42 protein-coding genes are annotated in these 49,560 nt (G+C 72.5%); 25 read left to right on the forward strand and 17 right to left on the reverse strand.

The window, feature by feature from the left end; all coding sequences use genetic code 11:
* Nucleotides 1–468: 468 nt before the first annotated feature.
* Complete coding sequence (locus AMK22_RS34780; protein ID WP_073791507.1) at nucleotides 469–1,260, forward strand: MBL fold metallo-hydrolase; 792 nt, start codon at nucleotides 469–471, stop codon at nucleotides 1,258–1,260.
* Nucleotides 1,257–1,877, forward strand: a complete 621-nt coding sequence (locus AMK22_RS34785; protein ID WP_073791508.1) for a DedA family protein — start codon at nucleotides 1,257–1,259, stop codon at nucleotides 1,875–1,877. The genes AMK22_RS34780 and AMK22_RS34785 overlap by 4 nt, the downstream gene beginning before the upstream one ends.
* Nucleotides 1,878–2,040: 163 nt before the next feature.
* Here AMK22_RS34785 and AMK22_RS34790 read toward each other — a convergent pair whose 3' ends face one another.
* Together AMK22_RS34790 and AMK22_RS34795 are read right to left on the reverse strand one after the other, a co-directional pair.
* Nucleotides 2,041–3,309, reverse strand: a complete 1,269-nt coding sequence (locus tag AMK22_RS34790) for an aminotransferase class I/II-fold pyridoxal phosphate-dependent enzyme (protein ID WP_073791567.1) — start codon at nucleotides 3,307–3,309, stop codon at nucleotides 2,041–2,043.
* 332 nt (nucleotides 3,310–3,641) lie between these two features.
* Nucleotides 3,642–4,493, reverse strand: coding sequence for an SMP-30/gluconolactonase/LRE family protein (locus AMK22_RS34795; protein WP_073791510.1), 852 nt, complete (start codon nucleotides 4,491–4,493; stop codon nucleotides 3,642–3,644).
* Between the two features lie 320 nt (nucleotides 4,494–4,813).
* Between AMK22_RS34795 and AMK22_RS34800 the strand changes: the two genes are divergently transcribed.
* The 3 genes from AMK22_RS34800 (at nucleotide 4,814) to AMK22_RS34810 (ending at nucleotide 7,799) form a co-directional block, all read left to right on the forward strand.
* Complete coding sequence (locus tag AMK22_RS34800; protein WP_073791511.1) at nucleotides 4,814–6,412, forward strand: bifunctional phosphatase PAP2/diacylglycerol kinase family protein; 1,599 nt, start codon at nucleotides 4,814–4,816, stop codon at nucleotides 6,410–6,412.
* A 199-nt stretch (nucleotides 6,413–6,611) separates the two neighbouring features.
* The gene (locus AMK22_RS34805) at nucleotides 6,612–7,421 is read left to right on the forward strand and encodes a class I SAM-dependent methyltransferase (protein WP_073791513.1); all 810 of its coding nucleotides are present in this window, start codon (nucleotides 6,612–6,614) and stop codon (nucleotides 7,419–7,421) included.
* 24 nt (nucleotides 7,422–7,445) lie between these two features.
* On the forward strand, nucleotides 7,446–7,799 hold the full coding sequence (locus tag AMK22_RS34810) for a VOC family protein (protein WP_073791514.1): 354 nt from the start codon (nucleotides 7,446–7,448) through the stop codon (nucleotides 7,797–7,799).
* Nucleotides 7,800–7,989: 190 nt separating this feature from the next.
* Here the strand turns inward: AMK22_RS34810 and AMK22_RS34815 are convergent, their stop codons facing one another.
* A complete protein-coding gene (locus AMK22_RS34815) occupies nucleotides 7,990–10,005 on the reverse strand; it encodes a DUF5107 domain-containing protein (RefSeq protein WP_073791517.1) in 2,016 nt (671 codons plus the stop codon).
* A 263-nt stretch (nucleotides 10,006–10,268) separates the two neighbouring features.
* Between AMK22_RS34815 and AMK22_RS34820 the strand changes: the two genes are divergently transcribed.
* Nucleotides 10,269–10,655 carry a DUF6204 family protein gene (locus tag AMK22_RS34820; protein ID WP_073791518.1) on the forward strand — a complete coding sequence of 129 codons (387 nt, stop codon included), beginning with the start codon at nucleotides 10,269–10,271 and terminating at the stop codon, nucleotides 10,653–10,655.
* Here the strand turns inward: AMK22_RS34820 and asnB are convergent.
* From asnB to AMK22_RS34850, 6 genes are all read right to left on the reverse strand, one after another.
* Nucleotides 10,648–12,498, reverse strand: coding sequence for an asparagine synthase (glutamine-hydrolyzing) (gene asnB / locus AMK22_RS34825; protein WP_073791520.1), 1,851 nt, complete (start codon nucleotides 12,496–12,498; stop codon nucleotides 10,648–10,650). The two genes, AMK22_RS34820 and asnB, sit on opposite strands and share 8 nt — an antisense overlap.
* A gap of 361 nt (nucleotides 12,499–12,859) precedes the next feature.
* A complete protein-coding gene (locus tag AMK22_RS34830) occupies nucleotides 12,860–13,441 on the reverse strand; it encodes a GNAT family N-acetyltransferase (protein WP_073791521.1) in 582 nt (193 codons plus the stop codon).
* A 60-nt stretch (nucleotides 13,442–13,501) separates the two neighbouring features.
* Nucleotides 13,502–14,491, reverse strand: coding sequence for a S66 peptidase family protein (locus tag AMK22_RS34835; protein ID WP_242434294.1), 990 nt, complete (start codon nucleotides 14,489–14,491; stop codon nucleotides 13,502–13,504).
* Nucleotides 14,488–16,467 carry a prolyl oligopeptidase family serine peptidase gene (locus AMK22_RS34840; protein ID WP_073791523.1) on the reverse strand — a complete coding sequence of 660 codons (1,980 nt, stop codon included), beginning with the start codon at nucleotides 16,465–16,467 and terminating at the stop codon, nucleotides 14,488–14,490. The genes AMK22_RS34835 and AMK22_RS34840 overlap by 4 nt, the downstream gene beginning before the upstream one ends.
* 40 nt (nucleotides 16,468–16,507) lie before the next feature.
* Nucleotides 16,508–17,851, reverse strand: coding sequence for a M20/M25/M40 family metallo-hydrolase (locus AMK22_RS34845; RefSeq protein WP_073791525.1), 1,344 nt, complete (start codon nucleotides 17,849–17,851; stop codon nucleotides 16,508–16,510).
* Entirely contained in the window at nucleotides 17,844–18,677 is an 834-nt protein-coding gene (locus AMK22_RS34850; RefSeq protein WP_073791526.1) for a M55 family metallopeptidase, read from the reverse strand. Before AMK22_RS34850 ends, AMK22_RS34845 begins: the two co-directional genes overlap by 8 nt.
* Nucleotides 18,678–18,917: 240 nt before the next feature.
* Here AMK22_RS34850 and AMK22_RS34855 point away from each other — a divergent pair, with 240 nt between their 5' ends.
* The 3 genes from AMK22_RS34855 to AMK22_RS34865 are packed head-to-tail and all read left to right on the forward strand — an operon-like array spanning nucleotide 18,918 to nucleotide 21,310.
* Nucleotides 18,918–19,862: an ABC transporter ATP-binding protein gene (locus AMK22_RS34855; RefSeq protein ID WP_073791528.1), complete on the forward strand. Its 945-nt coding sequence runs from the start codon at nucleotides 18,918–18,920 to the stop codon at nucleotides 19,860–19,862.
* Nucleotides 19,859–20,839: an ABC transporter permease gene (locus AMK22_RS34860; RefSeq protein WP_073791529.1), complete on the forward strand. Its 981-nt coding sequence runs from the start codon at nucleotides 19,859–19,861 to the stop codon at nucleotides 20,837–20,839. The genes AMK22_RS34855 and AMK22_RS34860 overlap by 4 nt, the downstream gene beginning before the upstream one ends.
* 45 nt (nucleotides 20,840–20,884) lie before the next feature.
* Nucleotides 20,885–21,310, forward strand: a complete 426-nt coding sequence (locus AMK22_RS34865) for a GntR family transcriptional regulator (protein WP_073791531.1) — start codon at nucleotides 20,885–20,887, stop codon at nucleotides 21,308–21,310.
* 313 nt (nucleotides 21,311–21,623) lie between these two features.
* Here AMK22_RS34865 and AMK22_RS34870 read toward each other — a convergent pair whose 3' ends face one another.
* Complete coding sequence (locus AMK22_RS34870; RefSeq protein ID WP_073791532.1) at nucleotides 21,624–22,496, reverse strand: alpha/beta fold hydrolase; 873 nt, start codon at nucleotides 22,494–22,496, stop codon at nucleotides 21,624–21,626.
* Nucleotides 22,493–23,140 carry a TetR/AcrR family transcriptional regulator gene (locus AMK22_RS34875; RefSeq protein WP_073791534.1) on the reverse strand — a complete coding sequence of 216 codons (648 nt, stop codon included), beginning with the start codon at nucleotides 23,138–23,140 and terminating at the stop codon, nucleotides 22,493–22,495. The genes AMK22_RS34870 and AMK22_RS34875 overlap by 4 nt, the downstream gene beginning before the upstream one ends.
* A 46-nt stretch (nucleotides 23,141–23,186) precedes the next feature.
* Between AMK22_RS34875 and AMK22_RS34880 the strand changes: the two genes are divergently transcribed.
* Nucleotides 23,187–24,641, forward strand: a complete 1,455-nt coding sequence (locus AMK22_RS34880) for an amidase (protein ID WP_073791535.1) — start codon at nucleotides 23,187–23,189, stop codon at nucleotides 24,639–24,641.
* Between the two features lie 151 nt (nucleotides 24,642–24,792).
* On the opposite strand, the gene AMK22_RS34885 is transcribed toward AMK22_RS34880, so the two are convergent.
* Nucleotides 24,793–27,282, reverse strand: coding sequence for an MFS transporter (locus tag AMK22_RS34885; protein ID WP_073791537.1), 2,490 nt, complete (start codon nucleotides 27,280–27,282; stop codon nucleotides 24,793–24,795).
* Nucleotides 27,283–27,470: 188 nt separating this feature from the next.
* On the reverse strand, nucleotides 27,471–27,914 hold the full coding sequence (locus tag AMK22_RS34890; RefSeq protein WP_073791538.1) for an SRPBCC family protein: 444 nt from the start codon (nucleotides 27,912–27,914) through the stop codon (nucleotides 27,471–27,473).
* Nucleotides 27,915–28,139: 225 nt separating this feature from the next.
* Here AMK22_RS34890 and AMK22_RS34895 point away from each other — a divergent pair, with 225 nt between their 5' ends.
* Both AMK22_RS34895 and AMK22_RS34900 read left to right on the forward strand, forming a co-directional pair.
* A complete protein-coding gene (locus AMK22_RS34895; protein ID WP_073791540.1) occupies nucleotides 28,140–29,180 on the forward strand; it encodes an Rv2578c family radical SAM protein in 1,041 nt (346 codons plus the stop codon).
* A gap of 176 nt (nucleotides 29,181–29,356) precedes the next feature.
* On the forward strand, nucleotides 29,357–30,949 hold the full coding sequence (locus AMK22_RS34900; protein WP_073791541.1) for an alpha/beta hydrolase: 1,593 nt from the start codon (nucleotides 29,357–29,359) through the stop codon (nucleotides 30,947–30,949).
* 212 nt (nucleotides 30,950–31,161) lie between these two features.
* On the opposite strand, the gene AMK22_RS34905 is transcribed toward AMK22_RS34900, so the two are convergent.
* Nucleotides 31,162–31,743, reverse strand: coding sequence for an adenylosuccinate lyase (locus AMK22_RS34905; RefSeq protein ID WP_073791543.1), 582 nt, complete (start codon nucleotides 31,741–31,743; stop codon nucleotides 31,162–31,164).
* A gap of 381 nt (nucleotides 31,744–32,124) precedes the next feature.
* On the opposite strand from AMK22_RS34905, the gene AMK22_RS34910 reads away from it, so the two are divergent.
* The 10 genes from AMK22_RS34910 (at nucleotide 32,125) to pssA (ending at nucleotide 44,063) form a co-directional block, all read left to right on the forward strand.
* Entirely contained in the window at nucleotides 32,125–33,906 is a 1,782-nt protein-coding gene (locus AMK22_RS34910) for a 3-hydroxyacyl-CoA dehydrogenase family protein (RefSeq protein ID WP_073791544.1), read from the forward strand.
* 130 nt (nucleotides 33,907–34,036) lie between these two features.
* Nucleotides 34,037–34,852, forward strand: a complete 816-nt coding sequence (locus AMK22_RS34915) for a TetR family transcriptional regulator (RefSeq protein WP_073791546.1) — start codon at nucleotides 34,037–34,039, stop codon at nucleotides 34,850–34,852.
* Between the two features lie 118 nt (nucleotides 34,853–34,970).
* Nucleotides 34,971–35,765 carry a GNAT family N-acetyltransferase gene (locus AMK22_RS34920; protein ID WP_073791547.1) on the forward strand — a complete coding sequence of 265 codons (795 nt, stop codon included), beginning with the start codon at nucleotides 34,971–34,973 and terminating at the stop codon, nucleotides 35,763–35,765.
* A gap of 357 nt (nucleotides 35,766–36,122) precedes the next feature.
* Complete coding sequence (ccrA, locus tag AMK22_RS34925) at nucleotides 36,123–37,592, forward strand: crotonyl-CoA carboxylase/reductase (RefSeq protein ID WP_073791549.1); 1,470 nt, start codon at nucleotides 36,123–36,125, stop codon at nucleotides 37,590–37,592.
* Between the two features lie 8 nt (nucleotides 37,593–37,600).
* Nucleotides 37,601–39,613, forward strand: coding sequence for a protein meaA (locus tag AMK22_RS34930; RefSeq protein WP_073791550.1), 2,013 nt, complete (start codon nucleotides 37,601–37,603; stop codon nucleotides 39,611–39,613).
* Complete coding sequence (locus tag AMK22_RS34935) at nucleotides 39,610–40,629, forward strand: HpcH/HpaI aldolase/citrate lyase family protein (RefSeq protein WP_107430712.1); 1,020 nt, start codon at nucleotides 39,610–39,612, stop codon at nucleotides 40,627–40,629. The genes AMK22_RS34930 and AMK22_RS34935 overlap by 4 nt, the downstream gene beginning before the upstream one ends.
* Before the next feature lies 1 nt (nucleotide 40,630).
* Nucleotides 40,631–41,182: a MaoC family dehydratase gene (locus tag AMK22_RS34940; protein ID WP_073791552.1), complete on the forward strand. Its 552-nt coding sequence runs from the start codon at nucleotides 40,631–40,633 to the stop codon at nucleotides 41,180–41,182.
* Between the two features lie 2 nt (nucleotides 41,183–41,184).
* The gene (locus AMK22_RS34945) at nucleotides 41,185–42,390 is read left to right on the forward strand and encodes an acyl-CoA dehydrogenase family protein (protein WP_073791553.1); all 1,206 of its coding nucleotides are present in this window, start codon (nucleotides 41,185–41,187) and stop codon (nucleotides 42,388–42,390) included.
* A 181-nt stretch (nucleotides 42,391–42,571) separates the two neighbouring features.
* Nucleotides 42,572–43,219 carry a phosphatidylserine decarboxylase gene (locus AMK22_RS34950; RefSeq protein ID WP_073791555.1) on the forward strand — a complete coding sequence of 216 codons (648 nt, stop codon included), beginning with the start codon at nucleotides 42,572–42,574 and terminating at the stop codon, nucleotides 43,217–43,219.
* A complete protein-coding gene (gene pssA, locus AMK22_RS34955; RefSeq protein WP_424862406.1) occupies nucleotides 43,206–44,063 on the forward strand; it encodes a CDP-diacylglycerol--serine O-phosphatidyltransferase in 858 nt (285 codons plus the stop codon). The genes AMK22_RS34950 and pssA overlap by 14 nt, the downstream gene beginning before the upstream one ends.
* Before the next feature lie 132 nt (nucleotides 44,064–44,195).
* On the opposite strand, the gene AMK22_RS34960 is transcribed toward pssA, so the two are convergent.
* The gene (locus AMK22_RS34960) at nucleotides 44,196–44,876 is read right to left on the reverse strand and encodes a TetR/AcrR family transcriptional regulator (RefSeq protein ID WP_073791558.1); all 681 of its coding nucleotides are present in this window, start codon (nucleotides 44,874–44,876) and stop codon (nucleotides 44,196–44,198) included.
* A 90-nt stretch (nucleotides 44,877–44,966) separates the two neighbouring features.
* Here AMK22_RS34960 and AMK22_RS34965 point away from each other — a divergent pair, with 90 nt between their 5' ends.
* Nucleotides 44,967–45,362: a hypothetical protein gene (locus AMK22_RS34965; RefSeq protein WP_143203643.1), complete on the forward strand. Its 396-nt coding sequence runs from the start codon at nucleotides 44,967–44,969 to the stop codon at nucleotides 45,360–45,362.
* Between the two features lie 173 nt (nucleotides 45,363–45,535).
* Here the strand turns inward: AMK22_RS34965 and AMK22_RS34970 are convergent, their stop codons facing one another.
* Nucleotides 45,536–46,567, reverse strand: a complete 1,032-nt coding sequence (locus AMK22_RS34970; protein WP_079186571.1) for a zinc-binding alcohol dehydrogenase family protein — start codon at nucleotides 46,565–46,567, stop codon at nucleotides 45,536–45,538.
* A 282-nt stretch (nucleotides 46,568–46,849) separates the two neighbouring features.
* Between AMK22_RS34970 and AMK22_RS34975 the strand changes: the two genes are divergently transcribed.
* Nucleotides 46,850–47,512, forward strand: coding sequence for an SRPBCC family protein (locus AMK22_RS34975; protein ID WP_073791562.1), 663 nt, complete (start codon nucleotides 46,850–46,852; stop codon nucleotides 47,510–47,512).
* A gap of 144 nt (nucleotides 47,513–47,656) precedes the next feature.
* On the opposite strand, the gene AMK22_RS34980 is transcribed toward AMK22_RS34975, so the two are convergent.
* A complete protein-coding gene (locus AMK22_RS34980) occupies nucleotides 47,657–48,790 on the reverse strand; it encodes a glycerate kinase (protein ID WP_199883405.1) in 1,134 nt (377 codons plus the stop codon).
* Between the two features lie 113 nt (nucleotides 48,791–48,903).
* Between AMK22_RS34980 and AMK22_RS34985 the strand changes: the two genes are divergently transcribed.
* Nucleotides 48,904–49,398 carry an NUDIX domain-containing protein gene (locus AMK22_RS34985; RefSeq protein WP_073791565.1) on the forward strand — a complete coding sequence of 165 codons (495 nt, stop codon included), beginning with the start codon at nucleotides 48,904–48,906 and terminating at the stop codon, nucleotides 49,396–49,398.
* Nucleotides 49,399–49,560: the final 162 nt, after the last annotated feature.

The following is a 49,560-nucleotide window of genomic DNA, read 5'->3' on the forward strand; positions in this document are numbered from 1 at the left end:
GGTCACAACTCCGTACAGGCCCTAGTGCCGCTCCCGGCAACGTTTGCCCCGTCGCACCGCCCGGCACGCACTCCCCCAAGGCCTTAAGGGCCAGGGGGGACCCCCTTCGGCGTTGGCCGAAAGCCCACGTAGCCCTTCCCCAAGCTCTCGACTTCGTTCGAGCAGGGGAGACCCCATCCGAGGGCTTTCGGCCGCCTTGCGATCGCACGCACCGGACGCCGCTCCTTCCGGGCAAACCTTGCCGGTCACGGCACTAGTACCGGCGCACACGCCCGCTGCGGGGCCCACTCCTCGTACCCGGCGCACACACCCGGTGCGGGGCACTCCCCCGTACACGGCGCACCCCGCGGTCCGCGGTGCCACCCGGAGGATGCGTCAACGGACGGAGCCCGGACACACGATCCGGTCACGGCATTAGGCTCGGTTGCCGGAGCCGAACGAGAAGACCCGGGAACGAGGAGGTGCCACGTGCCGGTGGAAGTCACCTGGTGGGGCCATGCCACCTGCACGATCGAGGATTCCGGGGTGCGCGTGCTCACCGATCCGCTGTTCGCACGACGCCTGGCCCATCTGCGTCGGCGTCGCGGCGAGCTGCCCGGCCCGGAGGCCGCGGTCGCCGATGTCGTGCTCGTCTCGCACCTCCACTCCGACCACCTCCACCTGCCGTCGCTGGCCCGGCTCGCGGCGGGCAGCCGACTGGTGGTGCCGGTGGGCGCGCTGCGCACCGTGCCGGGGCTGCGCCGGCTGAGCTCCGCGCGCTCGCTGCGGGTCACCGAGGTGGCCCCCGGCGACGAGGTCCGGTTCGGCGGGACGGACGGGGTGCGCGTCCGCGTGGTTCCCTCGCTGCACGACGGCAGGCGCCTGCCCATGGGGCCGCACCGCTCCCCCGCGCTCGGCTATGTGATCGAGGGCGAGGCCCGGACGTACTTCGCGGGCGACACCGGCCTCTTCGACGACATGGCCCGGGTCGTCGGGCCGGTGGACGTGGCACTGCTGCCGGTGGGCGGCTGGGGCCCGTACCTGGGCCGCGGCCATCTGGACGCGGGGCGGGCGGCGCAGGCGCTGGCCCGGCTGACGCCCCGGGCCGCCGTGCCGGTGCACTACGGCACGTACTGGCCGATCGGGCTGGACGGCGTCCGGCCGCACGAGTTCCACTCGCCAGGCGACGAGTTCGTCCGCAAGGCGGCGGTGCTGGCACCGGGGGTAGCCACGCACCGGCTCTCCCACGGCGAGCGGCTGCGGCCGGGGGCCGCCAGGTGATCCAGGAGGTCGTGCGGCAGCTCCCCCCGGAGTCGACGCAGCAGGCGGTGGGCTACCCGTCCCTGTTCCTGCTGGTGACCCTGGGCTCGTTGGTGCCGGTGGTTCCGACGGGCGCGTTGGTCAGCTCGGCGGCGGTGGTGGCACTGCATCAGTCGTCGCCGTTCGCGCTGCTGGTGGTGTTCGCGGTGGCGGCGACGGCGGCGTTCGTCGGCGACATCTGTCTGTACTGGCTCGGCCGGCGCGGGGTGCGGTCGAGGAACGGTTCGAAGTGGCTCCGGACCATCAGCGACCAGGCCGCTCCGGAACGGCTGGAGCAGGCACGGCGGAAGCTGGACGAGCACGGGGCGATGGTGCTCGTGCTGTCGCGGCTGATACCGGCGGGGCGGATTCCCGTGATGCTGGCCTGCCTGCTGAGCCGGATGCCGTTGCACCGCTTCGCGCGCGGGGACGTGCCGGCCTGTATGGCGTGGGCCGCGACGTACCAGTTGCTCGGTGTGCTGGGCGGCTCGCTGTTCCCCGAACCGTGGCAGGGGGTGGTCGCGGCGGTGGGTCTGACGCTGCTGGTCAGCGGCGGCCCGGCGGCGTGGCGCCGAATACGGTCCCGATCCGGCCACTGAACACAGTCCCGGTTCGGCCACTGAACACGGTCCCGATCCGGCCACTGCACGGGCGCTGACCGGAGCCCGGTTCGGGCACTGGACAGGGCCGGTCCGGGCTCGGGAAGGAGCCGGTCCGGGCAGTGACGCCGCTGAACGGGTGTGGGGGCGCCGTCCGGTTCCGTCAGCGAAGGTCCGCGAGGGCGGCTTCGAAGCGCCCGAGGGCCCCGGCCACATGCGGTAGTTCCAGGGGTCGTTCGGCGGCGAGGGACTCAAACTGCTGTTCGGGGGTCGTGCCGACCAGCGCTCCGGTGCCCAGTCGTACGCGCAGGGCCGCCAGATCGTCGCCGAACCGGTGGCCGCCGGGCGTCGGTGTCCCGAGACGCTCCGTCAGATACTCCTCCAGCTCCAGGGAATCCGTCACCCCCCGGTCGGCCAGCCCGGACCTGAGCGGCCCCAGATCGGCGTAGAGGTGGCGTCCCGCCTGAGGGGGCCTGGCGAGCGCGCCCGACGCGAGGACCGCGCGATGGGCCGCCCCCGCGACCCGCGCATGCAGCGTCGCGGACCTGCGTACCCGGTCGGCGACGGCGTCCGGCCCCAGCAGCGCGTGGGCGGCGGCAGCGGCCACGGGGACGGCGACGAGCGCGCCCAGCGCGGTGAGGACGTCGAGCGTACGGGCATGGTGCACCGCCCCCCGTCCGGTGTCCGGGAACCGGGCGATAGCGACCGGCCAGGCCGAGGGGGTCAGCGCCCCGGCGAGATCGCAGAGGACCGTGACGTCGTCCGGGCACATCTCCGCCGGACTGAGCAGGACCGTGTCGTGCGGCCGGTGCAGGGTGTCGCGCCAGGTCTCGTCGCTGACGACGTGCAGCCCTTCGGCGACCGCCGCCTCGCACGCCTCGCGCACGAGTTCCGGCGGGGCCACGGTCGCGGTCGGATCGTCGACGACGGAGATCAGCAGCAGCCGGGGTCTGCCGCCCTCCGCGCGCACCCTGCGGATGGTCTCCAGCAGCGCGTACGGATCGGGCACGCCGCCGCACTCGGCCGGTGTCGGCACCTGGTAGGCGGGGCTGCCCAGCAACCGGGCCTGCGGGATCCAGGTGGCGGTGCAGGGACGCGGCAGCAGGACGTCGCCGCCGTGCGCGGCGATCAGCGCGAGCAGCAGCGGCGAGGCGCCCGGCGCGGCGGCGATGTGCTCCGGGCCGCCGTGCAGACCGCGTCGGGCCCAGTAGGCGGTGGCGGCGCGGCGCAGGACATCGCCCCCACCGGTCGGTTCGGGCGCGCCGCGGCCGGCCGCGGCGGCGAGCACCTCGGCCAGTTCGGGCAGCACGGGCAGTCCGGGGTCGGGGGCGGGCGGCCCGTAGCGGACGGGACCGTGGTCCCCCCGGACGGAACGGGTACCACCCCCGCGCCCCGCCGGTCCGCCCCGGTCGTCCCTCACCGTACGCTCCATGTCGTCGGCGCGCTCCGCCTCCTCGGTGCACTCCGCTTCGCCGATGTGCTTCTCGTCCTCGGCGATGTGCTTCTCGTCCTCGGCGCGCTCCGTGTGCTCCATGTCCTCGGTGTGCTCGGTGTGCTCGGTCCGCTCCCGCGCCATCCGGGCCTCCTTCGCCGCCGCCCGTCGCCGTGCCCGCCGTATGTCACGCCCAGGGCCTTTATACGAGGGTTCGCCGGGACCCGCCCGCCCAGCGGGGTCCGTCGGCCGGAGGCCGAGGTCCCGGCGCGGTTCGGCCGGACCCGGGGCCGGCCACCCTTCCGCGGCGCGGGCTCGTGCCCGGACGGCGGTCAGCCTGCGAAGGGCGTCCCCGGCATGCCCTGCCCCGCGTCCGGCAGCACCAGCAGCGAGCCGGACAGCGGATGCGGGACGTCCAGTCCGACGCGCGCCGAGGAGATGTAGAGGTCGCGCAGGTCCGTACCGCCGAAGGCACAGGCGGTCGGACGCCTCACGGGCAGCTCGACGATCCGGTCCAGCGAACCGTCGGGCGTGTAGCGGCGCACCGCCGCGCCGTCCCACAGAGCGACCCAGACGGCGCCGTCCGCGTCGACGGTCAGCCCGTCGGGGAAGCCCGCGCCCTCCTCGATCGTGGCGAACGGACGCCGGTTCACGGCGTTCTCGCCGTCGAAGTCGAAGACGTCGACACGGCGGGTGGGCGTGTCGACGTAATACATCAGCCGCTCGTCGGGGCTCCAGCCGATGCCGTTGCTGCACGCCACCACGGGCAGTACCGGGGTGACCCCGCCGTCGGGCGCGACGCGGGCGAGACTGCCACCGACCTCGGTCTCGTCGTAGCGCATGGTGCCCGCCCACAGCGCCCCGTCGGGCGCGACCGCCGCGTCGTTGCCCCGGCGCCCGGGCTCGGGGTCGTGGGCCAGCCAACGGAACGCGCCGTCCGGGTCGTACAGACCGATGCCGTCGCGCAGGTTGACCACGAGCCCCCCGCCCGCGCGCGGTTTGGCCGCGCCGACGTGCTGTTCGGTGGTCCGCACCGTGCGGTGGCCGGTCACCGGGTCGTAGGTGTGTACGCGGGCGGCGAGGATGTCGACCCAGATGAGCCGGCCGGCGGCCGGGTCCCAGGTCGGGCCCTCGCCCAGCTCGGCGTTCTCGGATACGGCCACGTCCAGGCGCGCGGAACTCATGTCTGCCCCTTGTGGAGTCTGCCCCTTGTGGGGTCCGACCGCGCCGCAGTCCCGAGGCGTCCGGGGCCGGGGCTCGTCGGCCCCGCGCCCGGTCCGGCGGATCGCGGCTGCGGTCACGGAGAGTCCGGCCACGGGCCGGAATCACGACCACAGGGTAAGGGCCGCGGCCCGCACCCCGCACACGTGGCGCCGACGGCGTACACCCGAACGGCACACATGCGCGGCCGTGCGGGCGGACGGCGGAACGTGTCGGACACGGCCCGGTGGTTCCGCGCGGTCGGGCGAGGTGTCACGCGGCCGATCGGGGTATCCGCAGTCCCATGCACTCACCGCGTACGCCGTTCGGCGTTTCTCCGTCCGTCGCACCGCGTGCCTGGCTCCGCCACGGCGATCTCGCCGTGTTCAGGAGCCTGGCGCACCGGACCTGGCCGGGTGCCGAACCGGTGCTGCCCCGGCTGAGCCGCTGCGCCGACCACGGACTCCTCTGGTTCGGTGTCGCGGCGGGCCTGGCCGCGCTGGGCGGCGGTGCCCGGGCGCGGCGGGCCGCGCTGCGCGGGATCGCCTCGCTGGCGGTGGCGTCCGCCGTGACCAACACACTCGGCAAGCGGGCCGTGCGCCGGGAGCGTCCGCTGCTGGACGCCGTTCCGGTGGTGCGACAGCTCGGGCGTCAGCCGTTCACCACGTCCTTCCCCTCCGGGCACTCGGCGTCGGCGGCGGCCTTCGCCACGGGCGTGGCCCTGGAATCGCCGGGGTGGGGCGTGGCCGTGGCGCCGCTCGCGCTCTGCGTCGCCGCCTCGCGCGTCTACACCGGGGTCCACTACCCGAGTGATGTGCTGGCCGGTGCGGCGATCGGGGTGGGGGCGGCGCTGGCGCTGCGCGGGGTCGTTCCGACGCGCGCGCGGTTCCCGGCACCGAGCCGCACGCCCGGTCGCGCCCCCGCGCTGCCGGACGGCCGGGGCCTGGTCGTCGTGGTCAACGAGCGGTCAGGAACCGCGGCGACGACGGCATCACTGGTGCGCGCCGCACTGCCCGATGCCGAGGTGGCGGGATGCGCGCCCGACGACCTCCGCGCCGAACTGGAGAGGGCGGCCGGACGGGGCAGGGCGCTCGGAGTCTGCGGCGGGGACGGCACGGTCAACGCGGCGGCCGCCGTGGCCCGCGCGCACGGGGTGCCGCTGGCGGTGTTCCCCGGGGGGAGACTGAACCACTTCGCCCACGACCTGGGCATCGAGACCGTGGACGATGTCCGTGCCGCCCTGACCACGGGTGACACGGTACTGGTCGACATCGGCCGCTTCCGACCGGGGCCGAACGGCCCGCAAGGCCCGAGCGGACCGGCCGCACCGGGCGAGCCGCCTGTACCGGGCGGACCGAGCGGATCGGACGAACCACTCGCGCCGGGCGCACCCGTCGACACATACGGATACTTCCTCAACGCCTTCAGCCTCGGCGTCTATCCGGAGCTGGTGCGGACCCGCGAGTACTGGGCTCCCCGGATCGGCGCCTGGCCGGCGGGTCTGCTCGCGGCGTGGCGGGCGTTGCGCGGTGACCGTCCGCTGGAGGCGGAGGTGGACGGGAGGCGGCGCCCGTTGTGGCTGCTGTTCGTGGGCAACGGTCTGTTCCAGCGGGTCGGCCCGGCGCCGGGCCGTCGTCACGGTCTCGCGGACGGTCTGCTGGACGTACGGATGGTGCACGCGGGACGCGCCCCCGGCCTGCGCCTGCTCGCGGCGGCCGTCGCCGGGCCGCTCACCCGTTCGCCCGTCCACGCGGCACGGCGGCGCCGGAAAGTACGGGTCTCGGGCCTGGCTCCCGGCACGCCCTACGCATACGACGGCGAAGTCGGTTATGCACGAGGCGAGTTGACGATCGACAAGCTGCCCGAGGCACTGACGGTGTACTGCCCGGTGCCGCAGCGATGAAGCATCCGCGACCGGGCCTTCGAACAGTGGGGCAGCCCACGGCAACACCCCCTCTGCTCATATAGCAAGACACCCATCTCATAATGCGATCCAGGCGCGTACGGTGTCATCACGGGGGTATCGCCGCCGACCGCTCCACGCGCGGCCCGCTCCCGGGCACCGCGCTTCGCACTTCGCGCCCCGAGGAAGGAACCACGCCATGGAGAAGCGGTCCGCCGTCTACACGCACGGCCACCACGAATCCGTCCTGCGCTCGCACCGTTGGCGTACGGCCGCGAATTCCGCGGCGTACCTCGTCGGCGAACTCCGCCCCGGCATGACCGTGCTGGACGTCGGCTGCGGGCCCGGCACCATCACCGCCGATCTCGCCGCGCTGGTCGCTCCCGGCCGGGTGACCGCGGTCGACACCAGTCGGGAGGTCCTGGACCGGGCTGCCGAGGTCGCGGCCGAACGCGGCCTGGACGGGATCGATTTCGCGACCGCCGATGTGCACGCACTGGACTTCCCCGACGACTCCTTCGACATCGTCCACGCCCACCAGGTGCTCCAGCACGTGACCGACCCGGTGCGGGCCCTGCGCGAGATGCGACGGGTCTGTCGGCCCGGGGGCATCGTCGCGGCCCGCGACAGCGACTACGCGGCGATGACCTGGTATCCCGAGGCCCCCGGTATGGACGCCTGGCAGGAGCTGTACGGCCGGGTCGCCCGCGCCAACGGCGGGGAGCCGGACGCGGGCCGCCGACTGCTCTCCTGGGCCCGGAAGGCCGGTTTCACCGATATCGTTCCGACCGCCGCCGCCTGGTGCTTCGCCACCCCGGAGAGCCGCGCGTGGTGGAGCGGCCTGTGGGCGGAGCGCACGATCGGCTCGGCCTACGCGGAATCGGCCGTGGCGGGCGGTCACGCCGACGCCGGGGAACTGGCCGCCATCTCCTCGGCCTGGCGGGCGTGGGGAGAACGGGACGACGCCTGGTTCATGGTCCCGCACGGCGAGATCCTCTGCCGGGTCTGATATCCGCCAACTACCCTGTCCCGCATGGATATTCTGGGAACCACGCTGCGTATCTGCGTCGACGACCTGGAGGCCGCGGTGGCCTTCTACGAGGACCTCACGGACAGTTCCGCGCTGCGCTTCGAGCGCGGCGGGGTGTCGGTCGCCGCGATCAGCTGCTTCCTGCTGATGAGCGGACCCGAGTCGGAACTGGAGATCCTGCGCAAGGTCACGGCGACGATCGCGGTCAAGGATGTCGACGCGGCCCATGCCTCCCTCACCCGGGTCGGTGCCCGGATCATCGCGGGTCCGGTGCCCACACCGGTGGGCCGCAACCTGATCGCCGTGCATCCGGACGGCTCCGTCTTCGAGTACGTCGACCGGCACGTGGGCGACTGAGCGGCGCTCGCCCTGCGTCACGACCGCCGGACCGGACACCGCCGAGCCGGAAGCCACCGGGTCCGCGCCCGTCCCGAGGGCTCGTACCCGGCGGTCCCTCACCTCGATCCCTGGAACGCCCGATGTCCTGGCAGGCGCCACGTCCCGAGACACATCAGGTGCCGAGACGCCGCCACGTCCCCGGACGCCGTCACGTCCTGGGACGCATCCGGTAGTCGTACCGGTCCGGCAGTTCCTCGTCGGTGACCGCGGCCCACACCTCGTCCAGGATCTCCGCCCCCTCGCGCAGATCGGCGACCTCGAAGCCCTCGTCGAAAACTGCCCGGGCGGCGGTACGGTCGCCCTCGGCGATCAGCAGCCGGGCCTCCAGCAGGCAAAAACGCCCGCGACCGCGGACCTCCGGGGGCAGCCCGGCCCACACCTCCCGGGCCGCCTCGGGACGCTCCGCCGCCAGCAGTGCCTCGATCGCCTCGCGGCCGAGCGCCGTCACGGCGGCCGTCCGGGCCTCACCACCGACGCCGTGGCCACCGGCATCGCCGTTGCCGACACCGGCACCGCCGTCGGGACGCTCCGCGCCCAGGTCGTCGAACGCCTCCGCGTAGAGTCCGGCGGCCCGTTCCCGCTGCCCGCTCTCCCCCGCGGCCACGGCGAGGCAGCGCAGCAGCGGCCAGCGGGACGCGGCACGGGCGAGCCCCCGTTCCCAGCTGCGCACCGCCTGGGCACGGTCACCGGCGTGCCACTGGGCGACACCGAGGTGATATTCGGTGAGCGGATCGGCGGGGGCCGTCTCCAGCATGTCGCGCCAGTGCCGCGAGACCAGGGAGGGGCCGGGCGGGGCCGCCCGGCGAGGCTCGGGGAGGCTGCCCCGGTCCAGCAGCTCCAGCCAGGGCTCCTGCTGCTCACCGAGGGTCGATTCCGCGAACGGGGTGCCCGGCAGCCGGTATCCGCCGCGCCGGACCTCCAGGGCGCCCCACCCGGAACCGGTGGCGAGCGACTCGACGGGCTCGGTGTCGGCGCAGCGGAGCCACGCGGTGTACGCGGCCTCGGCATCGGCGCGCGGCAGCGCCTCGGCGAGCCGCCGCTCGGTCTCGGCGCGGGCCCGCGCCCAGTCGTCGCCGTGCACGGCCCCCGGGTCGGCGGACAGCGGCCCGTAGGACTCCAGCCAGCTGAACTCGGCGCCCGGTTCGAGGGGTACGTGCTCCAGCTGGGTCCGGGCGAGTCCGGCCTGGATCTCGGCGTAGCCCGTGGTGCCGGGTTCGGTGAGCCATTCCTGCCAGCGCCGCCCACCGGGGCCGCTGCCCCAGAGGAACAGCTTCCGGCCCCGCAGCAGGTCGGTCGACGTCTGGACGAGACCGTGCCCGTGCTCGTCGAGGGAGGCGATCCAGCGGCGGGCGCCGTCGGGCACCTCGTAGAAGTAGTCGGCGGGGAAGTCGCTCCGCAGCGGATACGTGCGGTCGACAAAACCGGACACCGGAACCGGGACGCGGGTCAGGGCCCGCTCGTAGCCGAAGTGCCACGCCTCGTCGGCCGGGGCCAGGACGCGGGTGCGTTCGCCCTCGGGAACGGCGATGTTGGACCACCAGTACACGGGGGCGGTGTGCTGATGCGGGTTGCGTATCCGCACCCCGACATGGAGGAAGTCGGAGTCCTCCGGCAGCCACAGGTCCACCTGGAACGGCAGGTCGCGCAGCCGTTCCCACTCCCAGAGCCGGATCATGTCCCCGCCGTCGGGCGCGGGCACACGGGCGGCGTGCACCGGTGCGCAGGACAGGGTGGTGTGGCCGGTGGCCCCGATGTTCCATTCGATGCCGCCGGAGAACCAGGCACCGTTGAGCGCGAAGTCGGCGGGCTGCAGCACCGGGTTGGTGTAAAGGAGTTCGCGGCCGGTCGGCTTGTGGTGGAGGGAGTGGACGCGGCCACCGAACCCGGGCAGCACAGTGGCCCTCAGCCGGTCGTTCTCGATGACGATCGCGTCCAGCGAGGTGGGGACGCGCTCGCGTCCGTACCCGTCGAGAAGGCGCACCGGAAGCACGGTGGACAGTGGTTCGTAGCCGACCTGGCGCGCCATGTCGCGCGGCAGGTCGGCCCGGACCCGTTCGTCGACGACGTGTGTCTCGTCGAGCGGACGCAACGCGGGCAACGGGTTCTCCGGGCCCAGCGGTGCGGCGGGCAGAGTCAGTACGGCACGTCGTACGGTCGTGGCCAAGGCAACCTCGCTCCCTCACGCGGGCCGCCGCTGGTCCGGGCGCCCCCGTCGACCATGGAACACGCTGGACGGCGGCCCGGCCAGGGCCCCGCCGCCCGGCTCCGGAAAAGGCCGGAAGCTCGCGGCCCCCCGCCACGGACCGAGCCGCCGCCCCGCCCCGGGGCGGCCCCACGAATTCCGTAGTGCGCCACGCCCCGTCTCCGTACCCTTGGCCGTTCATGAGCACAGGCTCTTCACGTACGGAAGACGGAGCGGGAACCACGATGAGCACCCAGCACACCTACCGAGTGATCGTGCGCGGCACCTGGCAGGGCCTGACGGAGGAGGCACGCGCCCGCCTCCTGTCCGAGGTGGACCGACACGGGCTGGACGCGATGCAGTTCACCGAGGCGGGTTCGCTGTCGTACGACCGGGTGCTCAAGCACTTCAGCATGCGCTTCGTGGTCGTGTCGGACGCCGCGGACGGCGAGGAGATGGCGTCCGCGATCGCCGAGGACCGCGCCGAGACCTGGTTGAGGGAACTGGGTTACGGCCACGCCGAACTCCGTTCCACCGCGACGGACATGGACACCATGAAGATCAATTACAAGGGGCGGCGGCCGGACGGGGCGGCCGCCGGGCGCCCCGTCGCCGGTGAACGGCTCAGCTGAGGTCCACCTCCGGCCGGTACATGTCCAGCCACGTCGCCAGGTCCAGGGTGCGTTCCAGGCCGCGCCGGGACGCTCCGGTGACCTGGGGGGCGGTGTGTTCGTCGGCCGCCTTGCTCAGCCGGTCGCGGTCGATGAGCTCGAAGACCCGGTGGTCCGGTTGCGCGAGCAGGTCGCGGGCGTGTTCCTGGAGGGCGACGGCGTACTTCGGGTCCTGCGTCGACGGGTAGGGGCTCTTGGTCCGTTCGTACACGGACCGGGGCAGCACGTCCGCGACGGCTTCGCGCAACAGGCTCTTCTCGCGGCCGTCGAAGGACTTCAGCGCCCAGGGGGTGTTGTAGACGTACTCGACGAGCCGGTGGTCGCAGAACGGCACCCGGACCTCCAGGCCGACGGCCATGCTGGCCCGGTCCTTGCGGTCGAGCAGGACACGCACGAACCGGGTCAGGTGGAGGTGGCAGATCCGGCGCATGCGGTACTCGAAGTCGCTCTCGCCGTTGAGCCGTTCGATGCCGGCGACGGCGGTCTCGTAGGAGTCGCGGATGTACGACCTGAGGCGGAGGGCCTGGTGCACGTCGTCGCGGAGCATGTCCGCGTCCTCGCCGAAGTGCTCGCTGTAGTGGACCAGCCAGGGGAAGGCGTCGGTGCGGCGGGCCTCCTCGTCGAAGAACTGGAGGTAGCCGCCGAAGACCTCGTCGGCGGACTCGCCGGACAGCGCGACGGTCGAGTGCTCGCGGATGGCCCGGAAGAGCAGGTAGAGCGAGGAGTCCATGTCCCCCAGGCCCATCGGCAGGTCGCGGGCGCGGATCACCCGGGCGCGTACGTCGGGGTCGGCGAGGGTGTCGGGGTCGAGCACGATGTCGCGGTGGAGGGTGCCCGCCTGCCGGGCCACGTCGTGCACGAACGGGGTGTCGGGGGTGGTGCGCAGCGCGTCGGCGACGAAGTTCTCGGTGCGTCCGACGAAGTCGACGGCGAACGTGCGGACCTTCTCGCCGCTCTCGGCGAGCCGCCGGGCGGCGAGGGCGGTGACCGCGGACGAGTCGAGGCCACCGGAGAGCAGGACACAGCGGGGTACGTCGGAGACCAGCTGGCGGCCCACGATGTCGTCGAGCAGCGAGCGCACGGTGGTGATGGTGGTGTCGCGGTCGTCGTGGTGCGCACGGGTCTCCAGCCGCCAGTAGACGCGCCGGCGCAGGCCGTCGCGGTCCACGGTGACGACCGTGCCGGGCTCCACCTCGCGCATGCCGTCCCACACGGCGTGCCCGGGGGTCTTGACGAGGCTGAACAGTTCACGGAGCCCGTCGAGGGTCACCCGGGGCCGAGCCAGCGGGTTGGCCAGAATGGCCTTGGGTTCCGAGCCGAACAGCACTCCGTCGGGCGTCGGCCAGTAGTAGAACGGCTTGACGCCCATCCGGTCGCGGATCATGACGAGCTTGTCGTGACGGCCGTCCCAGACGGCGAAGGCGTACATGCCGTTGATGCGTTCGGCGACGGCCTCGCCCCACTCCAGGTAGCCGTGCAGCACGACCTCGGTGTCCGAGTCGGTGGTGAACCGGTGCCCGCGGCCGGTCAGCTCGCCGCGGAGTTCGGTGAAGTTGTACGCCTCGCCGGAGTAGACGAGGGCGACATCCCCCTCGGACGTGGAGACGGACATGGGCTGGCGTCCGCCCGGCAGGTCGATGATCGCGAGTCGGCGGTGCCCGAGCCCCGCGTGCGCGTCGGTCCAGGTCCCCCGGTCGTCCGGGCCCCGGCAGGCCATCGTCTCCGCCATCGCGTCGAGCGTCGCGGCCTCCTCGGATGCCCGGAGATCACGGTCGTAGGAGACCCAGCCTGCGATGCCACACATACGCGTCCTCCCGATGCGGTCCCGGCCGGGAAGCGGTCGTACGCACGGGTCGCCCCGGCGGGGGCGGCGTGCCGTGGGCGAGGGCCCGGCAGAACCGGTTGCGAACCAGTTGCATTGAGCAGCTATATGACGAGGCTCTGCCTCCGACCGCGTTCGGTCAATACGGGTGTCGCGCCGGCAGGTCCGGTCCCTCACGCTTTCGGCCGCCGCTTTCCCGTTCCTATACGGAGTTCCGCGCTCCGCGGCCCGTGGAATACGGCCTCGCGGGCCTCGGTGGCGCTCCGATCCGGCCACGGGCAAAGACTTCCCCAATCCGGTTCGGCCGGTGGAGTGGGTCGGCGACGGCCGAGGCGGGGCCCGGTCAGCCCGCCGCGCGCCGCGGCATCCCGGCCGTGATCGCCCACCGTTCGTGGTCGCGCCAGGCCCCGTCGACGAGGAGGAAGTCCGGCGAGAACCCTTCGAGGCGGAATCCGGCCCGTCGGACGAGCGCCAGGGACGCCTCGTTGCCGGGCTGGATGTTGGCTTCGAGGCGGTGCAGGCCGAGGGGACCGAAGGCGTGGCGCAGGACCAGTTCCAGCCCCTCGCCCATCAGGCCGCGCCCCGCCGCGTGGACGAAGGCGCCGTACCCGAGTGCGCCGCAGCAAAACCCGCCGCGCACGATGTTGTTGATGTTGATGAATCCGGCGATCGCGCCGGGGCCGCGTCCGCCCTCGCCTTCGCGTCGGCAGACCAGGAAGCCGGCCCTCGTGGGGTCGTCGATCAGTCGTCCGGCGTACACGGCGTACGCCTCGGCGTCGAGGGGCGGGAAGAGCCAGGGGCGGTGCAGGTCCCGGCTCTCCCGCGCGCGGGTGGTGAACTCTTCGGCGTCCGCCCGGCGGTAGGGGCGGATCGCCGCACGACGCCCCTCGGCCAGGAAGTCGGTCTCGGCTTCGGTTTCCGGCATCCGGTCAGGTTACGGGCCGGTCCGGGTGCGGTCCTGCTCGGCGGAGGCGGGGAACGACGGTCAGATCAGCGCGGGCACCTCGGTGGTGAGCGTGGCGGGGCCGCCGTCGGCGGGCGCGTCCAGCACGGCCGGCACACCGAGCGGAATCGTCAGCCCCGTCGGCCCGTGCCCGAAGCCCAGCTCCTCCACGACGGGCACGCCCAGCGCGCCGAGCCGGTCCGCCAGGACGGCCCGCACCTGCTCGTACGGCCCGCAGCCCTCCCAGGAACCGCAGGCCACGCCGGCGATCCCGGCGAGCGCCCCGGCCCGCGACAGGTGGGTGAGGATGCGGTCGACACTGTACGGGTCCTCGGTGGTGTCCTCGATGACCAGCAGTCCGCCCCGGGCGGAGGTCCGGGCGTGCGGGGTGCCGATGCCGGCGGCGAGCAGGCTGACGCAGCCGCCGAAGGTCACGCCGCGCGCCGTGCCGGGCACCAGCGTCCGTGCGCCGGGCAGCCCGAGCGTCCGCACCGTCTCGGGCTCGAACAGGGTGGCCCGCAGGGACTCCTGGGTGTCCGGGTCCTTCAGGAAGGTCTCGGTGCCCACCATCGGGCCGTGCAGCGTGACGAGGCCCAGGCGCTCGGCGAACGCCTCGTGGAGCACGGTGATGTCGCTGTAGCCGATGAACACCTTGGGCCCGGCGGCGCGCATCGCGGCCCAGTCGACCAGATCGACCATGCGGTGCGCGCCGTAGCCGCCGCGGGCACAGATCACCGCGTCGACCGAGGGATCGCACCAGGCCTCCTGGAGGTCGCGTGCCCGCGCCTCGTCGGCGCCCGCCAAATACTCCAGCTCCGGATGGACGGCGCGCGCATGGGGCGCCTCCACCGGTTCGAGGCCCCAACGGCGCAGGATGTCGAGCCCCGGATCCAGGCGGTCGGCGGGGACGGGCCCGCTCGGCGACACGACGGCGATCCTGGCACCGGGGCGCAGCCGGGCGGGGCGGGTCAGCGGTTCGAGCGTCCGCGGTGCGGGCTTCCGCTCTTCGGGGATACGTGCTTCGGGGGTCACCGCTTCAGCTCCAGAGCCGGTACGTCGGGGCAGTCGAATCCGAAGGTCTGTGCGTACAGGGAGAGTTCGGCCTCCAGGGCTCGGATCATGGTGTCGGCGCGACGGAATCCGTGTCCCTCCCCCTCGAAGGCGAGGTAGGCGTGCGGGACGCCGCGTCCCTCGATCGCGGCCAGGAACCGTTCGCACTGGACGGGCGGGCAGATCGGGTCGGCGAGTCCCTGGAGCAGGAGGAAGGGTGTGTTCAGTCGTTCGGTACGGCTGAGCGGGGACCGTTCGCGGTAGCGTTCCGGGACCCCGGCGATCGGGCCGACCAGGGACTCCAGGTAGCGCGACTCGAAGTCGTGGGTCTCGTCCGTGCCCCAGCCGGTCAGGTCGAGGACGGGGTAGATGATCGTGCCGCAGGCGTAGACGTCGGTGCCGGTCAGCGAGGCGGCGGTGGTCCAGCCGCCCGCGCTGCCGCCCCGGATGGCGAGGCGGCCGGGGTCGGCCGTGCCCTCGGCGGCCAGGGCCCCGGCGACGGCCGCGCAGTCCTCGACGTCGACGACGCCCCACTGTTCGCGCAGCCGGTTGCGGTAGTCCCTGCCGTAGCCGGTGGAGCCGCCGTAGTTGACCTCCACGACGCCGATGCCGCGCGAGGTGAAGTACGCGATCTCCAGGTCGAGTACGAGTGCGGCGTGCCCGGTCGGGCCGCCGTGCGCCCACACGACGTAGGGCGGCAGTTCGCCGTCGGGACCGGTCCGCCCTGGGTTGCGCGGCGGGTGGACGTGGGCGTGGATCTCCCGGCCGTCGGGTCCGGTGAAGGTACGGGGCTCGGGCCGCGGGTAGTAGGCGGGGTCGACGGCGTCCTCGTGCGGTGTGCCGATGACGCGCGTCCGGCCGGTCGCGGTGTCCAGCTCCACGACCTCGTAGGCGCTGGACGGGCTCGCGGCGATGCCGATGATGCGGCTGCCGTGCGCGGCGAGCGAGGCGGCCCACGCGGTCCAGGGCCCGGCGACGTCGGTGAGTTCGCCGGTCCGCGGGTCGAGGATGCCGAGGGTCGTGGTGCCCGTGCCGTGGACGGTGGCGACGAGGCCGTTGTCCAGCGGCCGGAACCAGCGGCAGCCGATCGTCCAGAGCGGGCCGGCGAACTCCTCCTCCCGGGCGCACAGCGGCACGGCGCCCCCGTGCGGGTCGGCGCGGTACAGGTTCCACCAGCCGCTGCGGTCACCGGCGAACAGCAGCGATCCGTCGGCGTCCCACTCGATCTGCGGGATCGACTCCTCGGGGCCGCCCGCGAAGCTGCGGACGTCCCGGAACGTGCCGTCCTCGGTGACGTCGGCGAGCATCACCTCCGTGCCGTCCCACGGCATGCGCGGATGGTCCCAGGCGATCCAGGCGGCCCGGCGCCCGTCGGGCGAGAGCTTCGCCCCGGTGACGAACCGGCGGCCGTCGTCGGTGAGCTCGCGGATCGCCGTGCGGTCGTCGGCGGCCGAGCCGTCCAGGGGGACGGCGGCGATCACCCGGCGCAGGTCGGTGGGCGCCTCGCCGGTGAACTCCTCCAGCACGCACCACACTTCACCCCTGTGGAGGTGGAGGCTCGGATCGACCCAGCGCAGCCCTCCGCCGACGGCACCGACCGGGGTGAGCGGCCGGGGTCCGCCGGGCTCGTCCGGGGCGTACGCGTACAGCCGCTGGTCGGCGAAGTCGACGAAGACGACGAGCGGTCCGCCCTCGGCACGGGCGGCCCCGGCCCAGGGCTGTCCGCCGTACTCGACGACCCGGCTCCGTACGTTCCACGGGGCGGGCAGCACGCTCGCGGTCGTCCCGTCCGCGCGGCGGCGGACCAGGGCGCGGCGGCCCGCCTCGGCGGGGCGCGGTTCCGTCCACCACACCTCGTCGCCGACGGTGCCGACGTGGTCCGGGCGGCCGTCTCGGGAGGCGGCGAGGGCGGCGTCGATCGGTGACGGCCATGTTCCGTGGGCCCCTGTGGGCAGCATGTTCACATCCCCCTGTAGCGGGTCGGGCGGTGGTGGCGGGTCAGGCGGTGCGCAGGTAGTGGTCGAGGACGCGGACGCCGAAGTGCAGCGCCTCGACGGGGACGCGTTCGTCGACGCCGTGGAACAGCGCCTGGTAGTCGAAGCCTTCGGGCAGCTTCAGCGGTGAGAATCCGTAGCCGGTGATGCCGAGCCGGGAGAACTGCTTGGCGTCCGTGCCGCCCGACATGCAGTACGGCACGACGTGGCCGTCCGGGTCGAACCGTTCGACGGCGGCGCGCAGTTTCGCGAAGGTCGGCGAGTCGACCGGGGCCTGCAGGGGGACCTCGCGGTGGTGGAACTCCCAGTCGACGTCGGGCCCGGTCAGCCGGTCCATCGTGTCGTGGAACTCGTCCTCGCCGCCGGGAAGCATCCGGCCGTCGATGAAGGCGGTGGCCTGGCCGGGGATCACGTTGACCTTGTAACCGGCCTGGAGCATCGTCGGGTTGGAGCTGTTGCGGACGGTCGGCTCGACCAGGGCGGCGGACCGTCCGAGCTTGTCGAGCAGTTCGTCCACGTCGAAGCCGGGGGCGTCGAGGTCGGGGCGGATGCCGTGCAGCGCGGCGATTTCGGTGAGTGCGGCGCGCACGGTGGGGGTGAGACGGACGGGCCATTCGTGCGCGCCGATGCGGGCGACGGCCGCGGCGAGCGCGGTGACCGCGTTCGACCGGTTGACCTTGGAGCCGTGCCCGGCCCTGCCGCGCGCGGTGAGCTTCAGCCAGGCGGTGCCGCGCTCGCCCGCGGCGATCGGGTAGAGCGCCAGGTCCGGGGTGGCGTGGAAGGTGAAGGCCCCGGACTCGCTGATGCCCTCGGTGCAGCCCTCGAAGAGCGCGGCGTGGCGGTCGGCGAGGAAGCCGGAGCCGTCCTCGGCGCTGGCCTCCTCGTCGGCGGTGTACGCGATCACGATGTCGCGGCGCGGCCGTACCCCGGACCGGGCCCAGGCGCGGACGACGGCCAGGGCCATCGCGTCCATGTTCTTCATGTCGATGGCGCCGCGCCCCCAGACGACGCCGTCGCGGACCTCGCCGGAGAAGGGGTGCACGGTCCAGTCGGCGGCCTCGGCGGGAACGACGTCGAGATGGCCGTGGACGAGCAGGGCGTCGGCGGACGGGTCGGTGCCCTCGATCCGGGCGACCACGTTGGTGCGGCCCGGGGTGCGTTCCAGCAGGACGGGTTCGAGTCCGGCCGCCGCCAGCCGCTCCGCCACGTACTCGGCGGCCGGGCGTTCGCGGCAGTCCCCGCCGCCGCGGTTGGTGGTGTCGATCCGGATCAGTTCGGAGGTGAACGTCACCACTTCGTCGAGTGCCCGCGCGTCGACGGCGTCACCGGGACAGGACTGCTCAGCCATACTGTTCCTCCACGGCGGACGACACGATCGTGGTCACCGCCTTGAACGTGCGAATGCCTTCGTACATCGTCGCGCTGGTGTAGGCGACACGCCGTTCACCGCTCGGCGCCACGCCGGGGACGACGGTGGCCGCGCCCGCCAGGTGCTCGGCGTCGAATTCCAGCTCGACGGTGAACGGACCGCCCTCCGCCGGGGCGTGCCGCACGGCCAGCGCGGCCGCCTCCCCGGCCGCGGCCCGGATGTCCGCCGCGGTACGGGCCGGGGTGCGGCACACCGCCGCGTACCGCGACACGTGGTCCTTCACCGCCACCTTGCGCGCCGCGGGCGCGTAGCCCTCCGCGTCCGCGCAGGTCAGGTCGTCGCCGGTGACGAGGACGACGGGGACGCCGTATTCCGCCACGACATGGGCGTTGAGCAGCCCCTCGCTCGCCCTGACGCCGTTGAGCCACACACCGGTGACCGAGTTCGCCAGATACGTGTGGGCGAGGACGCCCTCGGCCCCGGCGCCGGTGTGGTAGCCGACGAAGGCGATGCCGTCGATGTCGCCGTGCTGGACGCCCTCCACCATGGAGAGGGACTTGTGCCGGCCGGTGAGCATCTGCACCCGGTCGTCGAGCCGCTCCAGCAGGAGATTGCGCATCGACCAGTGGGCCTCGTTGACGAGCACCTCGTCGGCGCCGCCGTCGTAGAAGCCGAGCGCCGCCGCGTTCACGTCGGAGGTGAACATGGCTCGGCACCGCTCCCACTGGGGGGTTCCGGGGAGCACGTCGGCCGGCCAGGTCACGCCGGTGGCGCCCTCCATGTCCGCGCTGATCAAGATCTTCATGCGGGGTCACGCTACGCGCCGGGGAACCGCCGGGCCAGAGGCACATCAACGTTCAGAGGTCCAGTCCTCCGAAGAACCCGCACATCGCCCCGAGCGCCCGGCATCCGGAACACGGCCCCGAGCGGCCCGCCCGCGGACACGAACGCGGGGCGGCGCGCGGCCTCCTCGGACCCGCCTTGACAGGCCCCTGAGCCAAGACCATGATTCCATTAATTGACTAATGGAATCAGGGGGAAGTGCATGGCAGACGCATTCACTCCGGACGGCGCCTTGGGCGCCTGGGCGCTGGAGGCCCGCGGCCTGGGACGGCGCTACCGCCGCGGCTGGGCCCTGCGGGACTGCTCGTTCCGGCTGCCGGCCGGGCGCATCTGCGGTCTCGTCGGCCCCAACGGAGCCGGAAAGAGCACCCTGTTGGGACTCGCCACCCGGCAGGTGCAGCCGACCGAGGGCGAACTTCGCGTCTTCGGCGTACCGGTGGACGATCCCGCGGTGATGCCGAGGTTCGCGTTCCTCGGACAGGACAAGCCGCTGTTCAAGGGGTTCACCGTGGCGGAGACGCTGCGCATGGGCGCCGAACTCAACCCCAACTGGGACATGGTCGCGGCGGAGCGGATCGTACGGTCGGGCCAGGTACCGATGCAGGCCCGGATCGGCACGCTCTCGGGCGGCCAGCGCACCCGGGTCGCGTTCGCGCTCGCCTTCGGCAAGCGGCCCGATCTGCTGCTGCTCGACGAGCCGATGGCCGATCTGGACCCGCTGGCCCGCCACGACCTGAGCCGCCTGCTGATGTCGGAGGCCGTCGAGCGCGGCACCACCGTGATGATGTCCTCGCACCTGCTATCCGAGCTGGAGGACATGTGCGACTACCTGCTGGTCCTCGCCGAGGGCAGGGTCCGGATGGCGGGTGACGCGGACGCGCTGGTCCCGGCGCACGCGCTGGTGACAGGGCTGGTCGCCGGCGCGGACCCGGTCGCCGCGCTGGCCCCCCACACCGTCGTCGAAATGCGGGTCCAGGGACGGCAGTTCCAGGCACTGGTACGGCCGGACGGCCCGCTGCCCGCCGAGTGGGTCGTCACCGAACCCAGCCTGGAGGAAGTGCTGCTGGCACATCTGCGCTCGCCGGACGCGCCTGCCCTGTTCACGCCCGGCGCCCGTTTCGAGGACGAAGGGATCCACAGCCGATGAGCACCACCCTCACCGACGCCTCCCGGACGACCCACCAGGAGCCCGGCCGTCGCCTGCTGGGCGGGTTGAACTGGCTCGTCGTCCGCCAGCACCGGGCCGCGCTGCTCACCCTGGCCGCCGTGGCCGTCCTCGGCGCGGGGTGGCTGGTCTACCAGCGCGGCCGGATGGCCCAGATCCTCGAAGCGGCCGGCTGGCCGGACAAGCCTCTGCCGCAGCCGACGTTCTCCTCGGGCGGCGTCGGTCTCACCCTCACCGCCCTGGGCATGCTGCCCGTGCTCCTCGCCGTCTTCCTCGGGGCCCCGCTGATCGCGGCGGACCAGGAGCACGGCACCGCCCGTCTGGTCACCACCCAGTCGGTGTCCCGGCGCCGCTGGATCACGGCCAAGCTCGCCTGGTGCTACGGCGCCGTGCTCGTGGCCGCCTCGGTGCTCTCGGCGCTCTTCACCTGGTGGTGGAAGCCCTACCGTTCGGTGTTCCAGGCCCATTGGTCGGAGGGGGCGATCTTCGACAACACCGGCCCGGTGCTGCCCGCCCTGTGCCTCTTCCTCACCGCCGCCGGGATCACCATCGGCCTGCTGCTGCGCCGGGTGCTGCCGGCCATGGCGGTCACGTTCGTCTTCTCCATGTGCGTGGAGCTGGTCTGGGAACGGATGCACTCCTTGCTGGCGACCGCGCGCATGTTCTCCTACCCGCTCGACGACGACCGGCCCGCGCGCCTCGACGAGGCGTACGAGCTGGACCGCTGGATCGGCTCCGCCGACGGCCACCTGTACGGCTGGGGCCTGTGCGCCGAGGAGACCGAGGCCGCGTCGAACGCCTGTGTGAAGGAGCACGGCATCGTCGACAATGTCATCCAGTACCTCGGTTTCGACCAGATGCCGGCGATGCAGTGGACGGGTGCGGGCATCCTGCTCGCGGCCACTGCCGTGCTCACCGCGTTCACGGTGTGGCGGGTGTCCCGGAGGCCCCTCCGGTGACACGCCGTCACGGGTACGTACCGTTTCGGCAGCCAGAAGGGGGTGATGACGGTGGTCGTGTTCCGCATCGACCGACGCAGCGGAGTGGCCACGTACCTCCAGATCGTGCGGCAGGTCGAGCAGGCGCTGCGCATGGGCGCACTGGAGGCGGGTGACCGTCTGCCGACGGCCGCGCAGGTCGCCGCGGACACCAAGGTCAACCCGAACACGACCCTCAAGGCGTACCGCGAGCTGGAACGCGCGGGTCTCGCCGAGGTGAGGCAGGGGGCGGGCACCTTCATCACCCGCTCCCTCGCGCCGGCGCAGACGGTTCCCGAGTCGCCGCTCAGGGCGTCGCTGGCCGAATGGCTGAACGAGGCCCGCTCCCAGGGTCTCGGCGGCCAGGAGGTCACCGCCCTCTTCCAGTCGGTCCACGCGGCCGTGTATCCGACCGAGTCGGCCCGCGCGGCCGGCCGAGAGCCTGTCGAGTGACCTTCGACCGGAACGTGGACGCGGCATGCCGCGTGCGATTCCGGGGCGACGGGACGTCCTGGGACGGGGTCTCCCCCGCTCGCACGAGGCCGAGGGGGCGGGGAAGGCGCCACCAGGGTGTTTCGGCAGCGCCGGAAGCGCGCGTGCCAGGGCGCGACCGCCCGGTCGGAGGTCACCCGGCGGGCTCCGAGGGGCCACGGGAGGACCGGGGCGGCCCGGCCGGGGCCGTCCGGTCCGTGACGGTCGTCGCCGCACCGTCCACGTCGCGGTGTCCGGACGTGAACGGATCCGCCCCCGCCCGGACCGGTTGCCTTCAGACCAGTTCCCGCAGGAGCGTTTCCGGATCCTCCATCAGGAAGAGGTGGCCGCCCTCGGGGACGATCCTCAGTTCGGCGCCGGCGATCTGCGCGTGCGCCCAACGCGCCACCCCCACGGGGACGTTGCCGTCCGCGTCGCCGTGGATGAACACGGTCGGCACGGAGACCGAGGCCAGTGGGGCCGGCAGCGGGCGGGCGTAGCCGGTCAGGTCGGTCAGCGCCGCGTCCATGCCCTGACGGCGGCCCTCGGCCGTGTCCAGGTCGGACAGCACCCGGTACTCGGGGGTGCTCATGACCAGCCGGTCGGCCCGGGGCCAGGCCGCGAGGTTCGGCTCGCGGCTGCGCATCCGTTTGAAGACGCCCGTGCCCGCGAGCATCGAGCCGCCGACCGGTGGGGCCCAGCGGACGATGCGGTTGAGCCATGTCACGATCGGGATCCGGCCCGCGTACGCCTCCTTGGGCGCCCCGGGAACGGCGGCGGCCGCGAGGATCAGTTTCACCACCCGCCCGGGGTGGGTCTGGGCCGCGGACAGCGCGTATCCCCCGCCGCCGGAGATCGCCACGAGCGTCGCCCGTTCCTGGCCGAGGTGGTCGAGCAGGGACAGGAAGTCGTCGTTCCAGCGATGGAAACCGCGGCCGGGCACCGGATCGGTCCCTCCGTATCCGGGCCGGTCCGGGAAGATCAGCCGGACGCCCGCGTCCGTCGCGGCCCGCTGCAGCGCGACACCCTCGTAGCGGCTGCCCGGGGTACCGTGCAGCACGATCGCGGGCACGGCGGCGGGGTCCCCGTACGAGCAGTAGGCGATGCGGCGCCCGCCAGGAGCTTCGATACGGACCGTCTCGGGCGGTTCGGGCAGGTCGTGCGTCATCTCTGCTCCTCGTGCGGTACAGGGGCGGCGGCCACGGTGATCCCGGCGACGACGAGATCGAGGCCGAAGGCGAACCGGCGGTCGTAGTCGTGGTGTTCGACGAAGACCGACATGGCCCGGCGTTCGGGCGGCAGCGGGAGGCGTTCGGGATCGCCACGGCCGAGCCGGATCGCCACGTGTCCGGTGACGAAGTCGTGCAGGGTGCCGTACGCGTACACCGCGGCCCGCTCGTCGAGCCCGGCGGTGCGCAGGGCCGCGACGACCCGGAGTGCGGCGTCGTCGGCGCCGGGCCCCGCGAGGGGAGCGCGACGGTGCGCCTCCAGCACGACGGGGTGGCGCATGAGCAGGTCGTGGAGTTCGTTCGCGAACGTTCGCAGGACGTCCCGCCAGTCCTCGGGCCAGTCCACCGAGCGGGTGGCCTCGCCGACGATCCGGGAGACCAGCGCGTGCCGGAGCGCGTCGACGCCGCCCGTCGTGCGGTGGATCGCCATCGGGGACACCCCCAGCCGGTCGGCCACCGCGCGAAAGGTCACCGCGTCCAGTCCCCGGTCGTCGGCGATCCGGGTCGCGGCGTCCAGGATCGCGTCGAGCGAGACCGCCCTGGGGCGGCCGCCCCGCGCATTGCTTGCCTTGTCGGCCCTCATGCGTCCACCATATCGATACGCGTAACGAAACAGCAATGGAGCACCCATGACGCAGTTGCACGAACTCACGGCTCTCCAACTGGCCACCGCCTACGAGCGCGGCGACACCACGCCCGCCGAGGTCGTGGACCACCTGCTCGCCCGGATCGAGGGCGACGACCGGGTGGGCGCGTTCACCACCGTGTCGGCCGACCGGGCCCGCGCGGCGGCGGCCGAGGCCGGACGGGTGCTGCGCACGACGGACCGCGCCGGACTGCCGCGCCTGTTCGGCGTGCCCACGGCCGTCAAGGACCTGGAGGCCACCGCGGGCGTGCGCACCACGCTGGGGTCCGCCCTGTTCCGTGACTGGGTGCCGGACCACGACGACGAGATCGTGGCCGTCATGGCCGAGGCCGGGCTGATCAGTCTCGGGAAGACGACCGTTCCCGAGTTCGGGGCCGCCTGCTACACCGAACCGGAGGTCGCCGCCCCCGCGCGCAGCCCGTTCGACCTCGGCCGCAGCGCGGCCGGCAGCAGCGGCGGCGCCGCGGCGGCGGTCGGCGCGATGCTGGTGCCGATCGCCCAGGGCAGCGACACCGCGGGCTCCGTGCGCTCCCCCGCGAGCGCCTGCGGCGTGGTCGGGCTGAAGCCGAGCCGCGGACTCGTCCCCGGCGGCCCGGGCGGCGACGACGGAATGGGGCTCTCCGTGAAGGGGCCGCTCGCCCGCACCGTGCGCGACGCCGCGGCCTTCCTCGACGCGCTGACCACCCGTACCGGGGCCGGCCTCGTGCACCCTCCTCGCCTCCGGGGGGCGGACGGTTACGAACGCGCCTGCGACGCCCCCGTCCCGCGGCTGCGGGTGGCGATCGCCCAGGGTTCGGTCTCGGGCGCGCCCGTGGACGCCGAGGTCGCCGCCGCCGTCGACCGCACCGGCCGCGCACTGGCCGGGCTCGGCCACGACGTGTTCGCCCGCGACCAGGCCCCGGACCCCGAACTCACCGAGAACTTCCGGGTGATGTTCACCGCGCTGGTCGGGTCCAGGGCCGCGGCGTTCGACGCATCGGCGATGCGACCGATCGTGCGTCATCTCCGGTCCGCCGCACATCGGTCGAGCGCGGCCGAGCTGGCCGCCTCGATCGGTGTCGTGCAGGCCCGCGCGCGAGCCTGGATCCTCGACCACGCGGACGCGGACCTCGTGATCACACCGACCGTGACCGCTTTGCCGACCCGCGTCGGACAGCTTCGCGACGACGCCGATCCGGCCGCGGAACTGGCCGCGATGACCGCGTTCACGGGCAACACCGTGATCGGGAACGCCACCGGGTGTCCGGCCATCAGCCTTCCGCTGGGCTGGAGTTCCGAGGGGCTGCCGCTCGGGGTGTCGCTCACGGCGGGCTGGGGCCGCGAGGACCTCCTCTTCGCCGTCTCCGCGGCATTGGAGGAGGCTCTGCCCTGGGCCGACCGCTATCCCGGACGGAGCGGGGCTGCGCAGGCATCGGCGGCGGTGGCCGACGCCTCCTGACATCGGCGGCCGATCCGCGCGTGCGGATCGGCGCCGCCGCCCTGCGACGTCCTCACCCGGCGTGGTCACCGGGTGGGCGGTCCGGCGATGCCCGTGCCCCTCCCGTCCGTCGCCGCGTTGTCCTGTCCGCCGCGGCCCGTCCGCCGAACGGTCAGTCCTCGTGCCCCAGCAGGAGGTCGCGTTCGGTGCGCCCGCCGCCCGCGACCTGGAGGACCGTGGCCACCGGCGGATACCCGGCCGCGATCACCGTGTACTCGCCCGTGGACAGGTCCACGAACCTGAACGCCCCGTCCGGCCCGGTGGTGAGCGTGTCCACGACGTTGCCCGCCGCGTCCAGCAGGGTGACCCGGGCGTCCTCGACCGGCCTGCCACCACCGGCCCGTACGACACCGCGCAGCACCGCCCCTCCGGCGAGTTCGATGTCCTGCCGGGTCTCCCGCGCGGCCTGCACGCTCACCGGCAGCGCGGCGGGCCGGAACGCGGGGGCGCTGGCCGCGAGGGTGTACTCACCGGCCACCAGTTCCTTGATCACATAGCCGCCCTCGCGTCCGCTGCGCGTGGAGGCGACCACCTCGCCGCGCACGTCGGTGAGGGTGACGGCGGCGTCCCGCACCGGGAGCCCGTCGGCGGTGACGACGGTCCCCGCGAGCCGGCCCGCGCCGCCGAGCACCACGTCGAGTTCGACCGGTCGTTCGCCCACGGTGACGCTGACGGCCTGCGGCTGATGGCCCCCGGCCGCGGCGATCAGGACGTAGGCGCCCGCGCCGGGCACGCTCAGCGCGTAGCGGCCGTCGTCACCGCTCGCGCCCCGCCCGACCTGCTGCCCCTGGACGTCGATGAGGGTGAGCGCGGCACGCGGGACCTTCGTGCCGTCCGGGTGCTGGACGCTGCCGCACACCGGTACGCCCGAGAGGTACACGGTCGGGGGCGCCGCGGGGGCCGCTGTGCGGGCGGCGGGGACCGGCGCGGCCCCGGCGGTCGGCGGGGCGGCTGTTTCGGGGCCGTTGTGGGACACCAGCGGTTTCTCCTTGAGGAAGAGGGCGAGGACCAGGCCGAGCACGAGCACCGGCACGAGGTAGAGGAAGATCCGCGGCATCGCGTCGGCGTACGCGCGGATGTAGGCGTCGCGCAGCGCGGGTTCCATGGCGTGGACGAGCTGCGGGGTGATCGACTCGGGGTCGGGCAGATCGGCGTCGGCCGGCAGGCGGGCGGCCAGCGCCTCGGCGAGGCGCCCGGCGAAGAGCGTGCCGAAGACGGCGGCGCCGACGCTGCCGCCGATCTGCCGGAAGTAGTTGTTGGCGCTGGTGGCGGTGCCGAGGTCGGCGGGCGGTACGGAGTTCTGCACGGCGAGCACCAGCACCGGCATGCCCAGGCCGATCCCGATGCCGAGCACGGCCTGCGCGATGCCGTTCTCGAGCGGTGGGGTGTCGGTGTCGAGCCGGGAGAGCAGCCACATCCCCACGACCGAGAAGGCGCCGCCGACGACGGGGTGGGCGCGGTAGCGGCCGGTACGGGAGATGAGCTGGCCGGAGACGATGGACGCCACGACGATGCCGCCCATCATCGGGAGCATCAGCAGACCGGATTCGGTGGCCGAGGCGCCGTCGACCATCTGCAGGAAGGTCGGCAGGTAGCTGGCGGCGCCGAACAGCGCGACGCCGACGACCGCGCCCACGAGCGCGGTGACGTTGAAGATCGGGTCGCGGAACAGCCGCAGCGGGATGACCGGTTCGGCCGCCCGTCGCTCGGCGACGAGGAACAGCAGGGTCGTCGCGACGGCCCCGGCGCCGAGCCCGAGGATGACGCCCGACCCCCAGGGGTATTCCGTTCCGCCCCAACTGGTGAGCAGCACCAGACAGGTCGACGCGGCGGCGAGCAGCAGCGCGCCGAGGACGTCGAGGCGGGGGCGGACCGCGGGCCGGGGCAGTTTCAGCACGACGGTGATGACGGCCAGGGTGATCAGGCCGAACGGGACGTTGATGTAGAAGCACCAGCGCCAGGAGGCGTGGTCGGTGAAGAAGCCGCCGAGCAGCGGGCCGGCGACGGAGGCGAGGCCGAAGGCGGCGCCGATGAGCCCCATGAACCTGCCGCGTTCCCGGGGCGGGACGACGTCCGCGATGATGGCCTGGACGCCGATCATGAGTCCGCCGCCACCGATGCCCTGGAGGGCCCGGAAGGCGATGAGTTCGTCCATGGTGCGGGACCAGCCGGCCAGTGCGGAGCCGATGACGAAGACGACGATCGCGAACTGGAAGACGCCCTTGCGTCCGAAGAGGTCGCCGAGCTTCCCGTAGAGCGGCAGGCCGATGGTGGAGGCGAGGAGGTACGCGGTGACGGCCCAGGACATCTTCTCCAGGCCGTGCAGTTCCCCGACGATCTTCGGCAGCGCGGTGGCGACGATCATCTGGTCGAGCGCCGCCAGCAGCAGCGTCAGCATCAGCCCGAGGAAGACGAGCCGGATGCGGCGGGGGCTGGTCTCCGGTAAGACGGGCGGGGCGGCGGACTCCTCCGCCGCCTGCGGCGTTCCCCCGTCCTGGGACGGTGACGGGTGCGGGGGTGGCGCGGCCGACGATCCGGCGGTTCCCGAACCGCCGGGAATACCGCCCCGGTCGTCCCCCAGCAGAGTGATCCCACCCACCACGTCGCCGCTCCCCTCGTCGCGTCTGCGCCGCCCTTTCTCGCATCGCGCGACGAGGGAGGGCAAACGCCGACGAGGGGGCGCCGACGGCGCACCGGGGGCTTAATCCCCGGTAGGAGGTGCTGCGGCGCACCACCGGCGGGACCGGAGAACCACCCGAACCGGTGAGGTGGACCGACCGTGTCGAGGGGCTACTTCTCGACTTCGGTGGCGAGATTGCGCAGCAGTTCGTCGTAGATGCGCGCGAGCCCCTTGGGGGCGAAGGTCCGCTCGAAGAATCCACCGATGCCCCCGGCACCGTTCCAGACGGTCGACACGACGGCCTTCGAACGGCCCTCGCCGGCCGGGGTGACGGTCCAGGTGGTGACCATCGAGGAGTTGCGGTCCTTCTCCACGAGCCGGCCGTCGGTGGGCTCGGTGACCTCCATCAGGCAGTCGCGAACCCGCTTGCTGGTGGCCTGGAGCTTCCAGTGCACGAGGGTGCCCTCGCCGTCGCCGCCCTCGCGCACCTCGTACTCGCTGAACTGTCCGGGCAGCACCTTGCCGCGGGTCCGCTCGTAGTCGGCCAGCGCGTCGAACACCGTGTCCGCGTCCGCCGCGATGACTCGTTCCGTGGTGGCCTCGACCTGCGCCATGGCTGTTCCTCCAGCACTCGGATTTCGGGGGTGTGCCGAGCCAATCACCTTCGGCGCGCCGCTCAAAATCGGGGCCGCCCCCGGCCGGGACCCCGCCGGAACCCGGCCGGGACGCCCTCGGCGCCCGGTCGCGTCCGGCGCGGGCGCACTCCCGGACGAAGCGGAGAAAACGATCATGGGAACAAATGTTCTATTCTCTCGACGAGTGCTACCGAGGAGGCGTCCATGCGCTGGAACCATCTGGTCGAGAATCCCGCCGCGGCCGGGAACAGCGCGCTCTTCGCCGCGGACGCGGTGACCACGCGCACCTTCGACACCCCGGAGTTCCGGGGGATCACCTTCCACGAGATCCGGGCCCGCTCGATCGTGAACCGGGTGCCCGGCGCCTCGCGCATGCCGTTCGAATGGACGGTGAACCCGTACCGCGGCTGCACCCACGCCTGCGTGTACTGCTTCGCCCGCAAGACCCACAGCTACCTGGACCTGGACACGGGCATCGGCTTCGACTCCCAGATCGTCGTCAAGGTCAACGCCCCGGAACTGCTGCGCGGGCACCTCGCGTCCGGACGCTGGCACGGCGCGCACATCGCGATGGGGACCAACGTCGACTGCTACCAGCGGGCGGAGGGCCGCTACCGGCTGATGCCCGGCATCATCTCGGCCCTGCGCGACCACGCGAACCCGTTCTCGATCCTGACCAAGGGAACGCTGATCCTGCGCGACCTCGAACTGCTGCGGCAGGCGGCCGAGGTCACCGATGTCGGCATCTCCGTGTCGGTCGGCTTCGTCGACGAGGGGCTGTGGCGCACCGTGGAACCCGGCACCCCGTCCCCCGCGCGCCGCCTGGACGTCGTCCGCGCCCTGAGCGGGATCGGCATCGACTGCGGGGTGCTGATGGCGCCCGTCGTCCCGTTCCTCGGCGACCATCCGGACCAGCTGCGCGCCACGGTCCGGGCGATCGCCGCCGCCGGGGCGACGTCCGTGACCCCGCTCGTGCTCCATCTGCGCCCCGGCGCCCGGGAGTGGTACATGCGGTGGCTCGGACAGCACCACCCGCATCTGGTGCGCCGGTACGAGCGGCTGTACGCGGAGGGGCCGTACGCGCCCAAGTGGTACCAGCGGCGCATCACGCGCCACGTCCACGAGCTGGCGGCCGAGTTCGGCATCGGGCCGTCGCACCGCGGGACGGCCCGCCGGCTGCCCGTGCGCCCCAAGGACACCACGTGGTCCGGCACCTCCGGACCGACCCAGCTGACCCTGCTCTGACGAACCCGCCCCGAGCCGACGACCCTCGGAACGCCCTTACCAGAAACACCCGTCACAGGGCAAACGGGTCAACTCTCGCCACAACGTGTCCTTCCGGGCATGAATGCGGGGAGCATGCGGCGGAGACCATGCCACGCACAGCCGCGTTCCCCGTGTTCCCCACCCCGGGAGGCCATATGACGAAACGTCCAGGAATTCTCGTCGCCGTGGGCGCGACGGTCGCCGGTCTGGTGACCGCGACCCCGTCCCCGGCGGCCGCCGACGCGGAGCCCCGGCCCGCCACCGCCCCGCTCCGCTGGACCGACTGCGGCACCGAGGAGCACCCTCGGCTCCAGTGCGCCACGGTCCGCACCCCGCTGGACCATGACGACCCGTCGGGCCGGCACATCACCCTCGCCCTGTCCCGGATCCCGCACACCGCGAAGACCTTCCAGGGCCCCCTGCTCGTCAATCCGGGCGGTCCCGGGGGCAGCGGGCTGCCGATGGCCGGATTCGTCGCTTCCTCGCTGCCGAAGGCTGTGGCCGCGCAGTACGACGTGATCGGCTTCGATCCGCGCGGGGTCGGAAGGAGCAGACCCGCCCTGAACTGCGTCCCCGGGTTCTTCGATCCGTTGCGCCCCGACTCGGTGCCGCACGCGCCCGGGGTCGAGGAGGCCAACCGGAACCGCACCGTCTCCTTCGCGAAGGCGTGCGGCGAGAAGTACCCGGACCTGCTGCCTCACATGGACACGGTCAGCGCCGCCAAGGACCTCGACGTGATCCGCCGGGCGACCGGCGCCCGTCGGCTCAACTACTTCGGCTACTCGTACGGGACGTACCTCGGCGCGGTGTACGCCAAGCTGTTCCCGGAGCGGGTGCGGCGCATGGTGCTCGACTCGAACGTCGACCCGGAGGGCGTGTGGTACGAGGACAACATCGGCCAGAACTACGCCTTCGACGCCCGCCACAAGGCGTTCGCCGCCTGGGTGGCGAAGCACGACAGCGCGTACGGGCTGGGCGGCGACCCGGCGCGGGTGGAACGCGCCTGGTACGCGATGCGCCGGGCGGTCGCGAAGCACCCCGCGGGCGGGAGGGTCGGGGCGAGCGAACTGGAGGACACGTTCCTGCCGGGCGGTTACTACAACGGCTACTGGCCGCACCTGGCCGAGGCGTTCGCCGCCTATGTGAAGGACCACGACGAGAACGCGCTCGTGAAGGCGTACGAGAAGTTCGGGGCGCTCGACGCGGAGGGCGACAACGGGTACTCCGTCTACACGGCCGTGCAATGTCGTGACACCCCGTGGCCCCGCGAGTGGAACACCTGGCGCGACGACGGCTGGCGCGTGCAGGCGAAGGCCCCCTTCTTCACCTGGAACAACACCTGGTACAACGCACCGTGCGCGGACTGGCCGGTGGAGCCGCTGCGTCCGGTGCAGGTGTCCAACACGAGCCTTCCGCCGGTGCTGCTCTTCCAGGCCACGGACGACGCGGCGACGCCGTACCAGGGCGGTGTGACCATGCACCGCGGGCTGCGCGGTTCCCGCCTGGTCGTCGAGCAGGGCGGCGGCAACCACGGCATCACACTGAGCGACAACGACTGCCTGGACACCTATCTGGCGGACTACCTGGCCAAGGGCACCGTCCCGCGCGGCCGGACCGGCGGGTCCGAGGCGGACGCGGTCTGCGCCAAGTCCCCCGACCCGACGCCCGCGGCCGACAGGGCGGCGCGGGCGCCGGTCGCCGAGACCAGAGGCGGTGTCCTGCACCGGCTGCTCGGTTTCCGGGGCTGATCGGCGGGCCGGGCGACCGGCCGTGTACCGGCCCGTGCGAGGGGCCCGACGCACCCCGTCGGGCCCCTCCGCACGACCGCGCACCGTACACCCGCGCCTCATGCCTCGCACGGCCCGCACACACCCGCGCGCCGAGCGCGAACGCGCCCGACGCATCCCGTACGACCGACGCCCCACGCCCCGTACGACCGACGCCCCGCACACCCGCGCGCTCAGCCCGCCCGCAGCCGGTCCAGCGCCTCACGCGCGGCGCCGGCCAGTCTCGGATGCGGCAGGGCCGCCTCCAGAAGCGGGCGGGCCCGTTCGTCCGCCAGCCGCCCGAGCCCCTCCACGCAGGCGAGCGCCACCCGCCAGTGCGGATCGCCGGGGTCCAGAAGGCGCTCCAGCGTGGTCATCAGCGCGGGTACGGACTCCGGCGCCCGGAGCACGGTGAGCAGCCGGACCGGGTGAAGGGCGTACGCGGTGCGCAGGGCATTGGTCGCGAGGGCGGCGGCCGCCCGGGGCGTGCGAGGGTCGCCGAGACGCGCCAGGGCGTGGGCGGCACAGACGCAGCGCTCCGGGTCGCGGTGGTTGAGCAGCAGGACCAGCGCCTCGAACGCCCGCCGGTCCCCCGCGCAGCCGAGCCGGAACGCGGCGATCTCCCGCGCCCAGAGCGGGCGTTCGCGCTCCACGAGGACACGGGCCAGCTCCTCGTCGTCATCGGTGGCGATCAGCCGGCGGAACGCCTCCGACTCCCCCGCCGCGTCCGCCTCGTCCGCCAGCCGGTCCGTCAGCGACCGGTACTCCTCGTCCATGACGCTCAGCGTATCGCCGGGCACTGTGCGTATCGAGAGGGTTGTCGCATGTGACGTGACGCACGACGTCCCGGGGCTGGCGCGCTCGTTACCAGCGAGTTAATCTCATATGAGCGGGACACGATCCCCGCCGGCTCCGGTGGCCTGGTGACGCAGCCATCCGGAGTGCTCGTCGGTTCGGCAGCTTCGTGAGACGCGACTCCGGGACAGAGTCCGTCGCCCCTTCCGGTCCGGGCGCACCGTCGCCCCCGGACCGCGCAGCACGCCACACAACGTCCGTGCGCCTCGCGCCGGTTCCTCATCCGCGCATGCTTCGCGCCGGTCCGTTCCCGTGCGCTCCGCGCGTTCTCACAGTCGTCACTCACCCTCTGGAGTCCCGTGATGGACACCCCGTTCAGCACCATCGCCGTCGTCGGCCTCGGCACCATGGGCACCGGCATCGCCGAGGTCCTCGCCCGCGCCGGTCATGAGGTCGTCGGCATCGACATCGACGGGGCGGCGTCCCGTCGGGCCGTCGCCTCGCTGGAGGCCGCGACCGAGCGCGCCGTGCGGCGCGGCCGGATCACGGAGCGCGAACGCGGCCGGGTGCTCGCCCGGTTCCGCACCCATGACGACCTGCGTGCCGCGGCGGACGCGGAGCTGGTCGTCGAGGTCGTCCCGGAGTCGTACGAGATCAAGCAGCAGGTGTTCCGGGAACTGGACGCGATCGTCTCCCCGAACGCGATCCTGGCCACCGGGACCAACGCCCTGTCGGTGACGCGGCTGGCCGCCGAGTCGCTGCGCCCCGAGCGCGTGCTCGGGCTGCACTTCTTCAACCCGGCCCCGGCGATGAGGCTGGTCGAGGTGGTCTCCTCGGTGCTGACCGCGCCCCCGGCGGTCGAGGCGGTCACCGCGCTCGCCCGCAGCCTGGGCAAGGAGCCGGTCGCGGTCGGCGACCGGCCGGGCTTCGTCGCCGACGGGCTGCTGTTCGGCTACCTCAACCAGGCCGCGGCGATGTACGAGGCGAACTACGCGTCCCGCGAGGACATCGACGCCGCGATGAGGCTGGGCTGCGGACTTCCGATGGGCCCGCTCGCCCTGCTCGACCTGATCGGGATCGACACCGCGCGCACGGTCCTGGAGGCCATGTACGCCTCGTCGCACGACCGGCTGCATGCCCCGGCGCCGGTCCTCCGCCAGCTCAGCGAGGCGGGGCTGACCGGCCGCAAGGCGGGGCGCGGCTTCTACACGTACGCGGAGCCCGGCAGCCGGACGGTGGTGCCGGACGCGCTGACCCCGGGCGAGGGCACGTCGCCGGTCGCCGGCCGGCCGGTGCGGTCGGTGGGTGTCGCGGGCTCGGGCACGATGGCGTCGGGGATCGCCGAGGTCTTCGCGAAGGCCGGTCGCGATGTCGTGCTCGTCGCCCGCGGCCGGGAGAAGGCTGACGCGGCGAAGGCCCGGATCGCCAAGTCCCTGGAGCGTTCCGTGGCCAAGGGGCGGCTGACCGCCGAGGCGCGGGACGGGGCACTGGCCCGGATCACCCCGGCGGGCTCGCCCGACGCCCTCGCCGAGGTCGATCTCGCGGTCGAGGCGGTCGCGGAGGACCTGGCGGTCAAGCAGCAGTTGTTCGCGACGCTGGACAAGGTCTGCAAGCCGGGCGCGGTCCTCGCCACCACCACCTCCTCGCTGCCGGTCGTGGCGATCGCACGGGCCACCTCGCGTCCGCAGGACGTCGTCGGCATGCACTTCTTCAACCCGGCTCCGGCGATGAAGCTGGTCGAGGTCGTCCGCACGGTGCTCACCGCGGACGACGTCCGCGCCACCGTCCACGAGGTGTGCGGCACGATCCGCAAGCACCCGGTGGACTGCGGGGACCGGGCCGGGTTCATCGTCAACGCGCTGCTGTTCCCGTACCTCAACAACGCGATCAAGATGGTCGAGGAGCACTACGCGAGCCTCGACGACATCGACGCCGCGATGAAGCTGGGCGGCGGCTACCCGATGGGGCCGTTCGAACTCCTGGACGTCGTCGGGCTCGACGTGTCGCTCGCCATCGAGAAGGTGCTGCACGACGAGTTCCGCGACCCGGGGCTGGCCCCGGCACCGCTGCTCGAACACCTGGTGGCCGCAGGCTGCCTCGGCCGCAAGACGGGGCGCGGCTTCCGCGAACATGCCCGACGCTGAGCGGCCCCCGGTGCCGGTGGCCGGATGGGGCGGGCTGCTCGATCCTCCGAGCGGCCCGCCCCCGCGCGATCCGCCGGGCGCTGCGCCCCCACGGGCGCCCTCACCCGCGTCGATGCAGTACGTTCACACCATGTCCCAGCCCGCCAGGTCCCCCCGTGTCTCCGCCGCGTCCGACCCGCAGGAAAGCGCCACCGGCAGTCGCGCCGCCGCCCAACGGCTCAAAATGCGCCGCGAACTCGCCGCCGCGGCGATGGAACTCTTCGCGACGAAGGGGTACGAGGCCACGACGGTCGACGAGATCGCGGGCGCCGCCGGAGTCGCCCGGCGCACCTTCTTCCGGCACTTCCGCTCCAAGGAAGAGGCGATCTTCCCGGACCACGACGACACCCTCGTCAGGGCCGAGGCCGTCCTCAACGCCGCCCCCGCGCACGAGCACCCGCTCGACACCGTCTGCCGCGGGATCAAGGAGGTCATGAAGATGTACGCGGCCAAGCCCGCGGTCTCCGTGGCCCGTTACAAGCTGACCCGTGAGGTCCCCACCCTGCGCGAGGCCGAGATCGCCTCGGTGGCCCGCTACGAGCGGCTGTTCACGCGCTACCTGCTGGGGCATTTCGACGAGCGCGACCACGAGGCCGGCAACGACGACCCGCTGCTCGCCGAGGTCGCGGCGTCCGCGGTCGTCACCGCGCACAACCATGTGCTGCGGCGCTGGCTGCGGGCGGGCGGCGAGGGCGACGTGGAGGCCCAGCTCGACCATGCCTTCGCGATCGTGCGCAGGACGTTCGGCACGGGCATCGGGGCGGGCCGGATCACCGGCGGCGAACCGGTGGCGCGGCCCGCCGCCTCGGTGGCCTCCGAGGGCGAGGTGCTGGTGGCGGTGGCGCGGACGGACGCGCCGCTCGACGAGGTGATGCGCACGATCCGGCAGGTGCTCCAGGACCGCTGAGCGGGCCGTCGGGGCGGGGGCCCGGGCCCGGGTCGGCACCCCGTCGGCAGGGCCCGCCCCGCGCCGCGCCGCGCCAAATGCGGTTGCCTCGTTCGCGCCCCGGTGCTGCGGTGTGCGGATGACTCTTGATCGTGATGCACTTCTGACCCTTTTCGACCGCGAGATGCGCGAGCACGCCCGCCCCGACGGCCCCGGTGTCCGGGTCGAGCGCGCCGGTGACGTCGTACGGATGACCGACCCGGCCGAGGGCTGGGGCAGCGTCGTCTGGTCGGCCCCGGACCTCGACGCCCGCCGGGCGGACGCCGCGATCGCCGCGCAGGCGGCGCACTGCGCGGCGATCGGGCTCGACGAGTTCGAGTGGAAGCTGTACGCGCACGACCGGCCGGCGGATCTGGCGGATCGGCTGCTCGCGGCCGGATTCGAGGCGGAGGAGCCGGAGACCCTGATGGTCGCCCCGGCCGTGGACCTCCCGACGGCGGTGGAGCTCCCGGAGGGCGTCCGGCTGCGCCCGGTGCGGGACGCGGACGACGTGGAACTGATGGTCCGCGCCCATGAGCGGGCGTTCGGCACGAAAGGGGCGCGGCTGCGGCACCTGGTGTCGACCAGGCTGGCCGAGGACCCCGACCACATCGTCGCCGTCCTCGCCATGGCGGGCGACGAACCGGTGAGCGCGGCCCGCATGGAGCTGTACCCCGGCACCCGCTTCGCCGGGCTGTGGGGCGGCGGCACGGCCCCGGAGTGGCGCGGCAGGGGCATCTACCGGGCGTTGGTCGCCCACCGCGCCCGGATCGCGGCGGAACGCGGCTACGGCTTCCTCCAGGTCGACGCCTCCGCCCTGAGCCGCCCGATCCTCGAACGCCTGGGATTCATGGCCCTGACGACCACGACCCCGTACCTCTACCGCGCTCGTTGATCGATCATCCACCGGGCATATCCACGCGAAACATCCCCCACGCCGCTCATGCGTGCCCGGCGGATGACAGTTGAGAGAAATCGTTGGCACCGAGTGCCTTGCCACCTGTCACGGAGTGCCATACGTTGAAGTTGTCCGGGCGGTCGGCGTACCGGGACCTCGGGTACGCCGGCTGTCCCAGCGGGCCCCCCGTCCGCGCGCCCGGACGCCTGCGTCACAGGCACAGCCTTCTGCTCCACAGAGCAGGCCCCAGCATCACCGGCCGAACCGACGGCACCACCTCCACACCTCAGCTCCCCCTCAGCTCGCGGGGACGCCCCGGCGTCCCCTGAGCGACCCATCCGCCGGAGGCACACCGTGAAGGAAATCCTGGACGCGATCCAAGCGCGGACGGAATCGTCAGGCGGTTCCGCCGCGGACCGGGCCGCCGAGTTCGCGGCCCTGCGCATCCCCGAGTCGTACCGCGCGGTGACCGTGCACAAGGACGAGACGGAGATGTTCGCCGGGCTCGCCACCCGCGACAAGGACCCCCGCGCATCGCTGCACCTGGACGAGGTGCCGGTGCCCGAGCTGGGGCCCGGCGAGGCCCTGGTGGCCGTCATGGCCAGCTCGGTGAACTACAACTCGGTCTGGACCTCGATCTTCGAACCGCTGCCCACGTTCGGCTTCCTGGAGCGCTACGGGCGGCTCAGCGAGCTCACCCGGCGCCACGACCTGCCGTACCACATCATCGGCTCGGACCTCGCCGGTGTCGTCCTGCGCACCGGGCCCGGCGTCAACGCCTGGCAGCCGGGCGACGAGGTCGTCGCGCACTGCCTCTCCGTCGAGCTGGAGTCCTCGGACGGTCACAACGACACGATGCTCGACCCCGAGCAGCGCATCTGGGGCTTCGAGACCAACTTCGGCGGTCTGGCCGAGATCGCGCTCGTCAAGTCCAACCAGCTGATGCCGAAGCCCCGCCACCTCAGCTGGGAGGAGGCCGCCGCGCCGGGACTGGTGAACTCCACCGCGTACCGGCAGCTGGTCTCGCGCAACGGCGCGGGCATGAAGCAGGGCGACAACGTGCTGATCTGGGGCGCCAGCGGCGGACTCGGTTCGTACGCCACGCAGTTCGCCCTGGCGGGCGGCGCCAATCCGATCTGCGTCGTCTCCAGCGAGCAGAAGGCGGACATCTGCCGGCGGATGGGTGCGACCGCGATCATCGACCGCAGCGCCGAGGGCTACCGGTTCTGGAAGGACGAGCACGAGCAGGACCCGCGCGAGTGGAAGCGGTTCGGCAAGCGCATCCGCGAACTCACCGGCGGCGAGGACGTCGACATCGTCTTCGAGCACCCGGGCCGCGAGACCTTCGGTGCGAGCGTGTACGTGACCCGCAAGGGCGGCACGATCGTCACCTGTGCCTCGACCTCCGGCTACACCCACGAGTACGACAACCGCTACCTGTGGATGTCCCTGAAGCGGATCGTGGGCTCGCACTTCGCCAACTACCGCGAGGCCTGGGAGGCCAACCGCCTGGTCGCCAAGGGCAAGATCCACCCCACGCTGTCGAAGGTCTACCCGCTGGAGCAGACCGGCCAGGCCGCCTACGACGTGCACCGCAACCTCCACCAGGGCAAGGTCGGCGTCCTCGCCCTCGCCCCCCGCGAGGGCCTGGGCGTGAGCGACCACGAGCTGCGCGAGAAGCACCTCGACGCCATCAACCTGTTCCGTGACGCCTCGGCGGAGCGGACCGACAAGCACAGCCGTGACGCGTCGGCGGAGCGGACCGACAAGCACAGCCGTGACGCGTCGGCGGAGCGGACCGCCCGAGCCACCCAGAACGCCTGAGGTCCCCGATGAGCGAACGCCAGAAGGACCGCCCGTGGCTCATGCGGACGTACGCCGGCCACTCCACCGCCGAGGCGTCCAACGAGCTCTACCGGCGCAATCTCGCCAAGGGCCAGACCGGCCTGTCCGTCGCCTTCGACCTGCCGACCCAGACCGGCTACGACCCCGATCACGTCCTCGCCCGCGGCGAGGTCGGCCGGGTCGGCGTGCCCGTGTCGCACCTCGGTGACATGCGACGGCTGTTCCAGGACATACCCCTGGAGCGGATGAACACCTCGATGACGATCAACGCCACCGCGATGTGGCTGCTGGCCCTCTACCAGGTGGTCGCGGAGGAACAGGGCGCCGACGTCACCGGGCTCCAGGGCACCACGCAGAACGACATCGTGAAGGAGTACCTCTCGCGCGGGACGCACGTCTTCCCGCCCGGTCCCTCGCTGCGGCTGACCACCGACATGATCGCGTACACGGTCGACCACATCCCGAAGTGGAACCCGATCAACATCTGCAGCTACCACCTCCAGGAGGCCGGGGCCACCCCGGTCCAGGAGATCGCGTACGCCATGTCGACGGCGATCGCGGTGCTGGACGCCGTACGGGACTCCGGGCAGGTGCCGGAGGAGAAGTTCGGCGACGTGGTCGCGCGGATCTCGTTCTTCGTGAACGCGGGCGTCCGCTTCATCGAGGAGATGTGCAAGATGCGCGCCTTCGGCCTCATCTGGGACCGCGTCACCCGCGAGCGGTACGGCGTGGAGAACCCCAAGCAGCGCCGGTTCCGCTACGGCGTCCAGGTCAACTCGCTCGGGCTGACCGAGGCGCAGCCGGAGAACAACGTCCAGCGGATCGTCCTGGAGATGCTGGCCGTCACCCTGTCCAAGGACGCCCGCGCCCGGGCCGTGCAACTGCCCGCGTGGAACGAGGCGTTGGGTCTCCCCCGGCCCTGGGACCAGCAGTGGTCGCTGCGCATCCAGCAGGTGCTGGCCCACGAGAGCGATCTGCTGGAGTACGAGGACATCTTCGCCGGTTCGCACGTGGTCGAGGCCAAGGTGGACGAGCTGGTCACCGCGTCGCTGGCCGAGATGGACCGGGTCCAGGAGATGGGCGGCGCCATGGCGGCCGTCGAGTCCGGCTATCTGAAGTCCGAGCTCGTCGCCTCGCACGCCGCCCGCAGGGCCCGGATCGAGAACGGCGAGGAGAAGATCGTCGGCGTCAACGTCCACGAGACCACGGAGCCGAACCCGCTCACCGCGGACCTCGACGGCGCGATCATGACGGTCGACCCGGCCAACGAGGCCAAGGTCGTCGCCGCCCTGCACGCCTGGCGCGACAACCGGGACGAGGCGCGCGCCACCGACGCGCTGGCCGCGCTGAAGAAGGCCGCAGCGGGCCGCGAGAACCTGATGAAGGCGACCGTGGAGTGCGCCCGCGCGGGCGTCACCACCGGGGAATGGGCCTGGGCGCTGCGTGACGTCTTCGGCGAGTTCCGGGCCCCGACGGGCGTCTCGTCGGCCCCCGTGGCGGTGACCGCGGAGCCCGGCACTCCGCTCGCCCTGGTCCGGGAGAAGGTCGCCCGGACGGCGGCCGATCTGGGCACCGGGCGACTGCGGCTGCTGGTCGGCAAGCCGGGTCTGGACGGCCACTCCAACGGAGCCGAGCAGATCGCCGTCCGGGCCCGTGACGCCGGGTTCGAGGTGGTCTACCAGGGGATCAGGCTGACGCCCGAGCAGATCGTGTCGGCCGCCCTCGCCGAGGACGTGCACTGCGTCGGCCTGTCGATCCTGTCCGGTTCGCACGCGGAGCTCGTACCGGACGTGCTGACCCGGCTGCGCGAGGCCGGCGCCTCGGACATCCCGGTCATCGCGGGCGGGATCATTCCGCCCGCCGACGCCGCTGCCCTGGTGGGGGCCGGTGTCGCCGCCGTCTTCACACCGAAGGACTTCGGCATCACGGAGATCATCGGCCGTATCGTCGACGAGATCCGGAAAGCGAACAAGCTCGACCCACTGGAGGTCCCCGCATGACTGCCGTCAACCGCCCGCCCGTCTCCCACCACCACCCTCAGGCGACGTCCCTGCGGGACGGCACCTCCCGTCTGCGTCCGCGCCGCTCGTGCCTGGCCGTGCCCGGCTCGAACCCCCGGTTCCTGGAGAAGGCCCAGGGCCTCCCGGCCGACCAGGTCTTCCTGGACCTGGAGGACGCGTGCGCGCCGCTCGCCAAGGAGGGCGCCCGGCACACCATCGTCGACGCGCTGAACAAGGGCGACTGGACGGGCAAGACCCGGGTCGTGCGGGTCAACGACTGGACCACGCACTGGACGTACCGCGACGTCGTCACGGTCGTCGAGGGCGCCGGCCAGAATCTCGACTGCCTCATGCTGCCGAAGGTCCAGGACGCCCAGCAGATCGTCGCCCTCGACCTGCTGCTGACCCAGATCGAGAAGACGATGGGCTTCGAGGTCGGGCGGATCGGCATCGAGGCGCAGATCGAGAACGCCAGGGGCCTGGTGAACATCGACGAGATCGCCGCCGCCTCGCCGCGGCTGGAGACACTGATCTTCGGCCCGGCCGACTTCATGGCGTCGATCAACATGAAGACCCTGGTCGTCGGCCAGCAGCCGCCCGGGTACGACGCGGACGCGTACCACTACATCCTGATGCGCATCCTGATGGCGGCCCGCGCGCACGACCTCCAGGCGATCGACGGCCCCTTCCTCCAGATCCGTGACGTGGACGCGTACCGCGAGGTCGCCGGCCGTGCCGCGGCGCTGGGCTTCGACGGCAAGTGGGTGCTGCACCCGGGGCAGGTCGATGCGGCCAACGAGGTGTTCTCGCCGTCGCAGGAGGACTACGACCACGCGGAGCTGATCCTCGACGCGTACGAGTGGTGCACCTCCGAGGAGGGCGGCAGGAAGGGCTCGGCGATGCTCGGCGACGAGATGATCGACGAGGCGAGCCGCAAGATGGCCCTGGTCGTCGCCGGAAAGGGGCGCGCGGCCGGTCTGCGTCGCACTTCCAAGTTCGAGGCTCCGGAGGTCTGAGATGCAGTTCGGACGCACTTTCGAGGAATTCGAGGTCGGCGCGGTCTACAAGCACTGGCCCGGGAAGACGGTCACCGAGTACGACGACCACCTCTTCTGTCTGCTGACCATGAATCACCACCCGCTGCACATGGACAGCAATTACGCGGAGCAGACGACGGATTTCGGGAAGAACGTCGTCGTCGGCAATTACGTCTACTCGCTGCTGCTCGGCATGTCGGTCCCGGACGTGTCCGGAAAGGCGATCGCCAATCTGGAGATCGAGTCGCTGAAGCACGTCGCGCCGACCTTCCACGGCGACACGATCTACGGCGAGACGACCGTTCTGGACAAGACCCCCTCGAAGTCCCGGAACGACCGCGGAATCGTGTACGTGGAGACCCGGGGACACAAGCAGGACGGAACGCTGGTCTGCGTGTTCCGCCGCAAGGTGATGGTCCCCACGGAGACGTACATCAAGGAGCGCGGCGGCGAGCAGCCCGGCCGCCCCGAGCCGCTCCCGGCCCCGCAGAAATCCTCCCCGAAGTCCTCGCAGAAGAACGTGGAGAAGTAGCCATGACGCGACTCGCCCAGACCTCCGGTCTCACCGATGTCCAGCAGGAGATCGTCTCCACGGTCCGGGATTTCGTCGACAAGGAGATCATTCCGGTCGCGACCGGTCTGGAACACCGCGACGAGTACCCGACCGAGATCGTCGAGGGACTCAAGGAACTCGGTCTGTTCGGGCTGATGATTCCCGAGGAGTACGGAGGTCTGGGCGAGTCGCTGCTCACGTACGCGCTGTGCGTGGAGGAGATCGCCCGTGGCTGGATGAGCGTGTCGGGCATCATCAACACACATTTCATCGTGGCGTACATGCTCAAGCAGCACGGCACCCAGGAACAGAAGGACGCCTTCCTCCCGCGCATGGCCCTGGGCGAGGTCAGGGGCGCGTTCTCGATGTCCGAGCCGGGACTGGGCTCGGACGTGTCGGCGATCACCTCCAAGGGTGTCCGGGACGGCGAGGAATACGTCCTCGACGGCCAGAAGATGTGGCTGACGAACGGTGGTACGTCCACGCTCGTGGCCGTCCTGTGCCGGAGTGACGAAGGCCACCCCGAGGGCACCGCCCCGCACAAGTCGATGACGACGTTCCTGGTCGAGAAGGAGCCCGGATTCGGCGAGGTGCGTCCGGGACTCACCATTCCCGGCAAAATCGACAAAATGGGCTACAAGGGTGTCGACACCACCGAACTCATCATGGATGGACTGCGAATTCCGGCCAACCGGGTCCTGGGTGGCACCACCGGTCGAGGTTTTTACCAAATGATGGACGGCGTCGAGGTCGGCCGGGTGAATGTGGCCGCCCGTGGCTGCGGTGTCGCACAGCGTGCGTTCGAGCTGGGCGTTTCTTACGCCCAACAGCGCCGGACCTTCGGAAAGCCGATCGCCCAGCATCAGGCCATCCAGTTCAAGCTGGCCGAAATGGCCACCAAGGTGGAGGCCGCCCATGCCATGATGGTGAATGCGGCTCGCAAAAAGGACTCCGGGGAGCGAAACGACCTGGAGGCAGGGATGGCGAAGTACCTCGCCTCCGAGTACTGCAAGGAAGTCGTCGAGGACGCCTTCCGTATCCACGGCGGCTACGGCTTCTCGAAGGAGTACGAGATCGAGCGCCTCTACCGGGAGGCCCCGATGCTGCTGATCGGCGAAGGTACCGCCGAGATCCAGAAAATGATCATTGGGCGCCGACTCCTCGAGGAGTACCGGTTCCAGGGTTGATTGTCCCTTTCAAGCCGATTTGGCAGCGAAGAAGATCACACCCTGTCATCCTCAGCCGGTGCCTTCCCGCCGTCCGACTCGGCTGCTGGCTTGCCCAGTTGCGGCTCGCAACCGATAACATCGCCGGAAAAGCCGCCGTCCCCCGTTGCCAGCGCGGCATCATCCGCTACGAAGGTCATCCATGCCCGACAGCCAAACCTCTGCACCGCGCGGCGGTGTCCGCCTTGCACGCGGAGCTTCGCCGTGGCTCCTCCCGACCGTCGCCACCGCGGCGCTCAGCCTCACCCGGGCCCGCAGGTCCGGGCGCTGGGCCGCGGTGGCCGTGCCCACCACCGCGCTCGCGGCGGGCATGCTGTGGTTCTTCCGGGACCCCGAGCGCGAGATCACGCAGGGCCGGGTCATCTCCCCGGCCGACGGCGTGGTGCAGAGCATCATGCCGTGGAAGGACGGACGTACCCGCGTCGCGATCTTCATGAGCCCGCTGAACGTCCATGTGAACCGCGCGCCCCTGGCCGGCACCGTGACCTCCGTCGAGCACGTCCCCGGCGGCTTCGTTCCCGCTTTCAACAAGGAGAGCGAGAACAACGAGCGCGTGGTCTGGCACTTCGACACCGAGCTCGGCGACATCGAGATGGTGCAGATCGCGGGCGCGGTCGCACGTCGTATCGTCCCCTACGTCCCGCAGGGTACAAAGGTGGAACAGGGCGAGCGCATCGGTCTGATCCGCTTCGGCTCCCGCGTCGACATCTACCTGCCGGAGGGTGTCGAGGTCGCGGTCGAGGTCGGCCAGGCCACTACCGCGGGGGTGACTCGAATTGACCGTGATTGATCCTGAGACCCGGACGGGCTGGGTGCCGGAGTCGGAGTCCGAGGAGGACGCTGGCGAGGACATGCCGCTCTCTCTGCGGCTGTCGATAGCGGACACCCTCACGCTGGGCAACGCCACGTGCGGCTTCATGGCGGTGTACTTCACCACCACCGGAATCCTCATTCCGCACCTCACGGGCAGCGACGAGAGCGGCATGGCGCGGCACTCCGCGGCCACCGCCGTGATCCTGATGCTCCTGGCCGCGGTGTTCGACCTCTTCGACGGGCTCGTGGCCCGCAAGCTGCGTTCCTCGCCGATGGGTGCCGAACTGGACAACCTCTCGGACCTGATCAGCTTCGGGCTCGCCCCGGCGTACTTCGTCCTCGTGTACGGCATGGTGGCGGACGACGCACACCAGCGGGTGTCGGCACTGGCGGCGATCGTGGTGCTGCTGGCGGTGGTGCTCAGACTCGCCAGATTCTCGTGCGTGACCATGAAGGACGGCATGTTCCAGGGCATGCCGAGCCCCTTCGGAGCGCTCACGGTCGTCTCGATCGTGCTCCTGGAGCTGCCCTTCGTGCCGACGCTCCTCGCGATCGTCGGGGTGGCGTGGCTGATGGTCAGCCGGGTCGAGTACCCGAAGCCGCGGGGCGTCCTCGCGGTGGCGATGCTCAGCTGGATCGTCTCCGCGATGGGGCTCCTGGCCGCGTGGGCGCTGGACGCCCCCGGCGGGCAGCTGCTCCTGCAGACCGGCTGTGCGCTCCAGGTGGTCCTGGGCGCGGTCATCCCGCTCTTCGCGACGGCCCGGAGGGTGAACACCTTCCGCGACAACCGGCGCGAGGCACGGGCGGCCCAGCTGCCGTAACCGTACAAACGCGTGTGAGAGGGCCCCGGGTGCTTCCCAGCACCCGGGGCCCTCTCACATGCACGGTCGTGTTCCCCCACGCGTGCGGCCCCTTGGTGCCCGAAGGCCCGGCGTACGCGGTGGTGGCGCGGCTCACGACGAGCGGACGGTGGCTTCGATGGCGAGGACGAGCACGGACAGCTCGTCCTCGAAGATCCGTCCGGGCGCCACGTCGCGCAGATGGGGAGCGGCGGCGGCGAGCCGCGGATGATCGCCGGTCCGCTCGGCGAGAGCCAGGAGGTCCGCGGTGCGGTGCGGGTCCACGGGGTCGCCGCGCAGCTCGCGATGGAGGCGGCCCAGGACCAGGTCGGCGAAGACCAGGTAGTGACGGGCCGCCTGCTCCTCGTCGAGGCCGGCGTCGGCCAGGACGTCCAGGGCGCTCTCCACCAGGTGCAGCGCCCCGGGTCCGACGTGCGCCCGCGTCATATGGATGTCCAGGAGCCCCGGGTAGGCGACGAGCTCGCGGCGCATGGCCTCGGCGAGCCGCCTCAGCCTGTCCTGCCACGGGCCCTCTCCGAGGTCCGGCGGCACGACGTCGCGCTCGGCGATGGCGTCCATGATGAGACCGACCAGCGCGTCCTTGTCCGGCACATGCCGGTACAGCGCCATCCTGGAGGCGCCGAGGTCGGACGCGAGCCGCCGGATCGTCAGGGCCTGCATGCCCTCGTTGCGCGCGATCTCCAGCCCCGCCGCCACGATCTGCGCGCGGCTCAGGCTGCCCCATGCGCGGCGGCGCGGCACCTCGTCCTCTGCTTCGTCGCCGGAAGGACTCATGCGGAGAACCGTACTCGAGCAGGTTGCGGACGCCTGTCCGCGGAGTTAGGTTTGCCTAACCAAAGTACCTGTGTGGCGTGGGAGGAATTCATGCCTGTGGAATGGTCCGACTGGCCTCTGCTGGAGATCCACGCCGGGGAGCTGCCGCACGACGAGGCCCGCGCACTGGTGGTACGCACGCTGGACGAGGCGCTCGACCGTGCGGAACCCTTCGCGGCCATGGTGCGCATGCCGCCCACCCCCGAGGAACGGGACACGCGCGGCGCGGTCGACCAGGTCCGGTCGGTCCGCGAGCTGCGCCCCCGACTGGCCGAACTCTGTCGCGGCCTGGTCTTCCTGCTGTCGGCCGAGGAGCAGCAGCGGCACGCGAAGATGCTCAGGTCGGGCACGAAGGTATGGGGCTGTCCGACCGCGGCGGCCGACGGTCCGGAGCTCGGCCGGGCATGGCTCCGCAGCCGGCTGTCCCCCGCGTCGGACGCGTCCTGATGCGGGTCGTCACGGAGCTCACCGCCCTGCCCTCGGGCTGACCGTGCGGCGCGGGTTCCGGGCCCGCGCCGAGCACCGGCGGGTATCGGTGCCGACGGGCGCGCCGGAGCGGCCGTGCCCTCGTCGAACGGCTCCGACGACGGTGGCGGCGACGGCTGACGGGACACGAGGTGTCAGCCGGGCACGAGCACGGCGGCCCCGCGCACCCGGTCGGCGGCCAGGTCGGCCAGGGCCCGGTCGGCCGCGCTCAGCGGGTACGGACTCACCGTGACCCGGATGCCGATGCGCCGGGCCAGGGCGAGGAACTCCCGGCCGTCCTCACGCGTGTTGGACGTGACGCTGCGCAGGTCGCGCTCCTGGAAGAGATGGCGCTGATAGTTCAGTACGGGGACGTCCGACAGGTGGATCCCGGCGATCGCGAGCGTTCCCGCCCTGTCCAGGGCCTCCAGCGCCACCGGCACCAGGTCGCCGACGGGTGCGAACAGAATCGCCGAGTCCAGCGGTTCCGGCGGACGGTCGTACGCGTCGCCCGCCGAGGCGGCGCCCAGCTCCAGCGCCAGCGCGCGGGCGCTCGCCGAGCGGGTCAGCACATGGACGGTGGCACCCTCGGCGAGCGCCACCTGGGCCGCCAGGTGGGCCGAGGCACCGAAGCCGTAGATGCCCAGCCGTCCACCCTCGGGGAGCGCGCTGCGCCGCAGGGAGCGGTATCCGATGATGCCCGCGCAGAGCAGCGGGGCGAGGTGGGCGGCGTCCTGTTCGTCGGGGAGCCCGTAGGCGAAGTCCTCCGGGACCACCGCGGTCTCGGCGAAGCCGCCGTCGGCGTCCCAGCCGGTGTAGACGGAGCGGGGACAGAGGTTCTCCCTCCCGGCCCGGCAGTACCGGCAGTTCCCGCACGTACCGCGCAGCCAGGCCCCGCCCACCCGGTCGCCGACGCGGAACCGGCCCGTCCCGTCGCCGGCCGCCGCGACCCGGCCGACGATCTCGTGTCCGGGGACGGTGCCCGGCCGGTGCGGCGGGAGGTCGCCCTCGGCCAGATGGAGATCCGTACGGCAGACCCCGCACGCCTCCACGTCCAGCAGCAGCTCCCCCGGGCCGGGGACGGGTTCGGGGCGGCGCACACGTGCCAGGGGGCCGGTGCCGATCGGACCGGGTGTCCGGACGGCCCAGCAGCTCCGCTCGGCCACGGCGGGCCCGGGGACAGCCACACGTCCAGACTGCGGCGACCGGGGCGGAGCGGCAACCGGCCCGGGTTGCGCGTCGACCGGCCCGGGTGCGCGGCCCGCCGCCGTCCGCCTGTACCAGACGTCCGGGCCGCATCGCGGGAAGCGCACCGGGCCACGAGCGGGTCGAGGCGCCGGATTCACTCCATCGGTCGTGCGAGGCGTGCGTGTCCCCGCGACGAGACGCAGGCTGATGGGCGACGGCACCGCGACGAGGGCTACCGGACGCCGAAGGTCGGGCGGACGGGCGCCGTAAGAGGTGGAGCCATGCCCCGTGTGTCTGCGCATGTCCTTGTGTCCCGCCCCGCGGAGGAGATCTTCTCGTTCCTCCGGGATCCACGGAACCTGGCCGTATGGTCGTCGAGCATAGACCAGGTGCTCGACGGCCCGGTCGCCACGGACCTCGGCGACCAATACCTCTGCAAGTTCCCCGGCAGGCGCCGGGCGCACCGCCTCACCTGCACCGCGAGCACTCCGGTCGAGTACCTGGCCTTCCGCGGCGCGCGGATGTGGACCCCGCTGGGCCGGCATTCGCCGGAACTGGAGTTCCGCCTGAGCCCGAGCAAAGGGGGAACCCTGGTCCAGTTGTCGGTCAAGCCGCACCTGGACGGCGGCATGATCATCCTGGCCCCGTTCGTGACGATGGCGTGGCGTCGTGACCTGCCGGTGGAGCTGAGGTTCCTGGCGGACCTGCTCGGCGACGGAGAGGGGAGCGACGCGGACACCGAGCCGTACGACGCGCCCGTCGGAACGTCCGACACGGCCCTGGAGCCGTCCGACGCGACTACGGGCGCCGCACGGTTCGAGCGGGACGGCGCCGCCCGGTTCGACGGGCACACCGCCGCCGGATGGTTCGACGCGAACGCCCGCACCGGACGGATCGACACGGAGACGGAGGACGGCCACGGCACGGCACCGGCCCCCGGTTGACCCGAGGAGGCCGGTGGTCCGAGGAGGGACCCGGGCCGGTGCGGAACGGGCCCCCTCGGCCGCGGAAGGCGGGCGGGTACGCAAACCGGGTCCGGGGGCGATGCCGCGAGCGGCGATGCCCGCGACGGCGGTTCGCCACACGGCCTACCGCAGGAAGTCGCGCGCGATCGTCTCGGCCGCCCGTTCCAGCAGCGGTCCCGCCTGGGCCATGGAGACGGCGGGGTCCGGTTCGAGGTCCGCGAGCGCGTACGCGCGGCTGATGCCCGCGCCGTTCAGCGCCTCGGGCGTCAGCGCGAGCCGGCCGCACACCGCCACGACCTCGACACCCGCCGCGCGGGCGGCCGAGGCCACACCCGCCGGGGCCTTGCCGTGCAGGGTCTGTTCGTCGAGCGACCCCTCACCGGTGATCACCAGGGTGGCCCGCGCCAGCGCCGGGGCGAAGCCGAGGACGTCGAGCATGACCTCGATGCCGGGCCGGAACCGGGCCCCGAGCGCGACCAGCGCCCCGTAACCGATGCCGCCCGCCGCGCCCGCCCCGGGCAGCCCGGCGTGCTCCGGACCGAGGACGGACGCGTAGTGGGCGAGCGCGGCGTCCAGGACCGCGATGTCCTCCTCGGTGGCGCCCTTCTGCCGCCCGTAGACCTCGGGGGCGCCCTTGGGACCGGTCAGCGGGTTGTCCACGTCGCTGGCGAGGATCAGGTCCACCTCGGCCAGGCGCGGGTCGATGCCGGACAGGTCCGCCTCGGCGAGGTCGGCGAGGCCGCCGCCACCGGGCCCGACCGGCTTGCCGTCCGCGTCCAGGAAGCGGGCCCCGAGCGCGGCCAGCATTCCCGCGCCGCCGTCCGTCGTCGCGCTGCCGCCCACGCCGAACACGATCGTCCGGGCACCCGCGTCGAGCGCGGCGGCCAGCAGCTCGCCGGAACCGTACGTCGTGGCCGTCAGCGGGGCGAACACGCCGGCGGGAAGGTGCTGGAGGCCCGACGCCTCGGCCATCTCCACCACCGCGGTGGTGGAGCGCAGCGCGTACGCCGCCGTCACCGGCTCCCCGAGCGGCCCGGTCACCCGCGCCTCACGGCGCTCGAACCCGGCGGCCACCGCCGCCGCCACCGTGCCGTCGCCGCCGTCCGCCACCGGCAGGGTCTCGACCCGCACCCCGGGGACGACGCGCCGCAGCCCGGCCGTCACCCGCTCGGCGACCTGCACCGCCGTGAGCGAGCCCTTGAACTTGTCCGCCGCGACGAGCACGCTCGCGGTCTCCGTCACTGCTCCGTCCGCCACCTTGAACCCCTTGCTCTTCGAACAGGCAGTCGCGCCGCCCCGACCCTATCCGCAGCGCATACCCGCTGCCCAGGGCCGTCCCGGGCCCGTACCGTGCGACTACGCTGCCCCGCGTGACCACCACTGACTACGCCGCCTACATCGCGGGGCTGCCCCGGGTGCTGGCCGCCGCGGCCACCGTCTTCCGGGACGCCCGCGGCCGGGTACTGCTCGTCGAACCGAACTACCGCGAGGGCTGGGCGCTGCCCGGCGGAACCGTCGAGTCCGACGGGGGCGAGAGCCCCCGGCAGGCCGCACGGCGCGAGACGTCCGAGGAGATCGGCCTCGACCTGCCGCCCGGGCGGCTCCTCGCGGTCGACTGGGCGCGCGGGCCGGGGCGCCCGCCGATCGCCGCATATCTCTACGACGGCGGCGTGCTCGGGGAGCGGGAGCTGAAGGAGATCCGGCTCCAGGAGGAGGAGCTGCTGTCCTGGGAGCTCGTCGAACGCGACGATCTCGACCGCCACCTGCCCGCCGGTCTCGCCCTGCGCCTGAGGGCGGCGCTGGACGTGCTCGACTCGGGCGGCGGCCCGGCGGAGCTGGAGGACGGCCGTCCGGTGACCGGCTGACTCGCGGGGCTTGTCCTGACCGGCCGTCAGCCGGTGAGCTAGTGCCGTGACCGGCAAGGTTTGCCCGGAAGGAGCGGCGTCCGGTGCGTGCGATCGCAAGGCGGCCGAAAGCCCTCGGATGGGGTCTCCCCTGCTCGAACGAAGTCGAGAGCTTGGGGAAGG

The organism is Streptomyces sp. CB01580, from assembly GCF_001905795.1.
Taxonomy (GTDB): Bacteria; Actinomycetota; Actinomycetes; order Streptomycetales; family Streptomycetaceae; genus Streptomyces.

Coding starts and splice junctions, on each gene's coding strand:
- AMK22_RS34875 (WP_073791534.1), bottom strand. CDS start 23,140: ATGAGGGCCGACAAGGCAAGCAATGCGCGGGGCGGCCGCCCCAGGGCG.
- AMK22_RS34890 (WP_073791538.1), bottom strand. CDS start 27,914: ATGGCGCAGGTCGAGGCCACCACGGAACGAGTCATCGCGGCGGACGCG.
- AMK22_RS34960 (WP_073791558.1), bottom strand. CDS start 44,876: ATGAGTCCTTCCGGCGACGAAGCAGAGGACGAGGTGCCGCGCCGCCGC.
- AMK22_RS34905 (WP_073791543.1), bottom strand. CDS start 31,743: ATGGACGAGGAGTACCGGTCGCTGACGGACCGGCTGGCGGACGAGGCG.
- AMK22_RS34845 (WP_073791525.1), bottom strand. CDS start 17,851: ATGGCTGAGCAGTCCTGTCCCGGTGACGCCGTCGACGCGCGGGCACTC.
- AMK22_RS34910 (WP_073791544.1), top strand. CDS start 32,125: ATGGACACCCCGTTCAGCACCATCGCCGTCGTCGGCCTCGGCACCATG.
- AMK22_RS34820 (WP_073791518.1), top strand. CDS start 10,269: ATGAGCACCCAGCACACCTACCGAGTGATCGTGCGCGGCACCTGGCAG.
- AMK22_RS34840 (WP_073791523.1), bottom strand. CDS start 16,467: ATGCTGCCCACAGGGGCCCACGGAACATGGCCGTCACCGATCGACGCC.
- AMK22_RS34965 (WP_143203643.1), top strand. CDS start 44,967: ATGCCTGTGGAATGGTCCGACTGGCCTCTGCTGGAGATCCACGCCGGG.
- AMK22_RS34810 (WP_073791514.1), top strand. CDS start 7,446: ATGGATATTCTGGGAACCACGCTGCGTATCTGCGTCGACGACCTGGAG.
- AMK22_RS34870 (WP_073791532.1), bottom strand. CDS start 22,496: ATGACGCACGACCTGCCCGAACCGCCCGAGACGGTCCGTATCGAAGCT.
- AMK22_RS34940 (WP_073791552.1), top strand. CDS start 40,631: ATGCAGTTCGGACGCACTTTCGAGGAATTCGAGGTCGGCGCGGTCTAC.
- AMK22_RS34920 (WP_073791547.1), top strand. CDS start 34,971: ATGACTCTTGATCGTGATGCACTTCTGACCCTTTTCGACCGCGAGATG.
- AMK22_RS34795 (WP_073791510.1), bottom strand. CDS start 4,493: ATGAGTTCCGCGCGCCTGGACGTGGCCGTATCCGAGAACGCCGAGCTG.
- AMK22_RS34900 (WP_073791541.1), top strand. CDS start 29,357: ATGACGAAACGTCCAGGAATTCTCGTCGCCGTGGGCGCGACGGTCGCC.
- AMK22_RS34895 (WP_073791540.1), top strand. CDS start 28,140: ATGCGCTGGAACCATCTGGTCGAGAATCCCGCCGCGGCCGGGAACAGC.
- AMK22_RS34935 (WP_107430712.1), top strand. CDS start 39,610: ATGACTGCCGTCAACCGCCCGCCCGTCTCCCACCACCACCCTCAGGCG.
- AMK22_RS34855 (WP_073791528.1), top strand. CDS start 18,918: ATGGCAGACGCATTCACTCCGGACGGCGCCTTGGGCGCCTGGGCGCTG.
- AMK22_RS34790 (WP_073791567.1), bottom strand. CDS start 3,309: ATGGAGCGTACGGTGAGGGACGACCGGGGCGGACCGGCGGGGCGCGGG.
- AMK22_RS34930 (WP_073791550.1), top strand. CDS start 37,601: ATGAGCGAACGCCAGAAGGACCGCCCGTGGCTCATGCGGACGTACGCC.
- AMK22_RS34880 (WP_073791535.1), top strand. CDS start 23,187: ATGACGCAGTTGCACGAACTCACGGCTCTCCAACTGGCCACCGCCTAC.
- AMK22_RS34975 (WP_073791562.1), top strand. CDS start 46,850: ATGCCCCGTGTGTCTGCGCATGTCCTTGTGTCCCGCCCCGCGGAGGAG.
- AMK22_RS34915 (WP_073791546.1), top strand. CDS start 34,037: ATGTCCCAGCCCGCCAGGTCCCCCCGTGTCTCCGCCGCGTCCGACCCG.
- AMK22_RS34865 (WP_073791531.1), top strand. CDS start 20,885: ATGACGGTGGTCGTGTTCCGCATCGACCGACGCAGCGGAGTGGCCACG.
- AMK22_RS34800 (WP_073791511.1), top strand. CDS start 4,814: ATGCACTCACCGCGTACGCCGTTCGGCGTTTCTCCGTCCGTCGCACCG.
- AMK22_RS34805 (WP_073791513.1), top strand. CDS start 6,612: ATGGAGAAGCGGTCCGCCGTCTACACGCACGGCCACCACGAATCCGTC.
- AMK22_RS34850 (WP_073791526.1), bottom strand. CDS start 18,677: ATGAAGATCTTGATCAGCGCGGACATGGAGGGCGCCACCGGCGTGACC.
- AMK22_RS34950 (WP_073791555.1), top strand. CDS start 42,572: ATGCCCGACAGCCAAACCTCTGCACCGCGCGGCGGTGTCCGCCTTGCA.
- AMK22_RS34830 (WP_073791521.1), bottom strand. CDS start 13,441: ATGCCGGAAACCGAAGCCGAGACCGACTTCCTGGCCGAGGGGCGTCGT.
- AMK22_RS34860 (WP_073791529.1), top strand. CDS start 19,859: ATGAGCACCACCCTCACCGACGCCTCCCGGACGACCCACCAGGAGCCC.
- asnB (WP_073791520.1), bottom strand. CDS start 12,498: ATGTGTGGCATCGCAGGCTGGGTCTCCTACGACCGTGATCTCCGGGCA.
- AMK22_RS34945 (WP_073791553.1), top strand. CDS start 41,185: ATGACGCGACTCGCCCAGACCTCCGGTCTCACCGATGTCCAGCAGGAG.